Genomic DNA, 57,671 nt, shown 5'->3' with positions numbered 1-57,671 from the left:
TTAGTGCTAACGGTGCTGCTCGGTGTCGATAAAGCAGAAAACCGCATTAAAGCCCTTCGTCGTGGAGTTCATCAGAAATTCCAAACACGTAGACGCGCTCATCACAGCGCAAGAGAAATGAGAACCGCAGAAGACAATCCCGCGATTTAGAGAGCGGTACTTACCAAAAAACAAAAAGCCAGTTGGTTACCCAACTGGCTTCTTTATTCACAATCGTTCTTTGTTTAGAACAGCTCTTCAGCCACTTTAAACAGGTCATTGCGCACTGGACGCTTCATGTTCTCAATGGCATCAATGATGTCGTGGTGAACCAATTGCTCTTTCTGGATACCCACACAACGGCCACCATGGCCTTCCATCAATAGGTGTACAGCGTAGTTACCCATGCGCGATGCTAGAACACGGTCAAATGCCGTTGGACGACCGCCACGTTGGATATGACCAAGAACAGTTGCGCGAGTCTCACGACCTGTTGCCGATTCGATCTCTTTCGCCAGTTCGTTGGCATCCATCATTAGCTCTGTTAGAGCGATGATCGCATGCTTCTTACCTTTTGCGATGCCATCTTGGATGTTGCTGATCAGCTTATCTTTATCTAGACCGGTTTCTGGCGTGATGATGTACTCACAGCCACCCGCGATTGCTGACATAAGGGTAAGATCGCCACAGTGGCGGCCCATGATCTCAACAATAGAAATACGTTGGTGTGAAGATGAGGTATCACGTAGACGGTCGATAGCATCGATAACTGTGTTTAGCGCAGTCAGGTAACCGATGGTGTAATCTGTACCCGCGATGTCGTTATCGATCGTGCCAGGAAGACCGATACATGGGTAACCCATTTCAGTCAGCTTCTTCGCACCCATGTAAGAACCGTCACCACCAACAACCACTAGCGCTTCGATACCGTGTTTTTGCAGGTTTTCGATTGCTTGTTGGCGTACTTCTACTTCTTTAAATTCAGGGAAACGCGCTGAACCAAGGAAAGTACCGCCTTTGTTGATGACATCAGAAACGCTAGAGCGGTCTAATTTCTCAATACGGTCCTCGTAAAGGCCTAAGTAACCATCGAATACACCGTAAACCTCTAGTCCTTCAGATAGTGCTGTGCGAACCACGCCTCGTACTGCCGCGTTCATGCCTGGTGCGTCACCGCCACTTGTTAAGACACCGATCTTTTTAATCATGTTCACCCTCGATTTTTGGGAATCTTATTTCAATTTTTACGTCAGCCGCTTTCACTAAGCCACTGACAAAATTCCTTTAACTGCGCAGTTATGTTACCCGTCCTATATAGGAATACTAGATTTATTTGCGTCAAAGTATGTAACTTTTCTACTTATGTAAGAGTATTACAGCATTACATTTTGACATCATTGATACACATCAGGATCACAGTTAAAAGTCGTATCGCTGAAAAGATAGCTAATAAGTGTCACTTTTGCGTTACCAATCTCGCGACTTTTGTACTTTTTCTGCGCCAAGCACCACGGAATAAGGATCCTGATGGATCAATACATCTGAATGAGGGAAAAGCTCAAGCAGTTTGTCTTCCACTTCATCCGAGATTCGATGCGCTTCAATTAATGTGATTTTATCTTCCAGTTCTAAGTGAAGCTGAATAAATCGGGTTGGCCCTGACATTCGTGTTCTAAGTTGATGAACACCCAGCACGCCTTCGGTTTGCAAGCAGCACTCACGGATAGCTCTTAGTTCTTTATCGGGGAGTTTACGATCCAATAGGGTTTGTACTGCCTCTTGAACCATTTTCACCGCGCTATATAGGATATAGATACCGATCAACACGGCAAACACGGAGTCTGCCTGAGTGACGCCAAACCAACTGAGGCCCAGAGCTAACATGATGGCGGCATTCATATACAAGTCAGATTGATAATGCAGTGAATCGGCAGCAATCGCTTGGCTGCCCGTTTTTTTCACCACATGTTTTTGAAAACGCACTAAAGCAAAGGTCACTAGCATTGCGAACAAGCTGACATAAACACCATACTCCGGCGATTGCAACTCGTGAGGCCTGAAGAAACGGTCGATACCATTGAGGATCAAAAATACTGCAGAGCCAGAAATAAACATCGCCTGCGCTAAAGCCGCTAACGATTCGGCTTTGCCGTGACCAAAAGTATGTTCTCGGTCGGCCGGCTGAAGGGAGTAACGCACCACAACCAGATTCACTAATGACGCTGCAATATCCAGCATCGAATCAATTAAAGAGGCTAACAAGCTTACCGAGCCAGTCACCCACCAAGCACCTACTTTTACCACCAGTAACAATGTCGCTACTATCGTTGCTGTCCACGCTGCCAAGGTCACCAGACGAGCATATTCTCGTTTCATAATACTCTGATTGTTAAACACAGGTGCTGTTAGTATAACCCTTTAATTGTTAATTAAAAAAGGCAGCGAATTCGCTGCCTTTTGCTTGTCTCTGGTAATCTTTATTGCTCAAAACGTTGTTGCATTTTGCTTTGACATTTTGCTGAGCGCTCTTTTTGCAGCTCAACAAACTTGGCTTTCTGCTCCGGAGTCAGAATACTCATCATCTGATGTTGTCTCTCAAGCATCTTCACTTTTCGCTCAGTTTGTTGCTCGACCATCTGCTTAGCAAGCTGGTTCGCTGCTGCTTGGTCGAAGTTGTCCGCTAATATAAGTTGTTGAACTTGTTCTTGATGTGCTTGCATCTGCGCTTGGCGAGCTTCGAAGTTCTGCTTGAACTCAGACTTCATAGCTTGCTTACCTTCACTACGCATCTGCTGCAGTTGCTCTTGTTGCGCATCGGTAAGATCCAACTGACGCATCATGCCACGGTCAAAGCCACCACCACACTCGCCTTTGCCACCATGTTTGCCATCTTTACCACCGAATGCAAACGCGCTCGCCGTACCTAAAGTTAGAGGAAGAACAACTGCTGCTAATACTAGTTTTTTTGCCATTTTCATAATCGTACCTTTGATTTTTACTATTGGATTGAGCTGTTCTCACAGCGCTTGAGTGTAGAATACGACCTGCGATGTAAAGCAACGTATGGTAAGAGTAAAGAATCGTAAAGAGCGACGATTGCCCTAAATCATTTGCTCAATTAACAGTACTATTAACCTATCCAATTTATGCAGAGATCTGATTATGCCCAACATCTTATTGATTGATGACGATACCGAGCTGACCGGCTTACTTAAAGAAGTCTTGTCGTTTGAAGGCTTTGACGTATCGGAAGCCAACAATGGTGAAGAAGGCTTAGCGCTACTCAATGAGCAGGTAGATCTGATCCTGCTCGATGTCATGATGCCCAAACTCAACGGGATGGAAACCCTTAAACGACTGCGAGAAAACTGGCAAACACCCGTACTGATGCTAACCGCAAAAGGCGAAGAAATTGACCGTGTGATTGGTTTAGAACTCGGAGCCGACGACTATCTACCTAAGCCGTTTAGTGATAGGGAACTGCTGGCACGCATGCGTGCCATTTTGCGTCGCACTCAAAGCAATACTCCAAGCAAAGGAAGCAAAAGCTCAGACTGTATTGAATATCAGGATATTCAAGTGTTTCCCGGTAAGCAGGAAGCCTACTGCCAAGGAGAGCCGATCGAGCTGACCACAACCGAACTTGCCCTACTTAGTCATTTTATTCAAAACCCAGGACAAACATTAACCAAAGAAGCATTGAGCCTTGATGTACTTGGCAAACGCCTGGCAGCCTTTGATCGCGCCATTGACATGCATGTCTCCAATTTGCGCAAGAAGCTACCGGAAAGAGCCGATGGTAAAGCGCGAATCAAAACCTTACGTGGCCGTGGCTACCTATTGGTCGAGGAGGATTAATGCGTCTGCCTAAGATAACCAGTTTGTATGGCCGTATTTTCGCTATCTTTTGGTTCACCATGTTTCTGGTGCTGATGGCAGTCTTGTCATTGCCACACCTTGATCCACGTAAAGCGCGAGACATTCCTAACGATCACTTTGACCGATTAATAGAGCTTAAGAGCAGCATTGAAAAACGCTTCGCCAACGAAACCGATCTTGCGCGAGTATTGTTTCAACTCGAAGGTGGCAAGCGCTCACCCAGAGACCCTCGTCCACGCTTTTTCGTCACAGACCAAAATGGCAACCTATTTACCACTCAAGATCACCGCGACTTTAGGATTCGTGCTCTGCAAAATTTTACCACCAGCGTTGACATCCCAGATGGGCCTAAGCAAAAGCTCTATGGCAACTATATGCTGGCAGGGCCGTTACCAATTACCTTAGCCAAACAAGATTTACTGCTCTATGTAGGAGTAAAGTGGAATCTACCACCACCGTTTTTATTGCGCATGTTTGATAGACCATTACAGCTGCTGTTCGTGGTGATGTTAGTCAGTACGCCATTATTACTTTGGCTTGCATGGGCATTAAGTCAGCCTGCGCGTAAGCTTGAACGCGCGGCTAAACGGGTGGCAAGTGGCGAGTTTGTTGTCGACCCTGCTCTGGAAAAAGGCACCAGTGAGTTTCGCCAGGCAGGCGCAAGCTTTAATCAGATGGTTGAGGCGGTGAATCAAATGATCTTAGGACAACAGCGATTATTGTCTGATATTTCTCACGAATTGCGTTCTCCTTTGACCCGTTTACGAATGGCCAATGCGCTCGCGACACGAAAGCAGGGAGAAAGCCCCGAGCTAACCCGCATCGATACCGAAGCACAACGACTGGAACAAATGATCAGTGAGTTGCTGGAACTATCGCGTATGCAAGTCGATAGCCACTTGACCAGGGAGCCACAGCCGATGAGCAGTTTATGGGAAGTGATCCTTAATGATGCTCAGTTTGAAGCTGAACAAATGGATAAAAAGCTGACCTTTAGCGAGATTCCTGAACGTATTATTTCGGGCAATCCGAAGTTGCTAATGAGCGCGTTAGACAACATAGTTCGCAACGCCATTTATTATGGCAAGGATCGTATCGATGTTGACTTTATCGAGCACAAGCAACAAATAGTGATCACCGTCGATGACAATGGCGAAGGCGTCCCTGATCATGAACTCGATGCTATCTTTAGACCTTTCTATCGGGTATCTACCGCTCGCGACAGGCACAGTGGCGGCACAGGATTAGGGCTAACCATCACCGAAAGTGCGATTCGTCAGCACAGTGGCAGAATTGCGGCCAAACGCAGCAAGCTAGGTGGATTAAGGGTTGAGATTAGCCTACCACTCACTGCACAAAATAGTAGCCGAAAAGTGAATCCATAGCTTGGCGGTGACTCTAGGCCGCCTTATACTTGCTCACCTTGAACAATCAGTGTTAAGAGTTAATCATGTTTGACATCGCCCTTTATGAACCCGAAATCGCACCGAATACCGGCAACATTATTCGCCTATGTGCCAATTGTGGTGCCAACCTTCACCTTATAGAGCCACTCGGGTTTGACTTGGAAGAGAAAAAAGTTCGCCGAGCGGGGTTGGATTATCATGATTTAGCGCGCGTCACTCGCCATCAAAACTACCAAGCCTTTATCGACTACTTACAAAAAGAGCGTGGTGAGTACCGAATTTTTGCCTGTACGACAAAAACAACTGGCCATCATGTTGATGCCGACTTCCAAAAAGGTGATGTATTGCTGTTCGGCCCAGAAACACGTGGGCTACCCGCGGAGTTGATTGAAAGCATGCCAATGGAACAACGCATTCGGATTCCAATGATGCCCGACGCGCGCAGCCTCAACCTATCCAATGCGGTGGCAATTATTGCCTTTGAAGCGTGGCGCCAGATGGGCTTTGCAGGCGCGCAATAATATCGTCAGACGTAAAAAAGCGGACTCCAAGTGAGTCCGCTTTTTGTATCTTGTAAGTAGCGAGCCTTACGGGCGAGCAACAAAACCTACAGCTTGATAGGCTTTCTTCAATGTTTCAGCCGCACGTGCTGATGCTTTCTCCGCACCTTGCTTCATTACTTGATCCATGTAGGCGCGATCGGCGCGAATACGATGGTATTCAGCTTGGATTGGCTCCAACATCGCAACCACTGCTTCACCAACATCTTTCTTGAATGGGCCGTACATTTCTACACCTTGGTATTTGGCTTCGATCTCTGCAAAGCTCATACCTGTCGCTGCCGAGTAAAGACCCATCAGGTTTGAGATACCAGCTTTGCTTTCCCAGTCATGCGCGATACGTGGTGGCGTCTCGGTGTCGGTTTGCGCTTTGTTGATCTTCTTAAGAATTGATTTCGGCTCTTCCAGCAGAGTAATGACATTCTTACGGTTGTCATCTGATTTAGACATCTTCTTAGTTGCATCCTGAAGGCTCATTACACGCGCATTCACTGTTGGAATGTAAGGCTCAGGGACTTGGAAGATTGGCTGCTCTGGCGAGTAGATGTTGTTAAAGCGGTTAGCGATATCACGCGCTAGCTCAAGGTGCTGCTTCTGGTCACTGCCCACTGGTACTTGGTGAGCGCCATACAACAGAATATCTGCCGCCATCAAAACTGGGTAATCAAATAGACCAACGTTAACATCGCCAAACTGGCTAGAGGTGTCTTTCGAATAACGTGCTGATTTGTCTTTAAACTGAGTCATACGACCCAATTCACCCATCTGGGTGTAACAGTTAAGAAGCCAACCAAGTTGAGCATGCTCTGGTACATGTGACTGAACAAATAGCGTGCTCTTTTTCGGATCAACACCAACTGCAAGACAGATTGCGAGTGCGTCTAGAGTCGCTTCATGCAACGCTTCTGGCTCTTGACGAACCGTAATGGCATGAAGGTCTACCACACAGTATTGGCAATCATAGTCATCTTGCATCTGCTGCCATTGACGTAGAGCACCCAAGTAGTTACCGATACTTAGTTCACCTGATGGTTGAACACCACTCAATACGATGGGTTTGCTCATGGGAATAATTCCTTTGACTTCTTATGCTAAAAAATGAAAAACCGCGTGGACTCTACCCACACGGTTTACTCAGTGTACTCATTAACAAGTATTTTGGAAGATTTTTCGTCTCTGTTACACAGAAACCGCTACCGCTTCGACCAAATCTGCGATGCTATCGGCGACAAAGTCCGGATTAGAGGCAGAAATCGGCTCACCGTGATTGTAACCATAGGTTAAACCAAACGAGTGACAGCCTGCATTTTTCGCCGCTTTGATATCGTTACTTGAGTCACCCACCATAAGCATTTCGCTTGGCTGGCATTTGTGCTTATCGAGCAACCAATTCAATGCCATTGGGTTAGGCTTTTTCTCTGGGAAAGTGTCGCCGCCAATCACATCAACAAAGTATTGCTCGATGCCATGCTTTGCCAACACATCCGGTACAAACTTAGACGGTTTATTGGTGACCAGCGCCATAGTAAAGCCTGCTTTATGCAGCTCGGCTAGCGTCTCTTTAACAGCAGGGTAAAGATGGCTAAGCTTATGACCACTTTGCTCGTAATACTCATCAAACAGTTGACGGGCTTTTTTATGCAGTTGTGGATCAAGCTGTGGGTCTACCGTCAGGCTGCGACTCAAAGCGCGACCGATAAGCACGTCAGCGCCATTGCCGACATAATCACGAACTTGCTCTTCAGTGACAGCAGGGTAACCCAAGGCTTGTGCTGCTTGGTCTGCCGCGATAGCTAAATCAGGCACGCTATCAAGTAGCGTACCGTCTAAATCAAATGCGATTAGTTTAATGTTGCTCATTGAATTAGTTTACCTTTGCTAGCTCTGCGCGCATTTGGTCGATGACTTGCTTGTAATCTGGCTGGTTGAAGATGGCCGATCCTGCGACGAACATATCCGCGCCCGCTTCTGCGATCTCTTTGATGTTCTCTACCTTAACCCCGCCATCGATTTCTAGGCGGATATCACGGCCTGACTCTTCGATCATTTTGCGCACAGCGCGCAGCTTATCCAGCGTCTTAGGAATGAATGACTGTCCACCAAAGCCTGGGTTGACCGACATCAGCAGAATCATGTCAACTTTGTCGATAATGTATTCTAGGTGTGACAGCGGCGTGGCAGGGTTAAGCACCACACCCGCCTGACAACCATGCTCTTTGATTAACTGTAATGTGCGATCAACGTGCTCAGAGGCTTCGATATGGAAAGTGATCATTGATGCGCCTGCTTTAGCAAAATCAGGAATGATGCGGTCTACAGGTTTAACCATCAAATGCACATCGATAGGTGCAGTGATGCCATAATCACGTAGCGCCTGACAGATAGGGGCGCCGAAAGTCAGGTTGGGTACGTAGTGGTTATCCATTACATCAAAGTGAACCACATCAGCACCCGCTGCGAGCACTTTCTCTACGTCTTCGCCAAGGCGAGCCATATCTGCAGACAGAATCGATGGAGCGATAAGGAAATCTTTCATACCTGACCTCTAGGTTGGATTGGGCATCATTGCACAGTGAAGAAACTTTGCGCGCAATTCTACCTAAGCTAGAGGTCAGAAGATAGGGAAGCGTGATGAATTGTGATTATTTGCCTTGGTTAGGTTTAAACAGCGCCAATAACTCATCAACCTTGTTACGACCTGCGCCATTGCGGCTAATAGTACGTTTAACCTTGACCACATTCAGCTCCGCCCCATGGTAAAGGCGGCGTGTTAAGGTAGTATCGTGGTTAGAAATCAAAACAGGAATCCCGCGTTCAAGCGCTGCTTTCTCTGCAACATCAGCGAGGGCTGCTTGATCATCCAATGTGAAACCGTTACCTGCATAAGAGGTAAAGTTGGCCGTGTTCGACAATGGCGCATAAGGTGGATCGCAGTATACAACACTGCCTTTGCGCGCGCGTTTAAAGGTGTCGTGGTAACCCTCACACACAAAGGTCGCCTTGTTCGCTTTCTCAGCAAAAAACTCTAGCTCAGCTTGTGGGAAATAGGGTTTTTTATACGAACCAAACGGGACATTGAAGCCCCCTTTTTTGTTGTAGCGACACAGGCCATTGAAACCAAAGCGGTTCATATACAAAAACGCCAAAGAGCGATACATCACATCATCAGTGGCATTGAATTGGCTACGAACGTCAAGATACGCTTCTTTGCGGTTATTTTCTGGGCAAAACCAACGCTTCGCCTCAGTAATGTATTCTTCAGGACGCTCTTTGAGTAGATTGTAGAGGTTTATTAGATCTGGATTGATATCAGCGAGTAAGTATTGATCGTAGTCAGTATTAAGAAACACAGAACCAGCACCTACGAACGGCTCTACCAGCTTACGTGCTTCTGGCAAGTGACGCTGGATATCTTCGACAAGTCCGTATTTTCCACCCGCCCATTTGAGGAAGGCTCGCTGCTTCTTCATCTACTGCTCTATCTATCAACCACAAATTAAGGCTGCGGAATGTAACATATTTTGTAATTAATCTCAGACAATTTTCGGCATTCCACGCAGTTTATCGTCATCTTAGTTACCGCGCTCAAGCTCTCGTTGTACTTGGCTAAGTGACTTAGCCCAAGGTTCCAGATTTTGCAGCTCAGTAGGCAGACTTTGCACCGCATCGCGTGCGACCTGAATGGTTGGGTAATTTTGGTAAGTCACTATGTACCAATCCACGCCATTGCGCTCGGTTGGATAGATAAAGACTTGATTTTCCAGCTGATAACGGTCAATAAACCGCTGCACCTCTTCGAGTGATTGGACAGCGGCGAGCTGCAAAGTATAGCTGCGCGGAGAAAAGCTCTTGAGTTCATCTTTGGTGAAAGAGAATTTAATCACCGTTTCGCTTGGAGCTTGTTCTTCCAGCGCATTTTCTTCAGAGGCAGTAGGTTCACTTTCTACCTGTGGCTCAGGCTCTGCTGGCGTGTCAACTTTAGACTGCTCAACAACTTGGTCAATAGTGCTGGTATCCACTTGCTCTGGCTTACCTTCAAGCAAGGCATCCACCACATCGGAGGTAATAACCACGCGTTGCTGCTCGTCATCGGCATTGCCCACACTCGAGATTTGCTCGGTAACATCAGGCGGCAATGACAAAGAATCATCTTCGGCATTGGCCATCGTTGGATCAACAACGGGTTGAGGCTCAATGATGGTACTCTCGGCAGCAGAAGAGGCTTCTGGCAAGGTAGGAATCACCGTTTGTTCGATTGACTCAGCGATTTGCTGCGCTTTGTCATCGGGTGAAGGCTGCGACATCATCCACCAGTATCCCCCGCCAATTAACACCAGCAAGGTGATAACCAACAACATAATATTGATAGGTGAGCCCACAATTGAGCGGATAATGATCCTTTTTTCCACTTTTTGATCCCCTAGAGCCATGATATCGCCAGGACGACGAGCAACAGTTCGATACGCATTGCGCACGCGTTTTTCCATCTCATCTTCGACAAACCGAATCACTAGTTGTTCAAAGAATCGATCCGCTTCCTGTTGGCTAAGTGGTTCAATTTCAAGATCTATCGGCTTGTGTTCCTGACCATAACCTAAACGAGTCAGTAATGCATCTAGCGTGTTAGATTGAGCGAACAACAACACATTTACCGTCCAACCGGGGTTGACTTGCGCTTCAAGCACTAGCATCCATAACTCAGAGACAAACGATTCAGTCAGCAGATGAGCATCGTCTATTACGATCGCAACATCACATGTCTCGCCCTGCATGATGCGCGAAAATGATTCAACCAAGGAGTCCGCTGGATTAAAAAGCGGCTCTGAAATTAACTGAGTGAGGATCGTTGAACGGCGCTGGGCGTCATCTTGATTGGGGTAACACATGAGTAGTGACTGGTTCTTATCTTGTGCCCAAGCTTCAAGATAATGTTGCGCCAGCCAAGTTTTTCCGGCACCGGGCTCACCACCAAGTGTCACCAAGTTCGAGCCATAGTTGGTCAACAGCTGCAAACGTTCGAGCAGTTCTGTTTGTGAGTCTAACTCCAACACACGTGGATCATGCGCCAAGCTCATTGCGTTACCCTAATGAAAATACGCGTAATACCAAACTGACTCGTTAATTGGATAGCAAAGCCAGATTGGTAGTACCAAAAAAGATTTATACGGTGCGCGTGAAGTCGATAGCTTGTTCAATCACCGATTCTGGAACACCTTTTACCACTTCTGCTGTCCCTATACTGGTAGGGAGTACAAGACGAAGTTCACCAGAAAGGACTTTCTTGTCGCGCATCATATGCTTGATAAAATCAGCAAACGACATCGACTCTGGCGTCTGTACTGGTAGCTGGGCTCTCTTCAGTATAGAAATAATTCGCTCAACTTGCTGCTCATTGATAAGACCTTGAAGTTGCGCAGTTTTTGCCGCCATAATTGTACCAGCAGACACAGCTTCACCGTGCAGCCAATTACCATAACCTAACTCAGCTTCAATCGCATGACCAAATGTATGACCTAGGTTCAGCAATGCGCGAATTCCTGACTCTTTTTCGTCCTGAGCGACCACTGCGGCCTTAATTTGGCAACAGCGAGCAATCGCGTAAGTCAATGCTTGCTCATCCAGTTGATAGAGCTTATCGAGATTTTCTTCTAACCAGACAAAAAAGTCCTGATCGTAAATGATGCCGTACTTAATCACCTCAGACATGCCCGCAGCAAATTCTCTTGCTGGTAACGTCTTCAGACATTCCGTATCAATGATAACGGCTTTAGGCTGATAGAAGGCACCGATCATGTTCTTGCCGAGCTTGTGGTTAACAGCAGTTTTACCACCGACAGAAGAATCCACTTGGGATAAGAGCGTTGTCGGGATCTGAACAAAATCAACACCACGCTGATAACAGGCCGCAGCAAAACCGACCAAGTCACCAATCACACCACCACCTAACGCAATCACAACCACATCACGTGCGTAATTGCCTTCAAGCAAGAAGCTCATAATGGTGTTAAATGTGTCTAGCGTTTTGTGCTGTTCGCCATCTGGCAGCTCAAGAACAGACGCTTCGCAGCCCAGTTGTTCAAGGAGTGAAAGAATTTTATCAGCATAGAGCGGCGCCACAGTGATATTAGAAATCACCACCACTTTTTGTTTTGCTGATAAGAAAGAAAGGTGGGCCGGATCTGTGAATAATCCGGCACCAATTGAGATTGGATAGCTACGCTCATCTAAGCTGACCGTAATCCGTTCCATGGGTATTCTCCAGTTGCTAAAAGAAAGTCTTAACGTTCTTCTAGCATTTTTACGATCTGGTTGGCTACCACTTTTGCACTTTGATCGTCTGTACGTACTGTGTAATCCGCAATTTCTTCGTAAAGTGGGTTGCGTTCGCCAGCCAGCGATTCAAGCACTTCACGTGGATTATCAGTTTGTAGTAATGGTCGCTTCTTGTCGCGGTTAGTGCGAGCAAGCTGCTTTTCAATTGTTGTTTCAAGATAAACAACAATACCGCGTGCAGAAAGACGATTGCGGTTTTCTTTGCTCTTGATTGAACCACCACCGGTAGCAAGTACGATACCTTGCTCTTCAGTGAGGTCATTAATCACTTTTTCCTCGCGATCGCGGAAGCCTTCTTCGCCTTCCACATCAAATACCCAAGCGATATCTGCGCCAGTACGTTCTTCAATAACGGTATCCGAATCAACAAACTCCATATGCAGTTGTTGAGCTAGGTGTCTACCGATAGTGCTTTTGCCGGCACCCATAGGGCCAACAAGGAAAATATTGCGTTTCTCAGCCATGTTTAGCAGTAATTTACAACGTTAATTCAATGACATCGCCACAAGAAAAGCCAGTGTGAAACTAGCGATGGAAATGCTTGTGGCACCTATTCCTCACAGATAATTCGTGATAAGACCCGAAATTATCTAGATAAGGTGACCTTAATGCAAATTTATTTTCGTTCCAGAGCTAATTCTCGCTCGATAACCACTCTAGGCGTGACAAAAATAAGCAGTTCGCTTTTGCCCATCTGCTGATAGGTACGACGAAATAATGCCCCGAGTAAAGGGATATCGCCTAGCAAGGGAACTTTCTCGGTCGCATCGGTCACGCTGTGTTGGAAAATACCGCCGAGCACTATGGTTTCACCATTCTCCACCAGCACCTGAGTACCAATTCGCTGAGTATTAATCGCCACCGCTTCCCCAGTCCCGGTTTTAACCACTTCACCCGGCCTGTCTTGCGTCACGTTTAGATCGAGAATCAAGCGATTATCCGGAGTAATTTGTGGGGTCACCTTGAGGCTCAACACCGCCTTTTTAAATGACACACTGGTTGCGCCGCTGGATGACGATTCCAAATATGGAATTTCGCTACCTTGTTCAATATAAGCAGGTTTCTTGTTGGTCGTGATCAATCGTGGACTGGAAATAACTTCGGCTTTCGACTCTCTTTGCAACGCAGAGAGCTCTAGATCGAGCAGCATATCGGAACCAAGTTTTGCAACCTGAAAGGCAATGGTCGAGGCGTTGGTCGATGTCGCGGCCAAATTGACATTGAGCATCTCATCAATCGGCACTGAATCAAATAAGTTGTCTTCGATCGTTGCCCCAATCGAGGTTGTGCCATTGGTATTGCTAAATCCCCAACGCACACCCAGTTCTTCTAAATTGCCTTCATTGACGGTGACAATCCGCGCCTCTATTTGCACTTGTTTGACCGGTACATCGAGCGATTCTACGATCGAACGAATGGCATCAATATTGGGCTTTAAATCTCTTATCAATAGCGCGTTGGTACGCTCATCGACGCTTATCGTTCCCCGTGAAGACAACAGCCCCTGCGCTCCCTCGCCCTTGACTAAACTGGCGATATCGGACGCGAGCGCAAATTTAACCATAATAATTTCTGACGCTAGCGCCCCAAGCTGAAGACGCTCATCCAGCTCGGCTTTAGGTGCAATCAAGACCACATTGCCGTCGACATACATATCAAGCCCTTTGATATGTAAAATAATCACCAGTGCTTTCTGCCACACTACATCGTCCAAACGCAGGGTAAGATTGCCGGAAACAGTATCAGACACAACCAGATTAAAATCGTTATAATCCGCAATAAGCTGCAATACGTTGCGAACTGGAATATCTTGGAAATTGAGTGAGAGCTTAGTACTCTTGTGACCTAAAACTCCGTTGTCTTTTAACGGTGTGGCCTTAATTGAACTCACCACAACGGTTAGAACATTTCCTTGCTGTCGGTAGTCAAAATCAACCTCTCCATCAATTGTTACACCGATGAGCACACTATCGGGGTAACGGAAAACTTCGACTTGTCTCACTGGGGTCGAAAATTCAGAAACATCAAACACTTTAAGCAGATCATCGACCACTTGAGTATCAATAAGCTCAATGCTGATGCCTTGTTCGGTTTTTTGTATGTCAGTCGCCAAGCGCGGATGAGAGAGCGTAAAAACCATTTGTCCATTGCGCTTAGAATCTAGGGTAAAATCGACATCAAGCAATGTATTTTGCAGCTGTGGTTCGGCGAAAGCTGCGATAGGCAGGCACAGCAGTAAGCTTAAGAGGTAGCCCAAATATAGCGTCGTAACTGAAGCGATTCCTTTGTTCATCTTGGTTTTTTATCCATGGTTTCATTTTAATGCCAGCTTAATTTCACTCACCTGCCAACAACCAAGCGAATCTGGTCGATTTTCTTCAACCAGTACGTACTCTTTGGTCACCCGTTTGACCTTAGCTTGATGCTCGCCTAGGCGCTGACCTGACTCTATCCGCTTAACATTACCTGATGGCGATGCAATTAAAGCCGAAATACTGTCACCGCGCATCATGGTGCCTTTAAAGCGCAATTGACTTAGCGGATAGCGTGAAAATTGCCCCGAGTAAGCGAACAAGTCTGGCTGACGACACGGCTTTTGTTGTGCTTGAAACGAGGCAGTCCCACTACTTTGTGGCAGCTCAAATGGCTGACGAAGGCCTTGAGCTGTATATTTGGCAACTGAAACCACAGCGGTATGCTGCAAGGGCTGAACCTGAGTTTGGGCGTGCCGCTTAGCACTCGCCAGAAAATCAGCTAACGACTCTTGCTCGGCCTGACAACCAGCGAGCCCGATAGCGATCAGCAGCATGGGTTTAGAGTTCATCAGTCAGCTCCGATTTAAACTGATAGGTGTAAGCACGAACGGTTAGTTTAATCGTGTTACTATCTGGGTTGACCCGCTGCCAACCTACTTGGGTAAAATTGATCATTCGTGGCAAGGCCGCAATTGCGGCGCAAAATGCGCCAATATCATGATAGCTACCCGTCAATTCGATATTGAGCGGCAATTTATACAACAAACCCTGCTGCTGTTTATCGCCCCAATCAATGCGAGTCACGCTCAGTGTGTGGCTGAGAGCAAGTCGATTCACGGCAGCGAGAACTTTCGCCAACTCTTTTTGCTGCGGAAACTGACCAATCAGATGGTCATAGCGCAAGGTGAGTTGTTCGATTTTTGCTTCTAGCCGAGGCAGACTCATCGTCTTATTGATAGCGATTAACGTAGACGTTTTACTCTGCTGTTCCTGTTGCTTTAACTGGTTTAATTCATTCAACTTAGGTTGCAGATAAAACCAATAGCCGACAGCCTGCAGCGCAAGCACCAAGGCAATCACTAGCGTGAGTTGGAATAACAACGGCCATTGACTGATCTCTTCGACATCTAAGTCGGAAAAACTAATCCGTGCCATCGTTCTCACCGCGTAAAGTGAACGCGACCTTGTAAGCTTGATAGTTACGCGCAAACCTAACCGTGCCATCTACGATTGAATGCATTTCTATATTGGTCACCAGTGGCGATGCTTCTAAACTCTGCAACATGATTGCCAACAGGGAGGTGGATTCACTGATCCCTTCCAACTGAATATGCCCATCGTTCATCTTAACTTGGTCGAGATAGACACCCGCCGGAATCATTTGAGGAAGTAAATTCATGATATTCGTAGTTCTGTTGCGCTCAACTTGCAACGCTTGCACGAGATTTAATCTCGACTGTAACGCTTGATGAGTTTGTTCAAGCATTTGGAGTTGGTTCAGTTGTTCACTGAGTTGTAGTGTATAGCTTGCGAGATATTGATTACGCTGTTGCTGAAGAACGTATTGCTTATCTAGGTATACCCCGAGAGTAATTTGAAGCCCCACAGCCATCACTCCCCCCGCCAGCAATAACGCCAATAAACGCCTCTGGCGCGCTCGGCGCTTCTCCTCACGCCAATTCAGCAAATTGATCCTATGCAGCATAACTGTGATTCAACCAATCAATCCCACGCAGAGCCATTCCTGCCGCCGACGCATACTGGCTCCCCTCCGCGTTCTGCGCCACACAGTGCACTGCCGCTGACTCACTAAACAGAGCAAGCGGATTGAGCACTTGGCATTCAAGAGGCAAACTGCGGCAAAGCTCTTCTTGCCAGCAGCTTATGCAGGCAATGTTACCCACCAACCAAATACCTTGGATTGTCACATCGTGCACAGACGCTACTTGCTGGACACAACGTTGAATCTTGCCGATCACAGATGGATTGGCAAATGGTGAACGAAACGGATCGTCATGGGTTTTACTTTCACTCGTGTCGTTGGTCAGAATGATTTGTTTACAAAACGACGCCTTGTCTGGAAAGTCCATGCACAGAGAAAATTGGTCCATTTCAATGTCAATCATTAACCACTTTGATGTGCCTAACACGCTCGCGGATCGTTGCCACAAATTCACCAATCCGTGCGAACGCATATCAACCACTATCGGTTCCAAACCCGCACATTTAAACATCGCCACTTGCTCAGCGACCGTTGCTTTCTTGGTCGCATAAACTTGAAAATCTCTCGTCTCACCGGCGTTATCGAGTCCAAGTTCGACGTAATCTAGGTTTAACTCTTCAATTGGAAAGGGAGACTGACGAGAAAATGCATGGCTGATCGCGTACTCAACTTCTTGACTGTCAAGCTTGCTATCTATCTGTAATACCTTACTTATTACCGAATTGTCGGGTATAGATAATGCAACTTTTCGACTAAATCGCGGCAAACACTTCCTTAGTTCTTTGAGTTTCTTTACAATTTTCTGATAATTTGACATATGGTTATCAGAGAAAATGCCCGCTTCAAGCGGCAACTCTTGATGGTCAACAAGGGCCAAAGTGCGCTTGTTTGGCTTAAGAACCACCGCTTTGATACTGTGGTGACCAATTTCAATGCCTGTAACTAATGATTTACCCATGCAGCTTAGCTCCGTACTTTTGCTTAGCTCATTTGCTTAAATTGATGGTTAAATAAGCACATAGACACGATGAGCTAAATTTCTAGCTTAAAGTACAAGGGTTTGCATATAGCGAATCTAATCAATCAGGGAATCTCCGGTGAAGTTCATAAAGCGACTACTTATATTCACATTGATTTGCATAATTCTTGGGGTCGGTACGATATTCGGCTTCTATTCCTATGTGAAGCCAGAGCTACCAGACGTAGCGACACTGAAAGATGTAAAACTACAAACACCGATGCAGGTGTTTAGCCAAGACGGCAAATTAATCTCCCAATTTGGTGAGAAGCGCCGGATACCTGTCGCTTATGACGATATTCCCCAGCACCTTATTGAAGCGCTGATCGCAACCGAAGATAGCCGTTTCTACGACCACCCAGGCATCGACCCGATTGGTATAACCCGTGCCGCTGTTGTCGTTGCTCTATCAGGCTCGGCCAAACAGGGCGCAAGTACCATTACCCAGCAGTTAGCACGTAACTTCTTCCTTTCAAATGAAAAGAAGATTATGCGAAAAATCAAAGAGATCTTCATTGCGATCCACATTGAACAGCTGCTGAGCAAAGAAGAGATCATGGAGCTCTACGTCAACAAGATCTTCCTTGGTTACCGCTCTTACGGCTTTGGTGCCGCAGCACAGACCTATTTCGGTAAAGAGCTAAAAGACCTGACGCTAAGCGAAATCGCAACACTAGCGGGCATGCCTAAAGCACCATCAACGATGAACCCGATTTACTCGCTCGAGCGCGCTACCAACCGCCGCAACGTGGTACTGCTGCGTATGTTGGATGAGAAATACATCACTCAGGAAGAGTACGACCAAGCGCGCAGTGAAGAGATCCTCTCTCGCTACCACGGCGCAGAGATAGAGTTAAGTGCACCTTACGTTGCTGAGTTAGCACGCGCTTGGATGGTGGCACGTTATGGTGAAGAAGAAGCCTATACCTCGGGAATGAACATCTACACCACGGTTGACTCTAAACTGCAAGACGCAGCGAATAAATCGGCAATAGACAACTTGCTTGCGTACGATGAGCGCCATGGTTATCGCGGTGCTGAGAAAGTTCTGTGGCAAGCAGGAGCTGTCGCCTTTGATGAACAGCAACTCGACAAAACACTGGATAATGTCCCAACTTATGGTGAGCTGACTCCTGCCGTTGTGACTAAAGTAGAAAACAAACAAGCCACGGTCTGGATTAAAAATCACGGGGTAGAAACACTGGCATGGGATGGCATGAAATGGGCTCGTAAATTCCTCACCGATGAGCGCCAAGGCCCTGCGCCAAGTAAGGCGAAAGACATCTTGACAGAAGGTGAGCAAATTTGGGTGCGTCAGGTTGAAACAAAAGCTGACGAAGAGAGCCATTTTGCTTGGCATTTGAGCCAAGTTCCCAATGCCAACACCGCTTTCGTCGCAATGAACCCAGAAAACGGCGCTGTGTTGTCGTTGGTCGGCGGGTTTAACTTTATCCACAATAAATTTAACCGTGCCACTCAATCTGTTCGCCAAGTGGGTTCGAGTATCAAGCCATTTATTTACGCCGCGGCGATAGACAAAGGGTTAACACTGGCAACCTTAGTTAATGATGCACCCATCAACCAGTGGGACCAAAGTCAAGGTACGGCATGGCGACCTAAAAATTCACCACCGACTTATGTTGGCCCAACGCGCCTGCGGATTGGATTAGCCCAATCGAAAAACGTTATGGCGGTGCGCGTACTGCGCGAAGTCGGCCTCGACGAAACGCGTGAATACCTGACACGTTTTGGTTTTGATATTGACCAAGTGCCACGTTCGGAAACCATAGCGCTCGGTGCAGGTAGCTTAACACCCATGAAAATGGCTCAGGGCTACTCTGTCTTTGCTAATGGCGGCTACTATGTCGAGCCTTTCTACATTGAACGGGTAGAAGGTCCATTTGGCAATTTAGAGTTTAGCGCCTCACCCCAAGTCGTCTGTCGTCAGGACTGCACAGCAGCAGAGAACAATGACTCTGAGTTTGCTGAGCAAGATCTCTCGACAGAAACTGGCGAGCCTCAATTTGCCCCTCAAGTCATCTCAGAACAGACCGCATTCTTAGTTCGTGAAATGATGTACAGCAATATTTGGGGTGGTGGTAACTGGAGTGAAGGTACTGGCTGGAACGGTACTGGCTGGCGCGCACAGAAACTTCAGCGCCGCGATATTGGCGGTAAAACAGGAACAACAAACGACTCGAAAGATACTTGGTACAACGGCTATGGCCCAGATATGGTCGCAGTTGCGTGGGTGGGTTTTGACGATCACACCCGAAACTTGGGTAAGACCAAAGCAAACAGCAACCTAGATAAAGACCAAATCACGGGTGTAGAAGCTGGGGCTAAAACTGCTCAACCTGCTTGGGTCGACTTTATGCGTATCGCACTTGACGGTGTTCCGCAGCATGATAAACCGCTGCCAGAGCATATTGTTCGGGTGCGCATCGATAGAGACTCTGGTCTGTTGACCAACAAGTTCGACTCAAGCTCAATGTTTGAGTATTTCTTGGAAGGCACAGAACCAACCGAGTACGTGTCGAGTCAGAGCACTGACAGCATCTATACCTCGGAAAGTGGTGAAGAGCTGTTCTAAACGTTCGACTAAATAGAATCAAAAAGAGGTTGGTGTTTGCGCATCAACCTCTTTTTATTGGCTAATTACTTATTTTCGTCAAGACAGGTTTTAATGGTTTGAGCCAACTGTTCAAAACGAGCTCTTAATGGCGATCCTGGGCGGTATGCCAGCACAATGCTGCGTGACGGAACCGGATTAATCGCTGGGACGTAGCACACTCCATCTTTCTGTCGTTCTTTGGGCAATGACAATTCTGGCAACAAGGTAATACCCGCACCTGCGGCCACCATGTTACGTAAGGTCTCTAAGCTGGTGGCTTTGAATCGCTCATCGTCCTGCGCGCCCGCCGCGAAACAAAAGCCGAGAGCTTGGTCGCGCAAACAGTGACCATCACCTAGCGCAAGTACAGTTTTACCATTTAACTCAAGCATGTCGACTTGATCGAGCTTAGCCCACTCATGATTACACGGAACAGCAATGCTCAGCGGCTCGTTGTATACCTCAATTTCTTTAAATGGTGCGGTCTCGGCAACCGAGGCTAAAACCAAACAGTCCAACTTACCATCTTCTAACTGACGAACGAGTTGATGAGTCTGAGCTTCGTGTAAATACAGCTCCAGATCCGGAAAAGACTCTTTAAGTGTAGGTATGATCTTAGGTAGCAAGTAAGGACCTACCGTTGGGATAAAGCCGATGTGCATTGGGCCAACCATTTCTCCCGCTTGGCCGCTGGCCATATCTTTAAAGGTTTTCACCTCTGACAATATGCGCTTTGCTTGTTCCACCAGTTGTAAGCCAGCATCGGTGAACAACACTCGACGACTGCTGCGCTCTAACAGAGTGGTTCCCAACTCATCTTCCAGCTTGCGAATTTGACCACTGAGTGTCGGCTGGCTAACAAAACACGCCTCTGCGGCTTTGCGAAAATGTTTGTGCTCTGCCAGTGCAACCAAGTACTCAAAGTCTCGGATATTCATGCCTTCCCTCTCCTATAAAAGATAGAATTTACCTATCAAAACCATAACATCAAACGATTAGAGCTATCAAAGAGTTTGTTGAATAATATCTCCATCGAATCAGAGCACAGTCACAATACTGATAAGACTCAATGACTAAACTTATAAAAATCCATAAAAAGGAATCCTCTATGTTTGCATCTAAAGAAGGCCAAAACGTCCCACAGGTAACTTTCCCGACACGTCAGGGTGACACTTGGGTCAATATCACAAGCGATGAGTTGTTCAAAGACAAAACTGTGATTGTATTTAGCTTACCGGGCGCCTTCACTCCAACGTGTTCTTCAAGTCATTTGCCACGCTACAATGAGTTGTTCTCTGTTTTTAACGAGCATGGCGTTGATGAGATTATCTGTATGTCAGTCAACGATACATTCGTCATGAATGCTTGGAAAGCCGATCAGGAAGCAGAAAACATCCGCTTTATCCCTGATGGTAATGGTGAGTTCACTGACGGTATGGGCATGTTAGTGGATAAAAATGACCTAGGATTTGGTAAACGATCTTGGCGCTACAGCATGCTGGTCAAAAATGGTGTGGTTGAGAAGATGTTTATTGAACCAAACGAGCCGGGTGACCCGTTCAAAGTTTCGGATGCCGACACTATGCTTGGCTATGTCGCACCTAATTACAGAACTCAAGAATCGATTACCGTGTTCACCAAACCAGGTTGCCCGTTCTGTGTCAAAGCGAAACAGACCCTAATTGATCACGGTTTACAATATGAAGAAGTGATTTTAGGCAAAGATGCCACCACAGTTAGCTTGCGCGCCATCTCTGGCCGTACAACGGTACCTCAAGTTTTCATTGGTGGGAAACATATCGGTGGTAGTGAAGAGCTAGAGACTTACCTCGGTTAACAACACTCAACTTTCCGGCTCAGCATAGAGCCGGAAAGTCGTTGCTAGCGCCTCTTTTCTCGCTGAAATAATGCGCTCGCAATCACTCAAAGTGCTTACGGTACAAGGCTTGAGTCCAACCTTCCATTTCCATTTGATGGAGAGCTTGCTGGAATTCATCAATCACAGAGCCCGGTACTAACTGCATCGGCATATTGTCTCTAGCCAAAGGCAAATTTGGATCATAAGCAGGATTTTCTTGCCCCTTAAACAAGGTTGAGTGACGGCTAAAACCCGCCCAAGAAGGTGAACTTCTATCGACAAAATTAGGATGAATCATCATATCATTTAAGCCTTCCGTTTTAAGGTAGTAACGCAAGGTGTCCTCCTCATAAACATAGAAATCCGCGCGGCCACGACGTAAAAACGCCATCGCTCGTCCTACATCCAGTTCAGAAACGGTAAATTGATTCATTTTTGAGGTATCGCGGCCGACAAGATAATCAGGGTTGCCTAGTGCTACCAATTGGGTAAAGCCATCAAGCGACGTGGATTGAGTCATCAACGGCCATCCCTTAAGCGTGACAGCGACATCACGTTGATAGGTGCCATTAGGTACCCAATAGGCGTATTTCGCACGCTCCAAATCAAAGGCAAAACCGGGGTAGAAATCGATTTCACCAGTTTCTAAGGCAATCAATACTCTCAACTTCGGCAAACGCACTACTTTCAGTGTCGCACCAATCCGTTTGGCCGCCTCATCATACAGCTCGAAGTAGAAACCATCATCATTGGGATCGGCTTGGATGTATGGCATTTTTTCCATAGTGCGATACCCCATAATGATTTCGGTCGTAGCGCTGGCCGCGGTGGCATAGCTGCAAAGCGCTATCAAACATCCAACTAAAAGCCGCATAAACACCTCTGCTTTTGTTTGTCCATTTCCTAAACTATAGCAGTACAGCCCTCACATGCTGGAAGAGGGAAATCTTCTTTGAGCGCTCACTTATCCCCAAAATAATCTCTAATTATCGGTTGTTGTTGAGATTTGTCTAACTTAACGAGCACTATTTTTCTGCGGCAATCACCGAAATTTCAACCACTAGGGCTTCATGCAATAACTGTTCAACTTTATCAAGCATGGTTTGAGTTTGCTCGGTAATTCCCAGTGTCGCATCAGCACATACTTGACCACAAAGGTAGATGGTTCCGTTATGTTTCACGATTCAGCTCATGCGCTGCTTGGTGTGTTGGCGTTCAATCATTTTTCTCACTTTGTCATTGGTTTACGATATGCTATTGAGCAAGATTGATTAGCGAATTTGTACCCGCATGACATGCCCCTACTGTAAAGATAATTGGTTTTGGCAAAAAATCGGCCGCTGTAAACGCTGCATGGATCAGCTTACCGTGCTTTCTGTTCTCTGTTGGATAGTCTGGTGGTGGCTATTTAAAGACAATCCTAACAGCATTGAATCTATTGCCTTACTCATGGCCGGATTCGCTTTTAATGGTTTGTTAGCGCTGCATTTATGGATGCGGTTTATCATTATTCCTTGGCAAAATCGCAATAAGAAAAAATGATAAACTTTCCCAATCTCTAAATATAAAAAAAGCCCCAAAGACAATGTGTCCTTGGGGCTCTCTTAGATTCTTCTAAGAAAAAGCAGTGGTACTTTAATAGACCCAGCTTCTTCTCAATAGTTCCCAAAACATTCGATCTTTTTTGATCTTTTATTTGGGCGCTTTTTAATCAATCACTTAAGCAACATTCACTCGCACAATTGCCTGTTCAACTAAATTGACTTCAAGTGCAACTTCATCACATGCGTGCTGTCTTGGGCACTGATCGCAATCTTTGAGCACTTTTTCAGGCAGCAATGACTTCGACGTTGGCAAAAATGCCTGCTTCATAAAGAACTCTGGCGTACGAGTTAAGACGAATACTTTTTTGATTGCCATTTGACGAGCTTTCTCAACTAAGTACTGCACAATCGCACTACCCTGACCTTGCCCCTGCCAACCCGCTTCAACGCCAAGTGAACGAATTTCCGCTAATCCAGAATCGTAGACATACAAAGAGGCACATCCCGTCACTTCGCCGTGGTGTTCTGCTACAGCAAACGATCCGATATCACGTACCAGCTCACTGCGCGATCTTGGCAAGTTTTCGCCCATGTTAGCCCAGTACGCGACCATGCTTTCTAGAGATTCAATATCAGTTAAACGCGCCGGACGAACATTGACCGCCGAAGTATCACGTTTAATTAAACGACTTTCTGCTTGCTCAACAGCGTACGCGACTTGTTTAGGTGAAACACCACCTAACGCACTGCGTTTTTCAAGACAAGATTCAATGGTCAGAATTGCATAGACATCTTGTTCGATAACCGGTGAAAACTCTTTTAACTCAGCAATCGACAGCTCTTCAAGGGCACAGCCTTTGGCAATCGCACCGACAACCGCGACGCCAACGATATGGTGTGCTTCACGGAAAGGAATCCCCTTAGCAACCAAGTAATCAGCCAGTTCTGTTGCGTTGGCGTAACCTTGTTTAGCCGCTTCCAACGTACGCTCACCATTAACCTTGATACCATCAAAGCACAGCGCGGCCATTTCCATACAGTCGTTCCAAGTGTCCAGAGCGTCAAACAAGCCTTCTTTGTCTTCTTGCATATCTTTGTTATAGGCAAGAGGCAGTGCTTTGACTGTCATCATCATGCCAGCAAGAGAGCCATAGACACGCCCCGTTTTACCACGGATAAGTTCTAGCGCATCTGGGTTTTTCTTCTGTGGCATCAATGAAGAGCCCGAGGTAACGGTATCGGCCAGTTCAATAAAGTTAGATTCACCCGAGTTGTAGAAGATCATATCTTCTGCCAAACGCGACAAGTGCAGCATAGAGATCGACGCCACTGACATCAGCTCCATCACATGATCACGATCCGACACAGAGTCAAGCGAGTTACGGGTTGCACGACGGAAGCCAAGATTGTGCGCCAGTTGCTCACGATCGATAGCGTAAGCGGTGCCCGCCAGCGCACCAGAACCCAGTGGGCAGGTATCAAGGCGGTTAATCGCATCATCAAGGCGCGAATAATCACGCTCGAACATCTCGACATAAGCGAGGCACCAATGGGCAAATGTGACTGGTTGCGCGCGCTGTAGGTGAGTATAGCCAGGCAGGACAGTGCCTTGATGCTCTTTCGCAACTGAAACCATCTGCGCCTGAAGACGGTCAAGCGCCATCAGCAATTGCTGTCCTTGCTGGCGACACCATAATTTTAGGTCTGTCGCCACCTGATCGTTACGCGAACGGCCAGTGTGCAGCTTCTTACCTAAATCACCAACTTTGCTGATCAGTTGCTGCTCTACCCAAGAGTGAATATCCTCAGCGTCAGAGCGAAGGATCTGATGTGGATCTTCCATCACTTCGAGCTTGAGCTCATTGAGTGCCAGTTCTAGTTTCTGCTGCTCTTCTTCTGTTAATACATCAACAGACAACAAAGCCTTTGACCATGCGATAGAACCAACGATATCTTGTTCAGCTAATCGGTAATCGAAGCGCAATGAGTCGTTAAAATCTTTGAATCTCGTATCTGCCGCTTGGGTAAATCTTCCGCCCCATAATGCCATCGCGTATCTCCTGATTACCTGTGCTCACTAGTCGTGCTGGTTAGTAACATTGCTTAGATAAATTCTGAATTACATTCAGTATTATTTGATGGTTCAAACTTACGGCAAAACAGAACAAAAATAAAGTATTAATTCATTTTTTTAACATATTTATTCATAATGGGTTTCTATTGATGTTCGCGGGGCAGATAAAGGAAAAGCCCACCGGAATCACCGAGTGGGCTTGTAAAATCGTTATTTAAACGTGATTATTTTTTCTGGCTGTTTAGAGCACGAATGCGACTTGATAGTGAGTAAAGACGGATAAAGCCTTCAGCATGGCTTTGGTCGTAAACCTCATCAGCACCGAAGGTGGCAAATTCTTCACAGTACAAGCTATTGTCAGAACGTTTCTGAGTCACGGTTGCCTGACCTTTATACAGTTTAACAACCACTTCACCATTAACATCTTTCGCTAGCTCTTCAGACGCTGCGAGAATCGATTTACATAAAGGAGTGAACCAACGACCATCGTATACAAGGTGAGACGCTTTAACACCCAGCTCTTCACGGAACTCAAATGACGTTTTATCTAACACAAGTTGTTCTACGGCACGAAGTGCTTCCATCATGATGGTGCCTCCTGGAGTTTCGTAACAACCGCGAGACTTCATACCGACTAAACGGTTCTCAACGATATCGATACGACCCACGCCGTGTTTAGCGCCTTTTTCATTGAGGTAAACCAGTGCGTTGTATGGTGTCATCGCTTCGCCATCAACACCCACAACTTCACCTTTTTCAACTTTCAGCGTGACGTATTCTGCTTCGTTAGGTGCTTGCTCAGGATCAACCGTCCAAACCCAGCAATCTTCGTTCGGTGCGTTCCAAGTGCTTTCTAATACGCCACCTTCTGTTGAGATATGCCATGCGTTCGCGTCACGTGAATAAATTTTCGTTAGTGATGCGGTACATGGAATGTTGCGCTCAGCAAGGTAGTCCAAACATTCTTCACGGCTGACTAGGTCCCATTCACGCCAAGGAGCAATCACATGGAGATCAGGGGCAAGTGCGGCAAATGCGCCCTCAAAACGAACTTGGTCGTTACCTTTACCTGTACAGCCATGACATAGTGCATCTGCACCCACTTTGCGTGCAACCTCAACTTGCGCTTTGGCAATGATTGGACGAGCCATTGAAGTACCTAGTAGGTATTTACCTTCGTAGTAAGCACCTGTTTTTAGAGTTGGGTAGATATACTCAGCAACCATCTCTTCTTTTAGGTCTGCGATGTAACATTCTGAAGCGCCAGAGGCAATCGCTTTTGCTTCGATACCTTCAAGCTCTTCAGCGCCCTGACCAACATCGGCAACGAATGCAACGACTTCACAATCATAGTTCTCTTTTAGCCATGGAATAATTACCGAAGTATCCAGACCGCCAGAGTATGCGACAACAACTTTATTAACTTGAACTTTGCTCATTTTTCTCTCCAAATCCCGGCGCTGCGCTTGGCGGTCAGTGCTACGGGTAACTTACTAATTAAATCTATTTCTCTTGCTCAATGCCTTCGGCACTGAACCTTGAATCTGTCTTGCTTTACTGTGGTAAAAACTGCGTACCAATACTTTGGCCAGCAAATAGCTGAGCAAGCTTTTCTGGATAGCGCCATGTTGCTACTTCAATTGGGCGGCCTAAGTCATTCGCCGCTTCCAAAGCCGCATTGACCTTTACAATCATCCCATCAGTAATCACTTGGCCTTTGATAAGGCTTTGCGCTTGCTTGTCATCCAACGTTTTGATTAGGTGACCTTTGCCATCAAGCACGCCACTTACGTCTGATAACAGCACCAGCTCTGCATCTAATGCCCCCGCTACAGCAACGGCGGCTTGGTCTGCATTGACATTCATCATCTGGCCTTGTGTGGTCAAACCGATCGAACTAATGATGGGCAGCGCTCCAGTTTGCAGTATGGCTTGCAGCACAGTTGAATCCCCAGGCGTCGCTTTACCTACTGCACCGAGTTCAGGGTCGAGCTCTTCAACATGGCATAGACCGCCATCAGCTAAACTCAGACCAATTGCATTAAGTCCATCTTTGATCGCTTGCCCTTGCAACATTTTGTTCGCTGTCCCAGCAAGCGCGCCTGCAATCACAGGAATTTGCTCATAAGGCGTCACGCGAAGACCTGCTTTCTTGACCGTTTCAAGTTGCAGTTTCGCCATCAGATCGTCCACTAGGTAACCTCCTCCGTGAACGATCACAATTCGTCGCTGAGCTTGCTGCTGGTATTGGGCAATCGCACCAAATACCTGGCTTAACGTCTCAGTACACGACAGTGCAGCACCGCCTAATTTGATCACTAATGGAGTAAGATTATTTTCTGTCATCACTTGTTCCTTCCCTGCTCAACTAAACAAGAGCAGTCAACTCTGGAAATCCGTAGTGGATGTTTAAACATTGCATCGCTTGACTTGATGCGCCTTTTAGCAAGTTATCAATCGCCGCTACAACGATGACGTGCTCGCCTTGCACCTTCCAGCCAATATCGCAGAAAGGTGTATTTTCAACATTTTGAATACTCGGTAGCGCTGACTCTAGTAAGCGCACCGCCGATTTACTTTGGTAGGCCGAATTAAACGCGCTAGCCACTTGCTCAGCATCACTTCCCGCAGCCAGCTTCATAGTGATGGTAGCCAAGATGCCACGCTTAAAGTTGCCAAGATGAGGCGTAAAGATAACGTCAGTACCTAAATGGCTAGCAATTTCAGGCTGGTGGCGATGGTTAAATACACCATAAGGTTGCAAGCTCACTTCGCAAAAACTATTGGTCATTGACGCTTTTCGACCGGCACCAGTCACTCCGCTAGTGGCATTAATGACTGGCCACTGAACCTTATCAATTAAACCCGCATCAAGCAGCGGTTTAATCGCCAATTGCGATGCCGTCGGGTAACAACCAGGAACCGCAATCAGTTGACTGTGTTTGATCGCTTCAGCATTCCACTCAGCCAAGCCATAAACCGCGTTATCTAACCAAACCGCATGCTGATGCTCAAAACCGTAGAATTGGTTGTAGAAGCCTTCTTTCTTAACGCGAAACGCCCCTGACAAATCAAACACCTGGCAACCTTGAGCCAAAAACTGGGGCGCTAGATCGTGGCTTACCTGATGTGCAGTGGCCAAAAACACCACATCACTCTGTTTTGCAACCGCATCAACATCAACTAACGGCTCTACTGACTGACTAATAATTCCAGCTAACTTACCGTGAAGCTGAGCAATGTCTTTACCTGCATCTAGGCTATTGGCGGACACATACAAACCTGATAGCGTTAGCTCAGGGTGTTTGTGTACCATCAAAGCAAGCTCTGCTCCGGTGTAACCGCTTGCGCCTATGATTGTGGTTTTCAGCATCTCAGACATCCAATTTGATTCAAAAATGACACTTAAAGAGTGAGTATAAATTTAAATTATTAAGCTTTTATTGGTTTTTTATTCAATAAAAGTGATTTAATATGTGTTTTACCTTCTTAGCCGAACTCTGTCAACAGGGAATGTAAACTTATTATGCAATTACCAAGTTTTCTTGAGGTCTACCGTGGCCTAATTTCTACCTCTTCTATTAGCTCAACCGATCCAAGTTGGGATGAAGGCAATGCAAAAGTGATTGAAAAGTTAGCGACTTGGCTTAAAGACGTCGGCTTTGAGGTGAATTTAACGGAAGTTGAACCTGGGAAGTTCAACTTAATCGCCAAAAAAGGCGCAGGCGAAGGCGGCTTACTGCTTGCTGGTCATAGCGATACCGTGCCTTTTGATGAAGGGCGCTGGAACTATGATCCACACGCCCTCACCGAAGCCAACAATCGTTTTTATGGCCTTGGCACCGCTGACATGAAGGGCTTCTTTGCCTTTATCATTGAAGCCGTGAAAAAGGTTGATTGGAGTAAACAGAGCAAACCGCTCTACATTCTCGCGACATGTGACGAAGAAACAACCATGCTTGGTGCTCGTCACTTCACTGACAACGCCCCATTTAAACCGGACTACTGCATCATAGGTGAACCAACCAGCCTAGTGCCGATTCGTGGACATAAAGGCCATGTCGCCAATGCGGTTCGTGTTACCGGTAAGTCCGGACACTCATCGGATCCAGCGCTCGGTGTCAACGCCATCGAAATCATGCATGAAGTATTGTTTGCTCTAATGCAGTTACGCGACAAGCTGATCAAAGAGTACCACCACCCAGGATTTGCGATTCCCAGCCCAACGTTAAACTTAGGCCACATTCATGGAGGCGACAGCGCAAACCGTATCTGTGGCTGCTGTGAGTTGCATTATGATGTCCGGCCGCTACCAGGTATTAGCCTCGATGGGCTAGACAACCTGTTGCGCGGCGCGCTAAAAGAGGTTGAGGCGAAGTGGCCGGGCCGAATTTCAATTACGCCCTTACACGAGCCTATCCCGGGCTATGAGTGTCAGCATGACCACCCCTTCATTGATGGTGTCGAAGAGTTGTGCGGTACAAAATCTGAGACCGTTAACTATTGTACCGAAGCACCATTTTTACAGCAGCTTTGTCCAACGCTGGTGTTAGGTCCAGGATCGATAGATCAAGCCCATCAGCCTGATGAATTCCTTGCTTTTGAGTTTATCGACCCGACCATAGATGTTCTATCGAAAGCGATGCATAAGTATTGTTTCTAAAATCAAACGCTCCCGCTTGGGAGCGTTATCTGCCTATTATGTAATAAAATTTCAACATAAATAGTCATTTTTACTTCTGGGAAAGCTTTACACTCACTTGCATAATAATTGCAAACTTAGTTGACAATATTTGACTCGCAGCGATATTTTTCGCTAGATTGTCTGTCTAACAAGGAACATTGGATGTAATTTTTTTACAAGGCAGGATGATAATGAACGAGAAATACTCTGCGCTCAGAAGCAACGTGAGCATGCTAGGACACTTGCTCGGCAACACCATCAAGGACGCACATGGTGAGGTGCTTCTAGAGAAAGTAGAAACCATTCGTAAACTTTCGAAGTCCGCCCTCGCAGGCAATCAGCAAGACAGAGATAGCTTGATTGAAGAGATCAAAAGCCTGCCGAATGAGCAGTTGACTCCCGTCGCTCACGCATTCAACCAATTTCTCAATCTAACCAATATGGCAGAGCAGTATCACACTATCTCTCGCCATTGTGATGCGCACGTTTGCGAACCTGACGCCATCAACACCCTCTTTTCTAAGCTCGCGCAAAACGACATTAGTAAGTTAGATACGGCCCAAGCAGTACGCGACCTGAATATTGAACTGGTACTGACAGCGCACCCGACTGAGATTACGCGTCGCACCATGATTCACAAACTGGTCAAGATCAATAAGTGCTTGTCGAAGCTAGAGTTGGGTGACTTATCCGTCAAAGAACGCCACAAAACCGAACGTCGCCTTGAACAGTTGATTGCTCAAAGCTGGCACTCTGACACCATCCGTAAACAGCGCCCAACCCCTCTTGATGAAGCAAAATGGGGCTTTGCCGTTGTTGAAAATTCACTATGGGAAGCGGTACCAGATTTCTTACGTGAGTTGGATGAACGCTTGGAAGGATATCTTGGCGAAGGTCTGCCTATTGATGCGCGACCTGTACACTTCTCGTCTTGGATGGGCGGCGACCGCGACGGTAACCCGTTCGTCACCCACACCATTACCCGTGAAGTTTTACTTCTGTCACGTTGGAAAGCTGCTGACCTTTACCTAAACGACATCAATGAGCTAGTTAGCGAACTGTCAATGACTCAGTGCAACGATGCCGTTCGTGAACTAGCTGGTGAAGATGAACACGAACCTTATCGCGCGGTACTCAAAGAACTACGTACACTGCTTAATGACACCAAAGACATTCTTGATGCTAAGATCAATGGTCAAAAGCTCGCGGTTAAAGCCCCGCTACAAAGTATCGAGCAATTGTGGCAACCGCTGTACGCCTGTTACCAATCGCTGCATGAATGTGGTATGGGCATCATAGCTGATGGTTCGCTGCTTGATACGCTACGTCGCATTAAAGCCTTTGGCGTCCACCTAGTTCGCTTGGATATTCGCCAAGAGAGTACACGTCACTCTGATGTCCTATCTGAGCTGACTCGCTATCTAGGTATTGGTGATTACGACCAATGGAGTGAGCAAGATAAAATTGCTTTCCTTACTAACGAACTGGCTTCTAAGCGACCACTGCTTCCTCGCGATTGGCAACCATCTGAAGCCGTTCAAGAAGTACTGGATACGTGTAAGATTGTTGCCGCTCAACCACGTGAAGCGTTTGGTGCGTATGTTATCTCAATGGCACGAACCGCTTCTGATGTGCTTGCGGTTCATTTGCTGCTGCAAGAATCCGGCTGCCCTTACCGCATGGACGTGTGTCCGCTGTTTGAAACGCTCGATGACCTGAACAATGCCGAAGCAGTCATTAAACAGCTGATGGGTATTGACCTTTACCGCGGCTTTATCCAAAACCACCAAATGGTCATGATCGGTTACTCAGATTCAGCCAAAGATGCTGGCGTCATGTCTGCTGGCTGGGCGCAGTACCATGCGATGGAATCACTAGTGAAAGTCGCAGAGGTAGAAGGCGTTGAATTGACATTATTCCATGGCCGTGGCGGTACTATCGGTCGTGGTGGTGCACCAGCGCATGCCGCGTTACTTTCTCAGCCACCGAAAAGCCTAAAAGGTGGCCTACGTGTGACCGAACAAGGTGAGATGATTCGCTTCAAGCTGGGTTTACCAGAAGTAGCCGTTAACAGCTTTAGTTTGTACGCCAGCGCGATTCTTGAAGCCAACCTATTACCGCCACCACAGCCTAAGCAAGAGTGGCGCGACCTGATGAACGTACTCTCTGAAGTAAGCTGTGAAGCATACCGAAATGTGGTGCGCGGTGAAGCCGATTTCGTGCCTTATTTCCGCCAAGCGACACCTGAACTAGAGCTAGGTAAATTGCCGCTAGGTTCAAGACCGGCCAAACGCAACCCTAACGGTGGCGTGGAAAGTTTGCGTGCCATTCCGTGGATCTTCTCGTGGAGCCAAAACCGTTTGGTACTCCCAGCTTGGCTAGGTGCTGGTGAGGCGATTCAATACTCAGTCGACAAGGGCCATCAGGCTCTACTTGAAGAGATGTGTCGTGAATGGCCGTTCTTCTCGACTCGTTTAGGCATGCTTGAGATGGTGTACACCAAGTGCAACATGGAGATCTCACGTTACTACGATGAACGTTTGGTCGACAAGAATTTGCTGCCACTTGGTGATCGTCTACGTGCGCAACTGCAAAAAGACATTAAGTCAGTGCTAAACGTTGAAAACAACGAAAACTTAATGCAGAGCGACCCATGGGGCCAAGAATCGATTCGCCTACGTAATATCTATGTGGAGCCATTGAATATGCTGCAAGCGGAACTCTTGTACCGCACACGTCAAAACGAGCAAGCGGCGCCTGAACTGGAAGAAGCTTTGATGGTAACGATTGCTGGTATCGCAGCCGGTATGCGTAATACAGGTTAAGGTTTCATCAGCACAGCAAGGTTGGTGTTACTACACCAACCTTTTTTGTATCCCTTACAGGCCGTAAAGTAGAATTTAACATCAAAAAAAAGACACAAAATACCAAATAACAACACTATAATTTACCCAACAATAACTATTGAGAATTTTATCAGCTTTTTGGGATATTTTGTCCTTCTATTCCACTTTATGCTTATTATTTAGATATACTACCTGACCGCTGCAGTGACTTATATAAAATCTACACGCTGAAGCATTTCGATAATTTTGTTGTCGATCCTAGGTGATAAACGGCTTTTTTAGGTGACATGACCAACATTGTTGGTGCCACTTTTTCTACTGATGATTTGTGCCATTAAGAAGCACAACATGAATGAAGTGGTTGTATTTAGTAGTTTATTGACCATTTGGATTGAAGACATGTCATTACCACACGTTATCTTAACCGTACTCAGCACTCGCGACGCGACTGGCTACGATATCACAAAAGAATTTTCTGCCACTATTGGCTATTTTTGGAAAGCAAGCCACCAGCAAGTTTATCGCGAACTTAACAAGATGGCTCAAAATAACCTCGTAACCTGCGTTCTTGAACCTCAAGAAGGCAAACCTGACCGTAAAGTCTATTCCATTACTGATTCCGGGCGTGTCGCGCTAGGTGAATGGTTCGACCAACCAACTTCTCACCCAACGGTTCGTGATGAGTTCTCTGCTAAGCTAATGGCTTGCGCGGTTCAACCATCGGCACCTTACCGTACACAGCTTGCTGAACTAGTGGAAGAGTCACGTAAATTGGTCGCCCACTATCAAGATATTGAAAACGCGTACTACTCAACGACGGCAACCCTCGACAAACAACAACGCCTAGAGCGCCTAACATTACGCAGAAACCTACTGACTCGCCAAGCGTGGATTCAGTGGGCTGAAGAAGTACTCATTGAGCTAAACGAGCTCGCATAAGCGAGAAGCGAGAAGCGAGAAGCGAGAAGCGAGAAGCGAGAAGCGAGAAGCGAGAAGCGAGAAGCGAGATAAATTTAAGGGTTGATGTGGAAGCATCAACCCCTTTTTTGTGTTCTGACCCCAATCGTGAGCAGTCGGTGCCGAGCTAGTGATTGGTTAAATTCCATCACCACCGATAAAACTTTGCGAACGGCCGTTAAACTGCTGGTCCATATCCAACGACGGTTTATCTGTTTTCGGTCTGCCAACTATCTTAGCAGGCACACCCGCGACGGTAGTATGCGCTGGAACAGGCTGCAGCACGACAGAGCATGAGCCAATCTTAGCCCCCTCGCCCACTTCGATATTGCCGAGTATCTTAGCACCCGCACCAATCATGACGCCTTCGCGGATTTTCGGGTGACGGTCACCGCACTCTTTACCAGTACCACCTAATGTGACGTCCTGCAAAATGGACACATCATCTTCCACGACGGCGGTTTCACCGATCACTATGCCTGTCGCGTGATCAAGCATAATGCCACGACCAATCTTAGCAGCAGGGTGAATATCAACCTGACACGCCACTGAAATTTGGTTTTGCAGATAAGTGGCCAACGCAATACGACCTTGTTTCCACAACCAGTTTGCCACGCGATAGCCTTGCAATGCGTGATAGCCTTTTAAGTACAATAATGGCATTGAGTACATTGCAACTGCTGGGTCTCGAGTTACCGTAGCACAGATGTCGCAAGCGGCTGCAGCGCTGATGTTCGGGTCAGAGTTAAGGGCTTCTTCGACCACTTCTCGTACCGCCATCGCGGGCATTGACGCCGTATTAAGTTTATTCGCCAGAATATAACTTAACGCCGCGCTCAAGCTATCATGCTTGATGATCGTCGCATGATAGAAGCTTGCTAACATTGGCTCTTGCTCCGAAAGCTCTCGCGCTTCCTTAACAATGGTCTGCCAAACCTTCTGTTTTTCACAATGTTTCATGTCATTTCCTAGTACTTAATCCCTAGAGATACTAAGTCAAGTATTGCTGCCTTTATGCTTCCGCTTTCTTATCACGAGCGAGCAAATCTTTCGCCGCTAAGTTCGCATCTTTTCCTTGATACAATACTTGATAAATTTGGTCAACAATTGGCATCTCGACGCCCATGCGTTCAGCCAGCAGGTAAACCTCTTTGGTATTACGGTAACCCTCAACCACTTGGCCGATTTCTTGTTGTGCCGTATCAACATCTTTACCTTGGCCTAACGCCAACCCAAAGCGGCGGTTGCGCGATTGGTTGTCAGTACAAGTGAGAACTAAATCGCCAAGCCCTGCCATGCCCATAAAGGTTTCTGGCTGTGCTCCCAGTGCAGCACCTAAACGCGTCATTTCAGCTAAACCACGAGTGATTAAAGCGGTACGCGCATTGGCACCAAAACCAATACCATCAGACATACCTGCACCAATCGCTATCACGTTTTTCACCGCGCCACCAAGCTGCATGCCGATAAAATCGCTATTCGCGTAAACACGAAAAGTTTTGCTGCAGTGAATTTTCTCTTGCAGATCAGCAACAAAGTCACTGTCAGGTGATGCAACTGAAATCGCCGTTGGCATTCCCATCGCTAGCTCTTTAGCAAAGGTTGGCCCAGACAGAACCGCCAGTGAGTAACCTTCGCCTAACACTTCATGTGCGACGTCTTTAAGGAGGCGACCCGTTTCAGGCTCAAGACCTTTGGTTGCCCAACAGATACGCGAGTCTTGGCGTAGGAATGGCTTCACGTTGTTAAGCACAATGCCAAATACATGACTTGGCACCACGACCAGTAGATCGCGACTTGCTTGCACCGCTTTCTCTAAGTCTGACTCGACGATTAATGACGATGGAAACTCAATGCCCGGTAGAAACTCATGGTTAGCGCGATCGGCCTCTAGGCGCGCCATATGCTCGGCATCATGGCCCCAAATTACGACGTTCGCCCCGTTACGTGCGAGCGAGATCGCCAGAGAGGTACCGTAGGAACCCGCACCAAGCACGGTCATTGCGATCTCTTTACCGTAGGCATTATTGGTCTTGTCTTTCATTTTTCCGCCTGATTGTCATTGGGTTGACTAGAATCTTATCGCTAATCTTTAGCGTCGATTTACTAAAAATTAGTCACAAGAACCCAGTGCTTAAACAAAAAATGCACATCGCATCCAAACAGACACTCTGTGCATTTTATACCGCACCTCTTACGAGGAGTCAGTCATTACGCTTCAACTTGGCCTTCTTGCTGAGCTTGCTGCTGTAGGTAGTTCATAAACAGAGCATCAAAGTTAACTGGTGCTAGGTTTAGTTGTGGGAACGTACCTTTAACCACTAAGCTTGAGATAGTTTCACGAGCGTAAGGGAATAGGATGTTCGGGCAGAATGCACCTAGACAATGTGCAAGTTGACCAGCTTCCATCTTCTCAGCAGTGAAGATACCACCTTGCTGAACTTCACATAGGAATGCGGTATCTTCTGCGTTCTTAACTGTCACAGTTAGACGTAAAACCACTTCGTAGACACCTTCACCTAGCTCACGGCTTTGAGTGTCTAGATCCAGTTTAACATCTGGGTTCCACTCTTTTTGGAACATGTCTGGAGAGTTAGGCGCTTCGAAAGAAACATCTTTAAGGAAGATACGTTGAATTGCGAAGTTTTGTGCTTCTTGTTGTGGTGCTGCTTCAGCCATTTTTTAAATCCTTTAATCCTGCGATAAATAGTCTGATTTGAGACTAACTGAGAGAGCTTGCTATGACTAGGGTTCCTGTAAATTTCGTGGAACCCTTCACATCTCTCTAAAACAAACGCCGATTTTTCAATCAGCGTTTTAGGCATTCGGTGTTTGAATTACTTCTTACCTTTAACCAAAGGCATGTTTGCTTCACTCCAAGCAATCAAACCATTTTTAAGTAGATTTACGTTTTCGAAACCTGCTTTAGCAAGAAGGTTAGCACTCTCTTGTGCCGTTTGACCCGACTTGCACACAACAATGATTGGGTCAGATTTGTGGTTTTCAAGGCTAGCGAAATTACCCGCTTTAATGTCAGACGGCAAAATGTGAACTGCCTCAGTAATATGGCCTTTGCGGAATTCATCCTTACTACGGATATCCACCACAACGCCACTTTCACGGTTCATCAGGTGAGTGGTCTGCGCTGCGGTAATTTCTTTATACGCTGCAGTGCTTGATTTTACGATGTTCATGATAAGGGCGACCAGTAGACCAACCCATACCAAAGAAAGAATCATGTTCTCTTGAAAAAATGCGATGTACTCTTGCATGTTCTGTGCTCTTTGATGATAGAACCGCCGCTTCCAATAAAAGGTTGAATACCCAAAATAGTTGGAGCTACAGCTAGGCGGCAAGTCAGTTCAGTCCTATGAGCATAGAGGCTCTATGTGATTAGGATGAATTAACGCCGTCAACAACGCTGTCACTTCAAATATGAAGGGGATTGCGGCTCTAGGCTAAAAATTCAGTTTTGAAGTATAGCGAGGTTAAGATGCCTGCGCGAGTCAAATACACGCAGAATAAGAATCTGTTGCACATTTCTCTAAGCGATAGGGAAAGGAAAGGCCGTCACTTGATCGATATGATCACAACCGATCGCCAGCATAATTAAGCGATCAACGCCTAATGCAACGCCAGCACACTCCGGTAACCCCGCCTCTAATGCGGCGATTAAATGGTGATCAATCGGCTGGGCACTTAATCCCATCGTCACACGCTTGCTATTATCCTGCTCAAATCGATTTAGCTGTTCTTGGGGATTATCGAGTTCATGAAAGCCGTTCGCTAGCTCAATTCCTTTAAAATACACCTCAAAACGATCCGCTACGCGCTGATCTTGCTCGTTAATTTTTGCTAGCGCTGCTTGTGATGCGGGGAAATCGTACACAAATGCTGGCACTTTCTGGCCAATCTTGCCTTCCACGCCAATGCTGAACAGCAGTTGCAACAGGGTATCGCGATCATCCTCTGGCTCTGCAATATCACTCAAGCCCAACTTACCTGCGACGACTTTCAACTCTTGCATCGAGCCTTCCAACGGGCATACACCTAACACATCAAGAAAGGCTTGCTGATAAGTCATGCGCTGCGCTGCGCCACACTTCAACACCAACTGCAATAGATCATCCATTTCATCCATCAGCTTGTGGTGATCAAAGTCGACTCGATACCACTCCAGCATAGTGAACTCTGGATTGTGGTAGCGGCCATTCTCTTCATTGCGAAAGGCTTTATTGATTTGGTAGATGCAACCGCTGCCCGCAGCAAGTAAACGCTTCATATGAAATTCAGGACTGGTCATAAAATAGAGCTTGCTGCCACCCGCGTAACCCGGACCAACAAATTCGGTCTGAAAGGTATGCAGATGGATATCCGTCACCGTCGCATGACTCATGGCGGGCGTATCGACCTCCATGACGTCACGCTGAGCAAAAAACTGACGTATCTGCGCCAATATATCTGCCCGTCGTTTTAGCTGTTCAATCGATGCGGTTGGCTGCCACTGAGTACTCATGTTCAAAATCTCATCTCTCTACTTGGGCGAGAAAATAACAAGTTTGACCTTTTTTGCCTAGTAAAATGACTGCTGATTACATGCGAATCATTGCAACCATCTGAAGCAAGCATTCTGCGTATTACAGCACAAAAAATCGCTACTCACTCAGCGCTATTTGCTCGGCTAATATCAATAAACCAAGATGTAACTTCTTCCTTTGTTTACTTATCTATCCATCATTTCTTGCCGTGATAACAGTCACATAAGCTATATTTTTTATGCCTTTACTTGCACAACTGAAGCAAAAACCTAAATGCATCAATTTTTCTGTCAATTTGCTCCTCTACACTACCCCTACCACTTTTGGGGAATTGATGCCTCAAACCACTATAACAAGCGGAACACTCCGCAAAACCACACTGGAGGATAACTGTGCAAACTATCATCACAGATATCGCAGTCATCGGCGCTGGCGGCGCTGGTCTTCGCACTGCTATTGCAGCCGCTGAAGCAAACCCTGACTTAGAAGTAGCACTTATTTCCAAAGTTTATCCAATGCGTTCCCATACGGTCGCGGCAGAGGGTGGCTCAGCCGCAGTTATCAAGGATGAAGATAGCTTAGACAACCACTTCAACGACACTGTTGGCGGTGGTGACTGGCTATGTGAACAGGACGTTGTTGAATACTTTGTCGAAAACGCGACACGCGAAATGATCCAAATGGAGCAATGGGGTTGCCCATGGAGCCGTAAAGATAATGGCGAGGTCAACGTGCGCCGTTTTGGCGGGATGAAGGTAGAGCGTACTTGGTTCGCCGCCGACAAAACCGGCTTCCATATGCTTCATACCCTATTCCAGACGTCAATGAAGTATGACAACATCAAACGCTTTGATGAGTACTTTGTGGTAGATCTGCTTGTTGATGACGGTGAAGTGCAAGGTTTGATTGCCATCCACATGTCAGAAGGTGAGCTGATTACCATTAAAGCCAAGTCGGTGGTACTAGCCACTGGCGGTGCTGGTCGCGTTTACCACTGCAACACTAACGGCGGTATCGTTACTGGTGATGGCATGGCAATGGCTTATCGTCACGGCGTTCCGCTACGTGATATGGAGTTTGTTCAATACCACCCGACAGGTCTTCCAGGTACAGGTATCCTGATGACCGAAGGTTGCCGTGGTGAAGGTGGCATCATAGTCAACAAAGATGGTTACCGTTACCTACAAGACTACGGTATGGGGCCGGAAACCCCCGTTGGCGAACCGAAAAATAAATACATGGAACTCGGCCCACGAGACAAAGTGTCGCAAGCGTTCTGGCACGAACAGCAGAAAGGCAACACCATCAAACACCCGCTTGGTGATGTGGTGCATCTCGATCTGCGCCATCTGGGTGAAGAGTACCTACAAGAACGTCTACCGTTCATCTGCGAATTGGCCAAAGCTTACGTCAACGTGGATCCTGCCAAAGAGCCGATTCCAATTCGTCCAACGGTTCACTACACCATGGGCGGTATCGAGACCAATGGCGAATGTGAAACGCGCATTAAAGGCTTATTCGCGGTCGGTGAATGTGCATCAGTTGGTCTTCACGGTGCTAACCGCTTAGGTTCAAACTCGCTGGCGGAATTTGTCGTATTTGGCCGTGTCGCTGGTGAACATGCCGTGAAACGCGCTGCGGAATTTAAAGGCTGGAATGAAGCCTCTATCGAAGCGCAAGTGAAAGCAGTTGAAGAACGTATCGCCGCATTGATGAATCAAGAGGGTGATGAGAACTGGGCAGAGATCCGTACTGAAATGGGTCACACCATGGAAGCGGGCTGTGGTATCTATCGTCAAGAAGATTTGATGCAAGAGACCATCAACAAGATCACTGAACTAAAAGAACGTTACAAGAAAATCAGCATTAAAGACAAAGGCAAGGTGTTCAACACCGATCTGCTTTACGCGATCGAAGTGGGATATGGTCTGGAAGTCGCAGAGGCGATGGTTCACTCGGCCATCTTGCGTAAAGAGTCTCGTGGTGCGCACCAACGCCTAGACGATGGCTGTACTGATCGTGACGATGTCAACTTCCTCAAGCACTCGCTGGCGTTCTTCCAACAAGATGCCGCACCATGTATCGACTACAGCAACGTGACCATTACTAAGTCTCAACCGAAAGCGCGTCTATACGGTGAAGCCGCAGAGAAAGCCGCTGCTGAAGAAGCCGCGAAAGCAGCCCAAAACAACGCAGAGGAGCAAGCATAATGTCAGGCAATCGTATCCAAAAAGTAGAAATTCTGCGTTATGACCCTGAGAAAGACTCAGAGCCACACTTCCAGACCTTTGAAGTTCCTTTCGATGACACTATGTCAACGCTCGACGCATTGGGTTACATCAAAGACAACCTCGACAAAGATCTCTCCTACCGCTGGTCTTGTCGTATGGCTATTTGTGGTTCATGCGGCATGATGGTCAACGGCGTACCGAAATTGGCCTGTAAGAGCTTCTTACGTGATTACCCGAATGGGGTAAAGATCGAGCCACTAGCAAACTTCCCTATCGAGAAAGATTTGATTGTCGATATGACTCCATTTATTGAGCGTTTAGAGGCAATTAAGCCTTACATCATAGGTAACGATCGTAAACCGGAAGATGGCACCAATCTTCAAACCCCAGAGCAAATGGCGAAATACAAGCAATTTGCTGGTTGTATCAACTGTGGTCTTTGCTACGCCGCCTGCCCTCAGTTTGGTTTGAATCCTGAGTTCATTGGCCCAGCGGCTCTGACACTGGCACATCGTTACAACCTAGACAGTCGTGACAATGGTAAAGCAGAGCGTATGCAATTAATCAACGGCGAGAATGGAGCTTGGGGTTGTACTTTCGTTGGCTACTGCTCTGAAGTCTGTCCGAAGAACGTCGATCCGGCTGCGGCTGTAAACCAAGGCAAAGTCGAGTCTTCAATGGATTTCGTGATTGCGATGTTGAAGCCAGATGGCAAACCAGCAAAACCCGCTGAGGAGGCATAGGATGAGCAATCGTAAACCTTACGTTCGCGAAGTAAAACGCACTTGGTGGAAAGATCATCCGTTCTACCGCTTTTATATGTTGCGAGAAGCGACTGTGCTTCCACTGATCCTGTTCACCATCTTCCTGACTTTCGGTCTGGGATCGTTAGTGAAAGGGCCTGAAGCATGGCACAGTTGGCTCGGATTTATGGCCAACCCTGTAGTAGTCGCGATTAATATCGTCGCGCTGGCGGGTAGCCTACTGCATGCTCAAACCTTCTTTAGCATGATGCCACAAGTGATGCCGATTCGCCTGAAAGGTAAAGCTGTCGATAAAAAAATCGTCGTATTGACTCAATGGGCAGCTGTCGCGTTTATCTCACTGATCGTTCTAATTGTCGTTTAAGGAGCTAAGACTATGAAAACGAATTTTTCTGTTGATAGAGCCCCTAAACGTTCAGATGAGCCAATTTGGTGGGGATTGTTTGGCGCAGGTGGTACATGGTTCGCCATGATAACTCCTGTCACTATTCTAGTGCTGGGTGTGCTTGCGCCATTAGGTATCATCAATGCTGAAGCACTGAGCTATGAAAGAGTGGCAGATTTCTCCACCAGCATTATCGGCGCGCTATTCATCATTGGTACGCTCGCACTACCAATGTGGCATGCCATGCACCGTGTCCACCACGGTATGCACGACCTTAAGTTCCACACAGGTATTGTTGGCAAAGTAGCTTGCTACGCGTTTGCGGGCTTGATTTCAGCGCTATCGGTTATCTTTATTTTTATGGTCTAATCGCCAAACTATAAACAAAATAAAGCCCGCTATCTTGAGCGGGCTTGTTGTTTGTGTTACTGACTAAAGAATAAAGCGACTTAGATCTTCATCTTCAATCGTGTCTCCTAGTTTGGCTTTGACATATTCTGCGTCAATCGTCAGTTTAGAACCTGGCTTATCGGTTGCTTCAAACGAAATTTCATCCATTAAGCGTTCCATAACCGTATGCAGGCGGCGTGCACCAATGTTTTCTGTGGTTTCGTTGACTGTCCAAGCAGCCTCAGCGATTTGTGTGATACCTTCTTCAGTAAAGTCGATATCGACATCTTCTGTCTTCATTAAGGCGATGTACTGCTCCGTCAGAGACGCTTTTGGCTCAGTCAAAATACGTTTGAAGTCGTTGCTTGATAACGCTTCCAGTTCAACACGAATTGGCAGACGACCTTGCAGTTCAGGGATCAAATCTGACGGTTTTGCTACTTGGAAGGCCCCTGAGGCAACGAATAAAATATGATCCGTTTTTACCATGCCATGCTTAGTAGAAACCGTACTGCCTTCGATTAAAGGCAATAGATCGCGTTGAACACCTTCACGAGAGACGTCAGGCCCTGAGCTTTCGCCACGCTTACAGATTTTATCGATCTCATCGATAAATACGATACCGTTGTTTTCAACGTTAAAGATCGCCTGCTCTTTTAACTCTTCTTGGTTGACCAGTTTCGCAGCTTCTTCTTCCGTTAACGCTTTAAACGCATCTTTGATTTTTAGCTTACGTTTTTTCTTGGTGTCGCCAGCTAAGTTTTGGAACATACCCTGCAGCTGGTTGGTCATCTCTTCCATGCCAGGAGGCGCCATGATTTCAACACCCATTTGCGGCGCGGCAACATCGACTTCAATCTCTTTGTCGTCTAGTTTGCCTTCACGTAGCTTTTTACGGAAAACTTGACGTGTATTTGATGAGCCTTCATCTTGCTGTTCGTTTTGGCCCCAAGCATCACGTGCTGGTGGCAATAGCGCATCAAGAATGCGTTCTTCCGCCTGCTCTTCAGCACGGAATTTCACTTTTTCCATCGCTTGCTGGTGAGTCATCTTGATGGCAACATCCGTTAAGTCACGAATGATCGTTTCCACTTCTTTACCAACATAACCGACTTCGGTGAATTTAGTCGCTTCCACTTTGATAAATGGCGCATTGGCAAGTTTCGCTAAGCGACGGGCGATTTCCGTTTTACCTACACCTGTTGGGCCAATCATCAAAATATTTTTCGGTGTTACTTCTACACGCAGGCTTTCTTCAAGCTGCATACGACGCCAGCGGTTACGCAGTGCAATCGCCACTGAGCGCTTAGCTTTTTCTTGACCAATAATATGGCGATTAAGCTCATGAACGATTTCACGAGGAGTCATTTCAGACATAGTCAGTTTCCTTAAATTCTTGTGGCCACTATCTTTGCTTGTTCCGCTGAGCGTTACTCTACTGGAGCCGCAGGGATTTCTAGTTCTTCGATAGTGTGATAATGGTTGGTAAACACACAGATATCACCGGCGATTTTGAGCGATTTCTCCGCGATGTCACGCGCATCCAGATCGGTGTTTTCAAGCAGAGCAGTCGCCGCCGCCTGGGCGAAGTTACCACCCGAACCAATAGCAATTAGATCATTTTCAGGCTGAACCACATCACCGTTACCAGTAATGATCAGAGAGGCAGTTTCATCAGCTACTGCCAACAGAGCTTCAAGCTTACGCAATGCTCGATCGCTGCGCCAATCTTTAGCCAATTCAACGGCCGCTTTAGTGAGATGACCTTGGTGCATTTGCAACTTGCTTTCGAACTTTTCAAATAAAGTGAACGCGTCAGCCGTACCACCAGCAAAGCCAGCAAGAACTTTGTTATTGTATAGGCGACGCACTTTGCGCGCATTGCCCTTCATTACTGTGTTACCCAAAGACACTTGTCCATCACCAGCGATGACGACTTTGTTGTTTCGACGTACAGATACAATGGTAGTCACGAGTAGGGCCTCATAATTGTTTTAATCTCAGTGTTAAAAACTATATGAGGCTCTCAATTGCGAAATTCAAGGGAGATGTATAATCAAAAAAGCGAGCCAATCGGCTCGCTTTGCTACGTTTATTGGGCTTCTTTCCAGATCGCACAAGGCTCTATTTTAGCGCGTTGCAGTTTGTGCTTATCACGTTCAGCATCACGCTTAAATTTGTATGGCCCAAGCACGACACGATACCAACTGCTGTCTTCTTTCTTACGAATCTTACTACTGATACCTTGGAAGGCAATATCTAACTTACGTGTTTCTGCCTGTTGAGCCGTCTTGTAAGCGCCACACTGCATAATGTAAGGGATCTCCGACACCACTTGCTCTTTAGCTTTTACTTCAACCTCACGGTTCGGCAAGCTCTCAACATAATCCCACTCTTCTTCTGGCGGTGGCGGCAACTTGGCCTGTGGTTTCGGCTTAGGTCTGGGTTTGACAGGTTCAACAACTGGTGCGGGTGGCTCCGGGTCATTACTTAGCACATACAAGCCATAGCCAAATATGCTGACCAATAAAATTGCCAATAACCCACTACGCCAAGGCTTACGACGTGAGGAAGACTGCTTTTTGGTAGGCTTGCGGCTACTTCCGCCACGGCCTCTTTTTACGTAATCTCGATTCGCCACTAGTTAAACATCAATACCTTCAATTGCCACTGCCGACATGTTAATGCAGATTGTCATTCGATGACAGAGTAGAAATGGAAGCGGCGCATCAAAAATGCGCCGCTTGGGTAAGGTTGTCAATTAAAGAACTCGTGGTGGCGCGGCACTTTCACGCACGACCAGCTTAGTCTCTAATAGCCTTGAACCCGCTCGAACATCATGCCCACGCAACAACTCAAGCATCATCAGCATTGCCTGACGTCCGATTTCATAGCGAGGCTGAGAGATAGTCGTTAACGGAGGATCGCAATATTGCGCAAAATGGATATCATCAAAGCCAACAATAGAGAGGTCTTGCGGTACACGCAGGCCTAGCTTTTTCGCTTCTTGTATCGCACCAATTGCCATTGCATCGTTGTGACAAAATACCGCTGTTGGTGCATCAGACAAGGCCAAGAGCTGACGAATGGCTTTCGCACCCGCTTCAAACGTAAAGTCTCCATAGGTGCAATAATTGCTATTCATCGCGATACCCGCGCGACGCAATGCTTGCTGGTAGCCTTGGTGACGGAATTGGCATAGCGCCGCCGACTCTGGACCAGAAATTTGTGCAATACGCTTGTGTCCCATCTGTGTCAGGTAGTTAACCGCTTCAAAAGCAGAGGTCAGGTTATCGATGTGTACTGTTGGCAGTTCTAGTTCAGGGGCAAACTCACAAGCCATGACCATAGGTGGTAAATTCTTTTGCTCAGGTTTGCTAACATCGAATGGTAGATCGGTCCCTAGCAGCAACATACCATCCGCTTGCTTAGTAAAAACTAAGTTAACAAATGAGCTTTCACGTTTTTTTTGCTGCCCGCTGTCTCCCAATAGCACGATGTAGCCATGCTCCATTGCTGCATCCTCTATGCCGCGGATAATTTCGGTATAGTAGGGATCACAGATATCAGGAATGATTGCGATGATTGTTTTTGATTCATTACGACGCAGATTGCGCGCCAACGAGTTTGGTGAGTAACCAGCTTCTAAAACAGCATCTTCGACTCTCTTCCTTGTCGCTGACGATACCTTTTCTGGGTTCATTAGCGCTCTCGATACTGTCGCTGTTGAAACTCCCGCAAGCTGGGCAACATCCTTCATTGTCGCCATAATTTCTTAACCCTCTTCATTTCCAAATTTGGCAGCTCAAACGCCACCTAAGCCTCTAGTTGAAATGCATCGCATCGGTTGAACGGCCAAATTGATGTCGACTTGTAGGCTAAAATACCTATCTTGTTATCCATTTGTATTGAGCAAACGTTTAGCTTTTCACCGATTCCGTGAGATCAGCAATTTGCCAAGACTTAGTTTATTCATTTCAAAACACAAAGTTACGGGAGATTTAACAAAATCGGCAGCTAATGAGAGATCTTAATCACAAATAAATGAAAAAGGTGTGAATATTATTAGCCGCCATACCTTGCCTCACCGCTAGAGTTCCATAAAAACACACCACTTGATTGGATTAGCTGAGATCTTGCGGCTCAATGTCTAAGCTCCAACGCACTTTCTTCGCATTGGGCAGGATCTGAATCGCGGGCTTGGCGCTCGCAAGCAGTTTTTGCATAGTCGGTCGACTTTGGGTTTGTAGCAGCAGTTGCCAGCGGTACTTTCCAGCGCGCTTAGCCAATGGTGCAGGGGTTGGGCCTAACACTTGGCAACAATCATCAAACAAAGGATGCGCTTCCAAGGTATGACGCACCTGACGCAAAAATTCTTCAACAGGCTGTGATTGGTTCGCTTCAGCTTTAAACAGAGTAAGGAACGAGTACGGTGGTAACTGAGCCAGTTTACGCTCCTGCAGTGCTGTTTCAGCAAAATGCCGATAGCTCTTAGTTAATAGCGCTTGTAAAAGACTGTGCTCAGGATGGTGGGTTTGCAGTACCACTTCCCCTGGTTTACTCGCCCTGCCTGCTCGACCTGCGACTTGAATAAACAATTGCGCTAAGCGCTCTGATGCTCTGAAATCGCTGCTGTAAAGCGAACCATCAACGTCAAGCAATGCCACTAAGGTTACATCAGGGAAATGGTGCCCCTTGGCAAGCATTTGAGTGCCAATTAAAATTTGATATTCGCCATTTCGAATGGCGCTAAGCGCACTCTCTAAACTGCCTTTTCGCCTTGTACTGTCTCTGTCGATTCGAATGGTTTTGTACTCGGGAAATAGCTCCGCCAGCTGCTTTTCCAATTGTTCAGTCCCGACGCCGACCGTGACTAAATGTGTCGAACCGCAACCTTGGCATTGATGGATAATTGGCTGCTGTGAACCACAATGATGGCAACGAATTTCGTTGCTATTTTGGTGGTAGGTGTAATAGGCATCACAGCGTTTACATTCCGCAATCCAACCACACTCATGGCACATCAAAGCAGGAGAAAAACCTCGCCGATTTAAAAACAACATTACTTGATTGCCCGACTTTAAATGACGACGCATTTCAGCAATTAGTGGCGCAGAAAGTCCGCTTTCAAGATAGAGTCCTTTCACATCAAGCACTTTATTGGTGGTTGGCGTCGCACTACCTGCACGTGCAGACAGCGTTAAATGGTGATATTTACCTGTCAGTGCATTATGTAATGTCTCTAAAGCTGGTGTGGCCGAGCCAAGAATAATTGGGATTCGCTCTTTATTGGCACGCATCACCGCAACATCACGGGCATGGTAACGCAGACTGTCTTGCTGCTTGTAGGACGAGTCATGCTCTTCATCGACAATAATGATGCCGAGATTGGCAAAAGGCGTTAACAAGGCTGAACGCGTACCAATGACAATGCCCGAGGCATTGTCGCGCGCACTAAGCCAGGCGTTGAGCCGCTCAGTATCATTTAACCCGGAATGAATGACCTCAACTGGAACGTTGAAGCGTTTTCTAAAGCGGTTGATGGTTTGAGGCGTTAAGCCAATTTCAGGCACGAGTACCAAGGCTTGCTTGCCTTGTTCAAGAACTGGTTTAATCAAGTTGAGATAAACTTCGGTTTTCCCCGAACCTGTCACCCCTTCAAGCAAATAACAAGCAAACCCTTCACCACTGTTAACCGACGCAATGGCGACCACCTGCTCTGCGTTGAGTTTAGGCTTATTAACGTCAGCTTCGACATCGCGGCGCCAATCTCGAATGATCGGCTTTTTCTCCACGGATTCGATCCAGCCTTTCTCTGCCAGTGTTTTTAACGTTGTAGAAGCAATCTCTTCATCGACGAATCGTTGATGAGGAACGGCCCCGGATTCGAGCATCTGCATCACTTTGGCTTGCTTAACTGCTCGCCCAAAGCCTTGCATCAATTGATCACGCCCTTGCGGGGTGAGTTGCCATTCCACCAGCGTTGCAAAATCTGCCGCCTTACCTTTGCGCAGCGCACTTGGCATTGCATTAAACAGAGTATCGCCCAATGGATACTGATAGAACTGACTGCACCACAATAACAGCGAATAGAGCTGTTCTGACCAAACAGGTTGGTTATCAAGCACCTGTTTAATTGGCTTGAGCTTATCAAGGCCAAATTCCGATTCATTGACCATCGCCGTGACGATTCCGACCAAGGTTTGACGCCCAAACGGGACAGAAACTCGACCACCGATAATAGGAAATAGGTGGCTAGGGATCTGATAATCAAACTGTTTATCGAGTGGTACGGGCAGCGCCACGCGCGCAATTGTTGGTCGCATAATAGGCTATACAGCTCAGTGAAAGGTTACGGGAGCTAGTCTAAGGGAAAAGCTAGGCAGTGGAAAGAGAGGTCGATTATGGCACTACGATTAACTCAGGCTAAAAAAGTAGCAATTTCAGGTCTAAACTGGTTGATCCTAAATCAGCTATTCATTAATATATCGCGCCTTAGAGATATGGCTCTCGCTGTAGTAGCGGTATCTAGAAAGGTATTTTATTAACTACGTGTGGTGTCCGGCTTAGAATCGGATAGCGACACGGCCTATACATAGAGGTTCTCCCATGAAAGCTGGTATCCACCCAGAATACAAAGCAGTAAAAGCGACTTGTTCTTGCGGCAACTCTTTTGAGTTCAACTCAACGCTAGGTAAAGAGTCAATCCACCTAGACGTATGTGACAAATGTCACCCATTCTACACTGGTAAGCAACGTATCGTTGATACAGGCGGCCGTGTTGATCGCTTCAACAAGCGTTTCGGTGCTCTATCAAGCAAGAAATAATTTCTGCTTAACCGAATCTAAAAAGGACGCTCAGGCGTCCTTTTTTGCTACTTGTCTTATTAAGCTTTTCTATTTTTCAGAGTAATCGTTTATCAAACCCGATATTCGCTAGCCATATCTCTGTTTATCTGGTCTTATCTCCAGTCATTTACTACTTTTTATAGGTTTAGCTCGCATTCTGACCTAGGCAGCTTGACTTAGTTACTCTAGAATGGATTTCCCCCATCCATATAATTATTAACGAGTACCTACACCTATGTCAGATGACAATCACCAAGAATTATCCGCAGAAGAACAATTTCGTCAGCAAGCGTTGGATTACCACGCTTACCCAACTCCGGGCAAGATTGAAGTCGCCCTTACAACTGCCGCAGAAACAGCGAAAGATCTCGCGCTCGCATACAGCCCAGGTGTTGCCGAGCCAGTTCGTGAAATTGCGCAAAATGCTGACAACGCCTACAAGTACACATCAAAAGGCAACATGGTTGCCGTCATCTCAAATGGTACGGCGATTCTTGGTTTAGGCAATTTAGGTCCTCTGGCATCAAAACCCGTTATGGAAGGTAAATCTCTACTGTTCAAACGCTTCGCAGGTCTAGATTCCATCGATATTGAAGTCAAGCACCGCACTATCGAAGAGTTCGTTGATACCGTTGCCAACATTGCTGATACCTTTGGCGGTATCAACTTAGAAGATATCAAGGCGCCAGACTGTTTCGAAATCGAAAAGCAACTGATCGAACGTTGTGATGTCCCTGTATTCCACGATGATCAGCACGGTACAGCAATTGTTACCGCAGCGGGGATGCTGAACGCGATTGAACTTCAAGGGAAGAAGTTGGAAGACGCAACCATCGTATGTCTTGGCGCGGGTGCTGCTGCAGTAGCCTGTATGGAGCTATTGATTAAATGTGGCGCGATGCGTGAGAAAATCTACATGCTGGATCGAAAAGGCGTGATTCACACTCGCCGTGAAGACCTCAACGAGTACAAACAGCTGTTTGCCAACAACACAGATAAACGCACACTCGAAGATGTTATTGACGGTGCCGATCTGTTCCTCGGGGTATCAGGACCAAACTTACTCTCTCCTGAAGCGCTTAAGCTAATGGCTGATAAACCAGTTGTATTTGCTTGTTCTAACCCAGATCCAGAAATCAAACCTGAGCTGGCACACGATGTGCGCAATGATCTGATCATGGGCACAGGGCGTAGTGACTACCCAAATCAGGTGAACAACGTACTTTGTTTCCCATTTATTTTCCGCGGCGCATTAGATGTTCGTGCCAGTGAAATTAATGATCAAATGAAGCTTGCGGCGGTTGAAGCCATCCGCCAACTTGCCAAAGAAGAAGTGCCAGTAGAGGTGCTTGCCGCAGCTGGAGTTGAATCCTTGTCATTCGGACCGGGCTATATTATTCCAAAGCCAATGGATCCACGCCTACTACCACGCGTAGCAAGAGCTGTAGCTCAAGCAGCCGTTGATTCAGGGGTTGCCCGCATCGAAATGCCAGAAAACTATCTGGCTAACTAGGCTCCACTGACCCTAATCTCATTGCCAATAAAAAACCGCTGTCATTCCACAGCGGTTTTTTTGAATCGTAATTTCGTCAGCAGGCGAGAGTTGAATTGGTGCGATTATTTTTAATTATTCGTCGAAAGATTCGAACTCAATCCCCATCTCCGTCATCAGCTTTTTCACTTCAGCAGGGAGATCGTCCGGGCGGTCTTTACGCAAGTCTTCGTCCGTCGGCAGCGGTTGACCGGTGTAAGCATGCAAAAAAGCCTCACACAATAGCTCACTGTTCGTTGCGTGGCGTAGGTTATTAATCTGACGGCGCGTACGCTCATCAGTCAAAACCTTTAATACTTTCAATGGAATAGAAACGGTAATCTTCTTTACTTGTTCGCTTTTCTTTCCATGCTCAGCATATGGGCTAATGTATTCGCCATTCCAATCTGCCATTGCGCACCTTTCGTTATTTTTTATGGTTGAAAATAGAATCCCCAATTTTAGCGGTATTTATAGCCACAAGCAAAGACATATAGACGTCTAGAAGTGTTGACGTCCACAAAAATGACAAGTAAAGTGAGCAGATATGGGAGGGGAATAACATATATCCAACACGATAAAGGTATATCGTATTCCCAAATAGAAGTCACTAAAGTTCGAAAGGAAACACTTATGAGCACCCGCAAACCAGCCACAATCGCGGTACGTACTGGTATCGAGTCTGACACTCAGCATCACGCAGTTGTTCCACCTATTTACCTCTCGACCAACTATGGCTTTCCTGCTTTTGGTGAAGTACCAAAATATGACTATACCCGTTCCGGCAACCCGAATAGAGGCTTGCTAGAAACCGCCCTTTATGAACTTGAATCAGGCACAGGCGCTGTGGTCACTAACTGTGGTACTTCTGCACTAAACTTGTGGGTTTCAGCGTTCTTGGGGCCTGATGACCTGATTATTGCCCCACACGATTGCTATGGTGGTACTTATCGTCTGTTCAATACCCGCGCAAATAAAGGTGATTTCAAAGTACGTTTTGTCGACCAATCTGACCAAACGGCATTTGCCGACGCTTTGGCTCAAAAGCCGAAATTGATCCTCCTTGAGACACCTTCCAACCCATTAGTACGTGTTGTGGATATCGCAGACGTGTGCGCGAAAGCCAAACAGGTTGGCGCTCTTGTTGCTGTCGACAATACCTTCTTAACACCGATTTTCCAAAAACCACTGGAACTTGGCGCTGACTTCGTTATTCACTCAACGACGAAATACATTAACGGTCACTCAGACGTAATCGGTGGCGTGGTGATCACCAAGTCAGAGCAGCATGCCGAAGAGCTAGCGTGGTGGGGCAACTGCATTGGTGCAACAGGCACACCATTTGATAGCTATATGACCTTGCGTGGTATACGCACGCTTGGCGCTCGGATGAAAGTCCACGAAGAGAGCTCAAAGCAAATCCTGAGCTTTTTACAAACTCAAGATTTGGTCGGCAAAATTTATCACCCAAGCCTGCCTCAGCATCCAGGTCATGAAATTGCTAAAAAGCAGCAGACCGGTTTTGGTTCGATGCTGAGTTTTGAATTCGCGGGCAGTTTTGAACAACTCAAATTCTTTGTCGGCCAACTTGAACTGTTTTCACTTGCCGAATCTTTAGGTGGTGTAGAGAGTTTAATTTGCCACCCAGCGTCAATGACACACCGTGCGATGGGCGAAGCGGCACTGGCTGAAGCTGGCGTATCTCAGCAGCTATTACGACTGTCTGTTGGACTGGAAGATGCGGAAGACCTTGTTGCCGATCTAGCGCAAGCCTTTGCCAAGGCTAAGGAGTCGTTCTAATGACCACGCAGCGCCAGTTACATAAATTCGGCGGAAGTAGCCTAGCCGATCCGGAATGCTATCGCCGTGTGGTGGCTATATTAAAAGAGTATTCCCAAACTGAAGATTTGATTGTTGTGTCGGCTGCAGGCAAGACTACCAATCGCCTAATTGCGTTCCTCGATGCTTTGAACAAAGATGGTCGTATCGCCCATGAAGAACTTCAATCTCTACGTCAATTTCAAACCGAATTAGTCGAAGCACTGATTGAAGGAGACGAGCAAGAAAAACTTCTCGCTACCCTACAGGATGAATTCAGCACGCTGGGAGAGCTGAGTTACCCTTTGGACGAAGCACAGAAATCTGCGGTGTTAGGCCACGGTGAAGTTTGGTCATCACGCCTACTCGCCGCATTGCTAAATCAGAATGCTCAGCCCGCAGTGGCTCAAGATGCACGAGCATTTTTACGCGCCGAAGCTGGCACACAACCAGAGATAGATTTTGGCGCCTCTTATCCACTCACCAAAGAAGCGCTAATCCAACATGCCCACCATAGAGTCGTTATCACTGGCTTTATGGCCCAAGACAAACAAGGCCGCACCGTTTTACTAGGCCGCAATGGCTCAGATTATTCCGCGACTGTCATCGGTGCACTGGCTGAAGCCAAGCGCGTCACTATTTGGAGTGACGTCGCAGGTGTATATAGCGCAGATCCACGCTTAGTCTCTGATGCCTGCTTGTTACCACTGCTGCGTTTAGATGAAGCGAGTGAACTAGCACGACTTGCCGCACCAGTCCTTCATAGTCGAACTTTACAACCTGTCGCTCAAAGCGCGATGGATTTACATTTGCGCTGTAGCTATCAGCCAGAGTCCGGCTCAACACGTATTGAACGTGTGCTCGCATCAGGACGGGGAGCAAAAATTATCTCTTCACTGGATGAAGTGCTGTTGATTCAACTTAATTTTGCCTCCGGCCACGACTTCGAGCGAATCCAAAATGAAGTGCTAGCTAGTCTTAAAAGAGCTCAGCTTGAACCACTGACGTTTGAAGTCCAGCCCGACAAGCACAGTATCCGTTTAGCCTATACCAGTGAAATTGTTGGCGGAGCTCTTGAGTATCTCCAAGATTCCGCCATTGAAGCGGAAATAAAACTCAAAGAAGGCTATTCGATGGTCGCAGCCGTTGGTGCTGGTGTGACAAAAAATGCCAACCACTGCTACGGTTTCTATCAGCAGCTTAAAGCCTCCCCAGTTGAGTTTATTTCTGAGTCGCGTTCAAGATTGAGTTTGGTCGCCATTCTGCGCACGACCGACACTGAGCCACTAGTCAAGGCGATACATAGCCAGTTGTTCCAAGCTCAAAAACGAGTCGCAATTGCGTTGTGTGGCAAAGGAAACATCGGTTCGAGTTGGCTAGATCTGTTTGCTGAACAAAAAAGTGAGTTAGAAAAACGTCACGGCATGAACTTTGAGCTAGTGGCCGTCATCGACAGTCAATCATACTGGTTCGATCCTCAAGGCATTGATGCCAGCAAAGTCAGCGCACATTTTGATGAAGAGGCCATCAGCCATGAAGGTCAAGATTGGATTGAAAAGCTAGGAGCCATCCAAGGCTATGACGATCTTGTTGTGCTAGACGTCACCGCCAGTCAAACCTTAGCCGAACGTTATTTAGAAATTGCCGAACAAGGTATGCACCTCATCTCCGCCAATAAGATAGCGGGTTCAGCATCAAGTCACTACTACCATCAGGTTCAAGATGCGTTCGCCAAGATCAACCGTCATTGGCTATATAATGCCACTGTAGGAGCCGGATTGCCGATCAACCATACTGTCCGTGATTTACGCGAAAGTGGCGATGATATTACCGCCCTATCCGGAATCTTCTCAGGCACACTCTCTTGGTTGTTCCAACAATACGATGGCAGTGTGCCATTTGCCGAACTAGTCGACCTTGCTTGGCAACAAGGACTAACAGAACCTGACCCTCGTAGTGATTTAGATGGCTCTGACGTGATGCGTAAGCTGGTCATCTTGGCACGCGAGTCGGGATTAGCGCTGGAGCCAGAAGCGGTAAAAGTGGAAAGCTTAGTCCCAGAGGAGCTCGCTACGCTTTCTCTCGACGAGTTTCTTGATAAGAGTAGTCTGCTCAGTGAACTGCTCGCAGAACGCCTTGAGCGAGCGCAACGTGAGGATAAAGTCCTAAGATACGTGGCTCGTCTTGAAAAAAATGGCAAAGCAACGGTCGGGGTTGAAGCACTCAATAAAGAGCATGCCCTCGCTAACCTTTTGCCATGTGACAACATCTTTGCGATCGAGAGTAAATGGTACAAGGACAACCCACTCGTCATTCGAGGGCCTGGAGCAGGACGAGAAGTGACAGCCGGGGCGATTCAGTCTGACTTAAACCTCCTATCTAGCTTACTCTAACCACACGGGCGCAGATTCCACTCTGCGCCCTTTTGCTCTCTACGAAATTCTCCAAGATTCAGCCACATCAGCCAAACTTGAAACCAACTCATAATTAAGTTGAAAAAAATTCATAATCACATTATTGACATTAAATCGTATTCAATTCATTCTGTAGACATATAGACGTCTAAACGTAAATTTGGAATTTTAGAGTTTTACCGGCTCTGGGTGGCCATAGGGAGAGTAAGATGGGATACACACACGCGGGTCATATCGACGCCTTGAATCAAAATATCGCCGAACTGTCTGACAATATCAATGTGTCGTTTGAGTTTTTTCCACCAAGCAGTGAAAAAATGGAAGAGACACTTTGGAACTCAGTCCACCGCCTAAAAACTCTCCAACCAAAATTTGTCTCCGTCACTTACGGTGCAAATTCAGGTGAGCGAGATCGTACTCACTCAATCATCAAAGAAATCAAAGACCAAACTGGTCTGGTTGCCGCTCCGCATCTCACTTGCATTGATGCATCGCGCGAAGAGCTAATCCAAATTGCTGATGACTACTGGGCGAATGGCATTCAAAGTATCGTAGCACTGCGCGGTGATATTCCACCGGGTGGCGGCAAACCTGACATGTATGCATCTGACTTAGTCACGCTGTTAAAAGAACGCCATGACTTCGACATTTCAGTGGCGGCTTTTCCTGAAGTGCATCCAGAAGCAAAAAGCGCACAAGCAGATCTGCTCAACCTGAAACGTAAAGTAGATGCCGGCGCCAACCGAGCCATTACCCAGTTCTTCTTTGATGTAGAAAGTTACTTGCGTTTTCGAGACCGCTGTGTCGCGGCAGGCATTGACGTAGAAATCGTCCCAGGGATTCTACCCGTATCGAACTTCAAGCAAGCTTCGCGCTTTGCAGCGCAGAACAACGTTAAAGTTCCAGGCTGGATGGTGAAACAGTTTGAGGGGTTAGATGATGATCCGACAACACGCCAGTTGGTTGGAGCAAGTCAAGCTATCGACATGGTGCGTACACTGAGTCGTGAAGGAGTAAAAGATTTCCACTTCTACACTCTTAACCGTGCAGAAATGACCTATGCGTTATGCCATACATTAGGCGTTCGCCCTAAAGCATAGTCTTAACTAAAGGTAGTCACTGTTCGCAATAGCCAATAACTTTATTGGCTATTTTTTTAACTAATAAACAAAAGGCTGAACACTATGTTCAGCCTCATCAAATCGAGAGTAACAGATTACTCAACTTCGTCCATTTTGCCTAGCAAGCTACGGATACGTTCTTGCCATGCTGCATGCTCTTGTTGCATCTGCTGAGTTCTTTGCTCTAGCTCTTCGCGGTTGCTACGCAGCTCATTAGCTTCAGTTGCCAGTTTCTCTTTCTCTTCTTTCAGTTCTTCAACTTCCATTTGTAGAAGAGCAATTGTATCTACTGCAGTTTGGATTTTTGCTTCTAGTTGTTCTAACACTTCAAAAGACATCTTAGCCTACCTATCTATTGTTCGGTGGAGGTTTTGGTTACCTATGTACCAAAACCATTTGCAACCATTCTACTCAGGCAAGAGCGGATAAACACGCTCTATATTGTAGTTTTTTCACCATTCGATTAAAAAACCAGCGTAAATTGACACGCGCTTTACATCTCTTCTGTTCGCGGCATCTTTTACCTAATTTAACCCGTTAGATTGATCCAGTTCAATCGTTGCCAGAGCAAAAAAGCAAACGTTTCCTTATTGATATGCTAAAATTCGCCCGTTTTTATCTTTTCCTACTACTTTGGAGTCTTCATGAAACGCGATTTAGCAATGTCATTTTCTCGAGTTACTGAGGGAGCTGCATTGGCCGGATACAAATGGCTTGGCCGAGGCGATAAAAATGCAGCCGATGGCGCCGCAGTTGAAGTGATGCGTAGCCTACTGAACAAAACCGAGATCAGGGGCGAAATCGTAATCGGCGAAGGAGAAATCGATGATGCTCCTATGCTGTATATCGGTGAACACGTCGGCATTGGCGGGGACGAGGTAGATATCGCAGTAGATCCAATTGAAGGCACGCGTATGACAGCGATGGGACAGTCTAACGCACTTGCGGTACTCGCAGCAGGCGAGAAGGGCAGCTTCCTTAAAGCGCCTGATATGTACATGGAGAAGTTGGTCGTTGGTCCGGGTGCAAAAGGCTGTATCGACTTACACAAGCCACTCAAAGAAAATCTTGAGCACATTGCACAAGCACTCAATAAGACTCTAGATACATTGGTTGTCATAACTCTTGCTAAACCACGCCATGACCATGTCATCGCAGAGATGCAAGCGATGGGAGTACGAGTGTTTGCTGTGCCTGATGGCGACGTAGCCGCCTCTATCCTAACTTGTATGCCAGACAGTGAGGTCGATGTCATGTACTGCATTGGCGGTGCTCCTGAAGGTGTTGTTTCAGCTGCGGTTATCCGTGCACTCGATGGCGATATGCATGGTCGCCTATTACCTCGTCATGAAGTCAAAGGTGACAGTGAAGAAAACCGCATCTACGGTGCGGCAGAGCTTAAACGCTGTGAAGAGATGGGTGTAAAAGCGAATGTCGTATTGAAGATGGAAGATATGGCGCGCAGCGACAATGTCGTCTTTTCAGCTACAGGTATTACTAAAGGTGATTTGCTCGATGGCATTTCACGCCAAGGTAATATTGCCACCACGGAGACACTATTGATCCGTGGCCGTTGCCGCACGATTCGCCGCATTAAATCAACGCACTACTTAGAGCGCAAAGATCCTGAGGTTAGAGATATTATTCTTTAAGAAAAAGTAAAGCGGTGAAAATATTGCAGGGTTGGCTTTTGGGGCAACCCTTTTTTTCTAGCCTTAGAAAACCCTCATGGTGTTGACTTCCCAAGTACGAAAACCAACTTGGTTATTTTTTATCGTATATCAAGAAACAGCACGCTCCGGTGTTGTCCATAGATAGCGCACTACCAGTAGACCAATACGCAAAAAGCCCGTTGCGTCAGCAACGGGCTTCTTAAACGACGAAAGCCGAGTCGTTAGAC

53 protein-coding genes and 1 pseudogene (1 of these 54 running past the window's edge) are annotated in these 57,671 nt (G+C 46.8%); 20 read left to right on the top strand and 34 right to left on the bottom strand.

Features of this window, described 5'->3' with window-relative positions; translation table 11 throughout:
- Window positions 1-150, top strand: the 3' portion of a protein-coding gene (locus TW81_RS12670; RefSeq protein ID WP_045956101.1) for an MgtC/SapB family protein. The gene continues 381 nt to the left of window position 1, outside the view; the window shows 150 of its 531 coding nt (coding positions 382-531); its start codon lies beyond the left edge, outside the window; its stop codon occupies window positions 148-150.
- 74 nt (window positions 151-224) lie between these two features.
- On the opposite strand, the gene pfkA is transcribed toward TW81_RS12670, so the two are convergent.
- The 3 genes from pfkA to TW81_RS12655 all read right to left on the bottom strand — a co-directional run bounded on the left by pfkA (window position 225) and on the right by TW81_RS12655 (window position 2,957).
- Complete coding sequence (gene pfkA / locus TW81_RS12665) at window positions 225-1,187, bottom strand: 6-phosphofructokinase (RefSeq protein ID WP_045956100.1); 963 nt, start codon at window positions 1,185-1,187, stop codon at window positions 225-227.
- Window positions 1,188-1,446: 259 nt separating this feature from the next.
- Window positions 1,447-2,355, bottom strand: a complete 909-nt coding sequence (fieF, locus tag TW81_RS12660; protein ID WP_045956099.1) for a CDF family cation-efflux transporter FieF — start codon at window positions 2,353-2,355, stop codon at window positions 1,447-1,449.
- A 101-nt stretch (window positions 2,356-2,456) separates the two neighbouring features.
- On the bottom strand, window positions 2,457-2,957 hold the full coding sequence (locus tag TW81_RS12655; protein WP_045956098.1) for a CpxP family protein: 501 nt from the start codon (window positions 2,955-2,957) through the stop codon (window positions 2,457-2,459).
- Window positions 2,958-3,141: 184 nt separating this feature from the next.
- On the opposite strand from TW81_RS12655, the gene TW81_RS12650 reads away from it, so the two are divergent.
- From TW81_RS12650 to trmL, 3 genes are all read left to right on the top strand, one after another.
- The gene (locus tag TW81_RS12650; RefSeq protein ID WP_045956097.1) at window positions 3,142-3,837 is read left to right on the top strand and encodes a response regulator; all 696 of its coding nucleotides are present in this window, start codon (window positions 3,142-3,144) and stop codon (window positions 3,835-3,837) included.
- Window positions 3,837-5,243, top strand: a complete 1,407-nt coding sequence (cpxA, locus tag TW81_RS12645) for an envelope stress sensor histidine kinase CpxA (RefSeq protein WP_045956096.1) — start codon at window positions 3,837-3,839, stop codon at window positions 5,241-5,243. Before TW81_RS12650 ends, cpxA begins: the two co-directional genes overlap by 1 nt.
- A gap of 65 nt (window positions 5,244-5,308) precedes the next feature.
- Window positions 5,309-5,785, top strand: a complete 477-nt coding sequence (gene trmL, locus TW81_RS12640; RefSeq protein ID WP_045956095.1) for a tRNA (uridine(34)/cytosine(34)/5-carboxymethylaminomethyluridine(34)-2'-O)-methyltransferase TrmL — start codon at window positions 5,309-5,311, stop codon at window positions 5,783-5,785.
- 66 nt (window positions 5,786-5,851) lie between these two features.
- Here the strand turns inward: trmL and trpS are convergent, their stop codons facing one another.
- The 12 genes from trpS to pilM form a co-directional block, all read right to left on the bottom strand.
- Window positions 5,852-6,889: a tryptophan--tRNA ligase gene (trpS, locus tag TW81_RS12635; protein WP_045956094.1), complete on the bottom strand. Its 1,038-nt coding sequence runs from the start codon at window positions 6,887-6,889 to the stop codon at window positions 5,852-5,854.
- A gap of 114 nt (window positions 6,890-7,003) precedes the next feature.
- On the bottom strand, window positions 7,004-7,684 hold the full coding sequence (locus tag TW81_RS12630) for a phosphoglycolate phosphatase (RefSeq protein ID WP_045956093.1): 681 nt from the start codon (window positions 7,682-7,684) through the stop codon (window positions 7,004-7,006).
- Between the two features lie 4 nt (window positions 7,685-7,688).
- Window positions 7,689-8,360 (bottom strand): ribulose-phosphate 3-epimerase, encoded by a 672-nt coding sequence (rpe, locus tag TW81_RS12625; RefSeq protein WP_045956092.1) that lies wholly within the window; start codon window positions 8,358-8,360, stop codon window positions 7,689-7,691.
- 106 nt (window positions 8,361-8,466) lie between these two features.
- A complete protein-coding gene (locus tag TW81_RS12620; RefSeq protein WP_045956091.1) occupies window positions 8,467-9,294 on the bottom strand; it encodes a Dam family site-specific DNA-(adenine-N6)-methyltransferase in 828 nt (275 codons plus the stop codon).
- A gap of 102 nt (window positions 9,295-9,396) precedes the next feature.
- On the bottom strand, window positions 9,397-10,899 hold the full coding sequence (locus TW81_RS12615; protein WP_045956090.1) for an SPOR domain-containing protein: 1,503 nt from the start codon (window positions 10,897-10,899) through the stop codon (window positions 9,397-9,399).
- Window positions 10,900-10,984: 85 nt separating this feature from the next.
- Window positions 10,985-12,073 (bottom strand): 3-dehydroquinate synthase, encoded by a 1,089-nt coding sequence (gene aroB, locus TW81_RS12610; protein WP_045956089.1) that lies wholly within the window; start codon window positions 12,071-12,073, stop codon window positions 10,985-10,987.
- A 29-nt stretch (window positions 12,074-12,102) separates the two neighbouring features.
- Window positions 12,103-12,621, bottom strand: a complete 519-nt coding sequence (gene aroK, locus TW81_RS12605) for a shikimate kinase AroK (protein WP_045956088.1) — start codon at window positions 12,619-12,621, stop codon at window positions 12,103-12,105.
- A 152-nt stretch (window positions 12,622-12,773) separates the two neighbouring features.
- Complete coding sequence (locus TW81_RS12600) at window positions 12,774-14,450, bottom strand: type IV pilus secretin PilQ (RefSeq protein ID WP_045956087.1); 1,677 nt, start codon at window positions 14,448-14,450, stop codon at window positions 12,774-12,776.
- Between the two features lie 21 nt (window positions 14,451-14,471).
- Window positions 14,472-14,981 carry a pilus assembly protein PilP gene (locus TW81_RS12595; RefSeq protein ID WP_045956086.1) on the bottom strand — a complete coding sequence of 170 codons (510 nt, stop codon included), beginning with the start codon at window positions 14,979-14,981 and terminating at the stop codon, window positions 14,472-14,474.
- The gene (locus tag TW81_RS12590; RefSeq protein ID WP_045956085.1) at window positions 14,971-15,567 is read right to left on the bottom strand and encodes a type IV pilus inner membrane component PilO; all 597 of its coding nucleotides are present in this window, start codon (window positions 15,565-15,567) and stop codon (window positions 14,971-14,973) included. The genes TW81_RS12595 and TW81_RS12590 overlap by 11 nt, the downstream gene beginning before the upstream one ends.
- The gene (locus tag TW81_RS12585) at window positions 15,554-16,099 is read right to left on the bottom strand and encodes a PilN domain-containing protein (protein WP_239424364.1); all 546 of its coding nucleotides are present in this window, start codon (window positions 16,097-16,099) and stop codon (window positions 15,554-15,556) included. The genes TW81_RS12590 and TW81_RS12585 overlap by 14 nt, the downstream gene beginning before the upstream one ends.
- 7 nt (window positions 16,100-16,106) lie before the next feature.
- A complete protein-coding gene (gene pilM / locus TW81_RS12580) occupies window positions 16,107-17,093 on the bottom strand; it encodes a type IV pilus assembly protein PilM (protein WP_045956083.1) in 987 nt (328 codons plus the stop codon).
- A gap of 139 nt (window positions 17,094-17,232) precedes the next feature.
- Between pilM and TW81_RS12575 the strand changes: the two genes are divergently transcribed.
- The gene (locus tag TW81_RS12575) at window positions 17,233-19,746 is read left to right on the top strand and encodes a penicillin-binding protein 1A (protein WP_045956082.1); all 2,514 of its coding nucleotides are present in this window, start codon (window positions 17,233-17,235) and stop codon (window positions 19,744-19,746) included.
- Between the two features lie 65 nt (window positions 19,747-19,811).
- On the opposite strand, the gene oxyR is transcribed toward TW81_RS12575, so the two are convergent.
- Complete coding sequence (gene oxyR / locus TW81_RS12570; RefSeq protein WP_045956081.1) at window positions 19,812-20,705, bottom strand: DNA-binding transcriptional regulator OxyR; 894 nt, start codon at window positions 20,703-20,705, stop codon at window positions 19,812-19,814.
- A 170-nt stretch (window positions 20,706-20,875) separates the two neighbouring features.
- Between oxyR and TW81_RS12565 the strand changes: the two genes are divergently transcribed.
- Entirely contained in the window at window positions 20,876-21,604 is a 729-nt protein-coding gene (locus tag TW81_RS12565; RefSeq protein WP_045956080.1) for a redoxin family protein, read from the top strand.
- An 82-nt stretch (window positions 21,605-21,686) separates the two neighbouring features.
- Here TW81_RS12565 and TW81_RS12560 read toward each other — a convergent pair whose 3' ends face one another.
- Both TW81_RS12560 and TW81_RS12555 read right to left on the bottom strand, forming a co-directional pair.
- On the bottom strand, window positions 21,687-22,499 hold the full coding sequence (locus TW81_RS12560) for a substrate-binding periplasmic protein (protein ID WP_045956079.1): 813 nt from the start codon (window positions 22,497-22,499) through the stop codon (window positions 21,687-21,689).
- Window positions 22,500-22,689: 190 nt separating this feature from the next.
- Window positions 22,690-22,809, bottom strand: a pseudogene (locus TW81_RS12555) (RidA family protein); the annotation flags it as partial.
- 106 nt (window positions 22,810-22,915) lie between these two features.
- Between TW81_RS12555 and TW81_RS12550 the strand changes: the two are divergent.
- Window positions 22,916-23,167: a DUF3624 domain-containing protein gene (locus tag TW81_RS12550; RefSeq protein WP_045956078.1), complete on the top strand. Its 252-nt coding sequence runs from the start codon at window positions 22,916-22,918 to the stop codon at window positions 23,165-23,167.
- A gap of 177 nt (window positions 23,168-23,344) precedes the next feature.
- Here TW81_RS12550 and argH read toward each other — a convergent pair whose 3' ends face one another.
- The 4 genes from argH to argC all read right to left on the bottom strand — a co-directional run bounded on the left by argH (window position 23,345) and on the right by argC (window position 28,616).
- Window positions 23,345-25,219, bottom strand: a complete 1,875-nt coding sequence (gene argH / locus TW81_RS12545; protein WP_045956077.1) for an argininosuccinate lyase — start codon at window positions 25,217-25,219, stop codon at window positions 23,345-23,347.
- A 248-nt stretch (window positions 25,220-25,467) separates the two neighbouring features.
- The gene (locus TW81_RS12540) at window positions 25,468-26,682 is read right to left on the bottom strand and encodes an argininosuccinate synthase (RefSeq protein ID WP_045956076.1); all 1,215 of its coding nucleotides are present in this window, start codon (window positions 26,680-26,682) and stop codon (window positions 25,468-25,470) included.
- A gap of 115 nt (window positions 26,683-26,797) precedes the next feature.
- On the bottom strand, window positions 26,798-27,589 hold the full coding sequence (gene argB / locus TW81_RS12535) for an acetylglutamate kinase (RefSeq protein WP_045956075.1): 792 nt from the start codon (window positions 27,587-27,589) through the stop codon (window positions 26,798-26,800).
- 22 nt (window positions 27,590-27,611) lie between these two features.
- Window positions 27,612-28,616: an N-acetyl-gamma-glutamyl-phosphate reductase gene (gene argC / locus TW81_RS12530; protein WP_045956074.1), complete on the bottom strand. Its 1,005-nt coding sequence runs from the start codon at window positions 28,614-28,616 to the stop codon at window positions 27,612-27,614.
- A gap of 153 nt (window positions 28,617-28,769) precedes the next feature.
- Here argC and argE point away from each other — a divergent pair, with 153 nt between their 5' ends.
- The 3 genes from argE to TW81_RS12515 all read left to right on the top strand — a co-directional run bounded on the left by argE (window position 28,770) and on the right by TW81_RS12515 (window position 33,712).
- A complete protein-coding gene (gene argE, locus TW81_RS12525) occupies window positions 28,770-29,906 on the top strand; it encodes an acetylornithine deacetylase (RefSeq protein WP_045956073.1) in 1,137 nt (378 codons plus the stop codon).
- Between the two features lie 212 nt (window positions 29,907-30,118).
- Window positions 30,119-32,752, top strand: a complete 2,634-nt coding sequence (gene ppc, locus TW81_RS12520) for a phosphoenolpyruvate carboxylase (RefSeq protein ID WP_045956072.1) — start codon at window positions 30,119-30,121, stop codon at window positions 32,750-32,752.
- 420 nt (window positions 32,753-33,172) lie between these two features.
- Entirely contained in the window at window positions 33,173-33,712 is a 540-nt protein-coding gene (locus TW81_RS12515) for a PadR family transcriptional regulator (protein ID WP_084715895.1), read from the top strand.
- 156 nt (window positions 33,713-33,868) lie between these two features.
- On the opposite strand, the gene cysE is transcribed toward TW81_RS12515, so the two are convergent.
- From cysE to epmA, 5 genes are all read right to left on the bottom strand, one after another.
- A complete protein-coding gene (cysE, locus tag TW81_RS12510) occupies window positions 33,869-34,690 on the bottom strand; it encodes a serine O-acetyltransferase (RefSeq protein ID WP_045956070.1) in 822 nt (273 codons plus the stop codon).
- Window positions 34,691-34,742: 52 nt separating this feature from the next.
- On the bottom strand, window positions 34,743-35,774 hold the full coding sequence (gpsA, locus tag TW81_RS12505; protein WP_045956069.1) for an NAD(P)H-dependent glycerol-3-phosphate dehydrogenase: 1,032 nt from the start codon (window positions 35,772-35,774) through the stop codon (window positions 34,743-34,745).
- A 167-nt stretch (window positions 35,775-35,941) separates the two neighbouring features.
- Window positions 35,942-36,409 carry a protein-export chaperone SecB gene (secB, locus tag TW81_RS12500; RefSeq protein ID WP_045956068.1) on the bottom strand — a complete coding sequence of 156 codons (468 nt, stop codon included), beginning with the start codon at window positions 36,407-36,409 and terminating at the stop codon, window positions 35,942-35,944.
- Window positions 36,410-36,567: 158 nt separating this feature from the next.
- The gene (locus TW81_RS12495; protein WP_045956067.1) at window positions 36,568-37,002 is read right to left on the bottom strand and encodes a rhodanese-like domain-containing protein; all 435 of its coding nucleotides are present in this window, start codon (window positions 37,000-37,002) and stop codon (window positions 36,568-36,570) included.
- Window positions 37,003-37,274: 272 nt separating this feature from the next.
- Entirely contained in the window at window positions 37,275-38,246 is a 972-nt protein-coding gene (epmA, locus tag TW81_RS12490; protein WP_045956066.1) for an elongation factor P--(R)-beta-lysine ligase, read from the bottom strand.
- Window positions 38,247-38,660: 414 nt separating this feature from the next.
- On the opposite strand from epmA, the gene frdA reads away from it, so the two are divergent.
- From frdA to frdD, 4 genes are read left to right on the top strand one after another with little or no spacing between them, the layout of a single operon-like run.
- Complete coding sequence (frdA, locus tag TW81_RS12485) at window positions 38,661-40,478, top strand: fumarate reductase (quinol) flavoprotein subunit (RefSeq protein WP_045956065.1); 1,818 nt, start codon at window positions 38,661-38,663, stop codon at window positions 40,476-40,478.
- Entirely contained in the window at window positions 40,478-41,242 is a 765-nt protein-coding gene (locus tag TW81_RS12480) for a succinate dehydrogenase/fumarate reductase iron-sulfur subunit (RefSeq protein WP_045956064.1), read from the top strand. The genes frdA and TW81_RS12480 overlap by 1 nt, the downstream gene beginning before the upstream one ends.
- Window position 41,243: 1 nt before the next feature.
- On the top strand, window positions 41,244-41,627 hold the full coding sequence (frdC, locus tag TW81_RS12475) for a fumarate reductase subunit FrdC (protein WP_045956063.1): 384 nt from the start codon (window positions 41,244-41,246) through the stop codon (window positions 41,625-41,627).
- Between the two features lie 12 nt (window positions 41,628-41,639).
- A complete protein-coding gene (gene frdD / locus TW81_RS12470) occupies window positions 41,640-42,017 on the top strand; it encodes a fumarate reductase subunit FrdD (RefSeq protein WP_045956062.1) in 378 nt (125 codons plus the stop codon).
- Window positions 42,018-42,080: 63 nt separating this feature from the next.
- Here frdD and hslU read toward each other — a convergent pair whose 3' ends face one another.
- The 5 genes from hslU to priA form a co-directional block, all read right to left on the bottom strand.
- Complete coding sequence (hslU, locus tag TW81_RS12465) at window positions 42,081-43,415, bottom strand: HslU--HslV peptidase ATPase subunit (RefSeq protein ID WP_045956061.1); 1,335 nt, start codon at window positions 43,413-43,415, stop codon at window positions 42,081-42,083.
- Window positions 43,416-43,468: 53 nt separating this feature from the next.
- Window positions 43,469-44,011, bottom strand: coding sequence for an ATP-dependent protease subunit HslV (hslV, locus tag TW81_RS12460; protein WP_045956060.1), 543 nt, complete (start codon window positions 44,009-44,011; stop codon window positions 43,469-43,471).
- Window positions 44,012-44,130: 119 nt separating this feature from the next.
- Window positions 44,131-44,679 (bottom strand): cell division protein FtsN, encoded by a 549-nt coding sequence (gene ftsN, locus TW81_RS12455; protein ID WP_045956059.1) that lies wholly within the window; start codon window positions 44,677-44,679, stop codon window positions 44,131-44,133.
- 120 nt (window positions 44,680-44,799) lie between these two features.
- Window positions 44,800-45,807 (bottom strand): DNA-binding transcriptional regulator CytR, encoded by a 1,008-nt coding sequence (cytR, locus tag TW81_RS12450; RefSeq protein ID WP_045956058.1) that lies wholly within the window; start codon window positions 45,805-45,807, stop codon window positions 44,800-44,802.
- A gap of 355 nt (window positions 45,808-46,162) precedes the next feature.
- A complete protein-coding gene (gene priA / locus TW81_RS12445; protein ID WP_045956057.1) occupies window positions 46,163-48,364 on the bottom strand; it encodes a primosomal protein N' in 2,202 nt (733 codons plus the stop codon).
- A 283-nt stretch (window positions 48,365-48,647) separates the two neighbouring features.
- Here priA and rpmE point away from each other — a divergent pair, with 283 nt between their 5' ends.
- Both rpmE and TW81_RS12435 read left to right on the top strand, forming a co-directional pair.
- On the top strand, window positions 48,648-48,866 hold the full coding sequence (gene rpmE, locus TW81_RS12440; protein ID WP_045956056.1) for a 50S ribosomal protein L31: 219 nt from the start codon (window positions 48,648-48,650) through the stop codon (window positions 48,864-48,866).
- Between the two features lie 256 nt (window positions 48,867-49,122).
- Complete coding sequence (locus TW81_RS12435) at window positions 49,123-50,400, top strand: malic enzyme-like NAD(P)-binding protein (RefSeq protein WP_045956055.1); 1,278 nt, start codon at window positions 49,123-49,125, stop codon at window positions 50,398-50,400.
- 114 nt (window positions 50,401-50,514) lie between these two features.
- Here the strand turns inward: TW81_RS12435 and metJ are convergent, their stop codons facing one another.
- Window positions 50,515-50,832: a met regulon transcriptional regulator MetJ gene (gene metJ, locus TW81_RS12430; protein ID WP_004743257.1), complete on the bottom strand. Its 318-nt coding sequence runs from the start codon at window positions 50,830-50,832 to the stop codon at window positions 50,515-50,517.
- 219 nt (window positions 50,833-51,051) lie between these two features.
- Here metJ and TW81_RS12425 point away from each other — a divergent pair, with 219 nt between their 5' ends.
- From TW81_RS12425 to metF, 3 genes are all read left to right on the top strand, one after another.
- The gene (locus tag TW81_RS12425; protein WP_045956054.1) at window positions 51,052-52,218 is read left to right on the top strand and encodes an O-succinylhomoserine (thiol)-lyase; all 1,167 of its coding nucleotides are present in this window, start codon (window positions 51,052-51,054) and stop codon (window positions 52,216-52,218) included.
- On the top strand, window positions 52,218-54,629 hold the full coding sequence (locus tag TW81_RS12420; RefSeq protein WP_045956053.1) for a bifunctional aspartate kinase/homoserine dehydrogenase II: 2,412 nt from the start codon (window positions 52,218-52,220) through the stop codon (window positions 54,627-54,629). Before TW81_RS12425 ends, TW81_RS12420 begins: the two co-directional genes overlap by 1 nt.
- Window positions 54,630-54,859: 230 nt before the next feature.
- Complete coding sequence (gene metF / locus TW81_RS12415) at window positions 54,860-55,750, top strand: methylenetetrahydrofolate reductase (RefSeq protein ID WP_045956052.1); 891 nt, start codon at window positions 54,860-54,862, stop codon at window positions 55,748-55,750.
- 116 nt (window positions 55,751-55,866) lie between these two features.
- Here the strand turns inward: metF and zapB are convergent, their stop codons facing one another.
- A complete protein-coding gene (gene zapB / locus TW81_RS12410; protein WP_045956051.1) occupies window positions 55,867-56,109 on the bottom strand; it encodes a cell division protein ZapB in 243 nt (80 codons plus the stop codon).
- A 306-nt stretch (window positions 56,110-56,415) separates the two neighbouring features.
- Here zapB and glpX point away from each other — a divergent pair, with 306 nt between their 5' ends.
- On the top strand, window positions 56,416-57,423 hold the full coding sequence (gene glpX, locus TW81_RS12405; RefSeq protein ID WP_045956050.1) for a class II fructose-bisphosphatase: 1,008 nt from the start codon (window positions 56,416-56,418) through the stop codon (window positions 57,421-57,423).
- Window positions 57,424-57,671: the final 248 nt, after the last annotated feature.

The sequence above is a fragment of the Vibrio galatheae genome (genome assembly GCF_000967545.1).
GTDB lineage: Bacteria > Pseudomonadota > Gammaproteobacteria > Enterobacterales > Vibrionaceae > Vibrio > Vibrio galatheae.
Note: the sequence above shows the minus strand (reverse complement) of the source record. Positions and strands in the feature narration are given on the sequence as shown.

Bases quoted from the DNA above. Each gene is read 5' to 3' on its own strand.
- glpX (WP_045956050.1), top strand. From the start codon at position 56,416: ATGAAACGCGATTTAGCAATGTCATTTTCTCGAGTTACTGAGGGAGCT.
- TW81_RS12650 (WP_045956097.1), top strand. From the start codon at position 3,142: ATGCCCAACATCTTATTGATTGATGACGATACCGAGCTGACCGGCTTA.
- rpe (WP_045956092.1), bottom strand. From the start codon at position 8,360: ATGAAAGATTTCCTTATCGCTCCATCGATTCTGTCTGCAGATATGGCT.
- argB (WP_045956075.1), bottom strand. From the start codon at position 27,589: ATGACAGAAAATAATCTTACTCCATTAGTGATCAAATTAGGCGGTGCT.
- cytR (WP_045956058.1), bottom strand. From the start codon at position 45,807: ATGGCGACAATGAAGGATGTTGCCCAGCTTGCGGGAGTTTCAACAGCG.
- TW81_RS12495 (WP_045956067.1), bottom strand. From the start codon at position 37,002: ATGCAAGAGTACATCGCATTTTTTCAAGAGAACATGATTCTTTCTTTG.
- rpmE (WP_045956056.1), top strand. From the start codon at position 48,648: ATGAAAGCTGGTATCCACCCAGAATACAAAGCAGTAAAAGCGACTTGT.
- pfkA (WP_045956100.1), bottom strand. From the start codon at position 1,187: ATGATTAAAAAGATCGGTGTCTTAACAAGTGGCGGTGACGCACCAGGC.
- TW81_RS12480 (WP_045956064.1), top strand. From the start codon at position 40,478: ATGTCAGGCAATCGTATCCAAAAAGTAGAAATTCTGCGTTATGACCCT.
- TW81_RS12595 (WP_045956086.1), bottom strand. From the start codon at position 14,981: ATGAACTCTAAACCCATGCTGCTGATCGCTATCGGGCTCGCTGGTTGT.
- frdC (WP_045956063.1), top strand. From the start codon at position 41,244: ATGAGCAATCGTAAACCTTACGTTCGCGAAGTAAAACGCACTTGGTGG.
- TW81_RS12615 (WP_045956090.1), bottom strand. From the start codon at position 10,899: ATGAGCTTGGCGCATGATCCACGTGTGTTGGAGTTAGACTCACAAACA.
- argC (WP_045956074.1), bottom strand. From the start codon at position 28,616: ATGCTGAAAACCACAATCATAGGCGCAAGCGGTTACACCGGAGCAGAG.
- gpsA (WP_045956069.1), bottom strand. From the start codon at position 35,774: ATGAAAGACAAGACCAATAATGCCTACGGTAAAGAGATCGCAATGACC.
- ppc (WP_045956072.1), top strand. From the start codon at position 30,119: ATGAACGAGAAATACTCTGCGCTCAGAAGCAACGTGAGCATGCTAGGA.
- TW81_RS12550 (WP_045956078.1), top strand. From the start codon at position 22,916: ATGACATGCCCCTACTGTAAAGATAATTGGTTTTGGCAAAAAATCGGC.
- cysE (WP_045956070.1), bottom strand. From the start codon at position 34,690: ATGAAACATTGTGAAAAACAGAAGGTTTGGCAGACCATTGTTAAGGAA.
- TW81_RS12515 (WP_084715895.1), top strand. From the start codon at position 33,173: ATGTCATTACCACACGTTATCTTAACCGTACTCAGCACTCGCGACGCG.
- secB (WP_045956068.1), bottom strand. From the start codon at position 36,409: ATGGCTGAAGCAGCACCACAACAAGAAGCACAAAACTTCGCAATTCAA.
- zapB (WP_045956051.1), bottom strand. From the start codon at position 56,109: ATGTCTTTTGAAGTGTTAGAACAACTAGAAGCAAAAATCCAAACTGCA.
- pilM (WP_045956083.1), bottom strand. From the start codon at position 17,093: ATGGGTAAATCATTAGTTACAGGCATTGAAATTGGTCACCACAGTATC.
- fieF (WP_045956099.1), bottom strand. From the start codon at position 2,355: ATGAAACGAGAATATGCTCGTCTGGTGACCTTGGCAGCGTGGACAGCA.
- epmA (WP_045956066.1), bottom strand. From the start codon at position 38,246: ATGAGTACTCAGTGGCAGCCAACCGCATCGATTGAACAGCTAAAACGA.
- aroB (WP_045956089.1), bottom strand. From the start codon at position 12,073: ATGGAACGGATTACGGTCAGCTTAGATGAGCGTAGCTATCCAATCTCA.
- TW81_RS12630 (WP_045956093.1), bottom strand. From the start codon at position 7,684: ATGAGCAACATTAAACTAATCGCATTTGATTTAGACGGTACGCTACTT.
- aroK (WP_045956088.1), bottom strand. From the start codon at position 12,621: ATGGCTGAGAAACGCAATATTTTCCTTGTTGGCCCTATGGGTGCCGGC.
- TW81_RS12565 (WP_045956080.1), top strand. From the start codon at position 20,876: ATGTTTGCATCTAAAGAAGGCCAAAACGTCCCACAGGTAACTTTCCCG.
- cpxA (WP_045956096.1), top strand. From the start codon at position 3,837: ATGCGTCTGCCTAAGATAACCAGTTTGTATGGCCGTATTTTCGCTATC.
- hslU (WP_045956061.1), bottom strand. From the start codon at position 43,415: ATGTCTGAAATGACTCCTCGTGAAATCGTTCATGAGCTTAATCGCCAT.
- TW81_RS12655 (WP_045956098.1), bottom strand. From the start codon at position 2,957: ATGAAAATGGCAAAAAAACTAGTATTAGCAGCAGTTGTTCTTCCTCTA.
- frdD (WP_045956062.1), top strand. From the start codon at position 41,640: ATGAAAACGAATTTTTCTGTTGATAGAGCCCCTAAACGTTCAGATGAG.
- priA (WP_045956057.1), bottom strand. From the start codon at position 48,364: ATGCGACCAACAATTGCGCGCGTGGCGCTGCCCGTACCACTCGATAAA.
- oxyR (WP_045956081.1), bottom strand. From the start codon at position 20,705: ATGAATATCCGAGACTTTGAGTACTTGGTTGCACTGGCAGAGCACAAA.
- TW81_RS12420 (WP_045956053.1), top strand. From the start codon at position 52,218: ATGACCACGCAGCGCCAGTTACATAAATTCGGCGGAAGTAGCCTAGCC.
- trpS (WP_045956094.1), bottom strand. From the start codon at position 6,889: ATGAGCAAACCCATCGTATTGAGTGGTGTTCAACCATCAGGTGAACTA.
- TW81_RS12435 (WP_045956055.1), top strand. From the start codon at position 49,123: ATGTCAGATGACAATCACCAAGAATTATCCGCAGAAGAACAATTTCGT.
- metF (WP_045956052.1), top strand. From the start codon at position 54,860: ATGGGATACACACACGCGGGTCATATCGACGCCTTGAATCAAAATATC.
- TW81_RS12590 (WP_045956085.1), bottom strand. From the start codon at position 15,567: ATGGCACGGATTAGTTTTTCCGACTTAGATGTCGAAGAGATCAGTCAA.
- argE (WP_045956073.1), top strand. From the start codon at position 28,770: ATGCAATTACCAAGTTTTCTTGAGGTCTACCGTGGCCTAATTTCTACC.
- TW81_RS12620 (WP_045956091.1), bottom strand. From the start codon at position 9,294: ATGAAGAAGCAGCGAGCCTTCCTCAAATGGGCGGGTGGAAAATACGGA.
- TW81_RS12560 (WP_045956079.1), bottom strand. From the start codon at position 22,499: ATGCGGCTTTTAGTTGGATGTTTGATAGCGCTTTGCAGCTATGCCACC.
- metJ (WP_004743257.1), bottom strand. From the start codon at position 50,832: ATGGCAGATTGGAATGGCGAATACATTAGCCCATATGCTGAGCATGGA.
- TW81_RS12540 (WP_045956076.1), bottom strand. From the start codon at position 26,682: ATGAGCAAAGTTCAAGTTAATAAAGTTGTTGTCGCATACTCTGGCGGT.
- TW81_RS12425 (WP_045956054.1), top strand. From the start codon at position 51,052: ATGAGCACCCGCAAACCAGCCACAATCGCGGTACGTACTGGTATCGAG.
- TW81_RS12600 (WP_045956087.1), bottom strand. From the start codon at position 14,450: ATGAACAAAGGAATCGCTTCAGTTACGACGCTATATTTGGGCTACCTC.
- trmL (WP_045956095.1), top strand. From the start codon at position 5,309: ATGTTTGACATCGCCCTTTATGAACCCGAAATCGCACCGAATACCGGC.
- argH (WP_045956077.1), bottom strand. From the start codon at position 25,219: ATGGCATTATGGGGCGGAAGATTTACCCAAGCGGCAGATACGAGATTC.